We start from the raw sequence: 57,671 nt of genomic DNA on the forward strand, positions 1-57,671 counted from the left end.
ATGACAAAGCTAATTATTCACTTAGTTTCAGACTCTTCCGTGCAAACTGCAAAATATGCAGCAAATTCTGCCCTTGCACAATTTACTTCCGTAAAACCAAAATTATATCATTGGCCAATGATTAGAAATTTGGAATTGCTAAATGAAGTATTAAGTAAAATAGAATATAAACATGGGATAGTATTATACACGATTGCCGATCAAGAACTCCGAAAAACTTTAACGAAATTTTGCTATGAATTAAAAATTCCATGTATTTCTGAAATAGGTAAAATTATTAAAGAAATGTCTGTTTTTTCAGGTATTGAAATAGAAAAAGAACAGAATTATAATTATAAATTTGATAAAACTTATTTTGATACACTTAATGCCATAGATTATGCTATAAGACATGATGACGGACAAATGCTTAATGAATTATCAGAGGCTGATATAATATTAATAGGTCCTTCTAGAACTTCTAAGACACCGACTTCCGTATTTCTAGCGTATAACGGTTTAAAAGCTGCCAATATTCCTTATGTTTATAATTGCCCCTTTCCTGATTTTATAGAAAAAGATATAGATCAATTGGTAGTAGGACTCGTTATTAATCCAAATAGGTTAATTGAGATAAGAGAAGCTAGATTAAATCTATTACAAATTAACGAAAATAAAAGCTATACGGATTTTAATATAGTACAAAAAGAGTGCCTAGAAGTCAGAAAAATTTGTGATCAAAGAAATTGGCCGGTAATTGATGTGTCGACTAGATCAATAGAGGAAACAGCAGCTTTAATAATGCGAATATATTATAATAGAAAAAATAAATATAATAAATAAAAAGATTTTCATTATTTACAAGTAGAAGCCTGTACTTTATAATTTTATTTATAAATATAGATGTTGTCCATATGAATCCGAAAGCAACACTATGTCATTCCTAGCTAAAAGCGACTTTGTTGCATAGATTGAAAAACCTACTCGATGTCATCCCCGCCTACACGCGGAGATGACATAAACAAGTCATGCAATAAGGTTGTTAAAAGCGGGAATGACATAAAAGCCATATGGACAATGCTACAAAAACATAGAGGAATTTATGGCAAATAACGTAATGGATAGCTCTTTTAAAAAGGAAGTATTAGAATCGGATTTACCTGTACTGGTTGATTTTTGGGCAGAATGGTGCGGACCGTGTAAAATGTTAACACCGATAATAGATGAAATCAGTAAAGAATTACAAGGCAAAGTAAAAGTACTTAAAATGAATATTGATGAAAATCCTAACACTCCTTCAGAATACGGTATTCGTAGTATTCCAACGATAATGTTATTTAAAAATGGTGAACAAAAAGATACTAAAATAGGTTTGCAACAAAAAAATTCTCTTTTAGATTGGATTAATAAATCTATTTAATATTTATTTTTATGTCACTTAGCTATCCAAAAGTATTTATAGAGATAACTAATGGTTATGTTGAAGGTATTGATACTCATAAAAGAGCTCAAGGTTTAAAGCATTTCTTCTTGAAAAAAGGAGTCTCTCTTTCTCCAAATATACCTATATTAAACAATATTAATTTTTCTTGTTATGAGGGAGAAAAAATAGCTTTTATAGGGAGTAACGGTTCGGGAAAAAGTTCGTTTCTAAAGTTAATCGCCGGAATATATCCGTTAAAATCCGGTACAGTCAAAGTTCATGGAGATATTGCGGCAATTATAGATATGGGAGTTGGTTTTGAGTCTGAGCAAACTGGTCGTGAAAATATAAAAATGTTAATGCTATATAATAATATGCTGGATAAATATAGCAAAAAAATTGAAAAAGAAATTATAGATTTTTCAGAACTTGGTAGTAAAATTGATTTACCGATAAAAATTTATAGCTCCGGTATGTTATCACGTCTTGCTTTTTCTGTATCGATATTTCAAAATCCGCAGATTCTATTACTTGATGAAGTTTTTGCGGCAGGCGATAGCTATTTTATAGAAAAATCTCTTAGTTTAATGAAGAATAAATTTAAAAATACTCCTATTTCAATAATAGTAAGCCATCAAGAAGAAATTATAAAAGATAATTGCGATAGATGTATTTTATTAAAAGACGGCAATATTATAGGTGATGGTACACCATCGGAAATGTTTAAAATCTATAACCAACAACAAGGAAATTCATAAATGATAAAGTATTTTTTTTCTAAAAAATACTGGCGGGCAATAGCATTACTAGTTAAAGCTTCTATAATTAGGCAAAATAAAGATTCTTTTTTAGGTTCTTTATGGAGTTTAATTCAGCCTTTTATTCACATAATGGTAATTTCATATTTTTTCGGTTTTTTATTAAGACAGCCGAGAGAATTTATGGTAATGAACTTAGTCGGAGGTATTCCTTTGTGGAGTTTTATAGTAAGCAGCTTAACGATTTGTTCAAGTTCTTTAGTTACACGTGATCAAATAATAAAAAAAGTTAGAATTTCTAAGACTTTTTTTCCTGTTGCGGATAGTTTAGGGCAATTATATACTTTAATTTGCTCATTTTCGGCAATGTATTTTGCTTTTATTTTATTATTTCCAGAAAAATTTTCTTGGCAAATAATATTTATGCCGATATTAATTTTGCCCTTAATAATATGTGTGATTAGCGGTTCTATCGCAGTAGCATTTTTAACGCCGTATATTCGAGATATTCCGCAAATGTTGAGTGTTATTCTTGGAGTTATTTATTGGAGTATACCGATAGTTTATCCATATTCGCTAATTCCGGAGTCTAAAAAGATATATTTTGAATTTAATCCGTTCTTTTTAGTTATAAGACCCGTACAAGCGTTGGTGATTGACGGAACATTACCGGATATGATGCTGATAGTTAAGTCTATTATAGTTGCATTTATTACTGTTTGTATCAGTTATTTAATTTATAGACAATTTTCTAAAAGAGTTATTTATTATTTATGAAACTTGGTTTTAATCTAGATTTTAATGAATTAGATTTAACCGGACTTAAAAAATTAGATCAAATATTTTTAGATTATCTCTTTAAAGCTGATAGATCTTTGCATAAAGATTTAATGTTATTTAGATCGACTCCTCTCTCCATTATTCCAAAAGATTATTCCGAATTTTTGCTAAAAATTTCCCCTCATTTAGACGATTTTTTAGCAGAGTTATTTTGTATTTCAAAAGAAATAACGATATCAAGGTTAAAACATAAAGATTTTGATATTATTTATGAATGTAAAAGAAAATTTGTTCAACGTGTTGCCGTAAAAAAATATCCACCGGAAAAAATAAAAGATATTGATTTTGAAGATGTGTATTTAAAACTAACTGATTTAATAGGTGCGAATTTTACTTCTAGAGAATTTGCCAAACAAATAATTATATGGCAACAGGCAGAAGAAAGTTTTGCAGAAGAATTAGACATAGCAGCTAGGTATGCTGCGTATAGGGTTTATTTGTGTGAGGGTATCAAGCCACAGGATAACATCCTATTCAACCTCCCACAAAAACTAGATAAAGAAAATCTAATAGACGATAAAAAAATATTAAAATATCAAAAAAATGAGAGAGTAGATTTTGACTATACAGATTCTTTTTTAAATCTAGATGAAGCTTTAAACCATTCTCATTATTGTATTTATTGCCATAAGCAAGATAAGGATAGCTGTTCTAAGGGATTACTGCAACCTCAGAATCGTCATTGCGAGGAGCGAAGCGACGTGGCAATCTCAGGAGATTTGACGAGATTGCCACGCTCCTTGCAGTCGCTCGCAATGACGGATTTAAAACAAGGCTGCCCGTTAAAACAAAAAATTTCTGAAATGAACTATGTTAAGGCACAAGGTTTTAACCTAAGTGCTCTTGCTATTATCGTTATTGATAATCCGATGGTTGCAGCAACAGGTCATAGAATTTGTAATGATTGCTCAAAAGCTTGTATTTACCAAAAGCAAGATCCGGTAAATATCCCATTAATAGAATCAAATATTTTAGAAGAAACACTTAAATTACCTTACGGCTTAGAGATATATTTACTGCTTACTCGTTGGAATCCGCTTAATATTTATGCACCGCTTCCGAAAGAACCTACTAATTATAATATTTTAGTTACCGGTCTTGGTCCTGCAGGTTTTAGTCTTAGCTATTATTTATTACGGTCAGGTCATAATGTTGTGGCTATTGACGGTTTAAGAATTACTCTACTGCCTTTTGACGTTCATAAGCCTATAAAATTTTGGCATGAATATAAAAATTTGTTATCGGAAAGAATGCCAAGAGGATTTGGAGGGGTAGCGGAATATGGGATTACCGTTCGGTGGGATAAAAACAATCTCGATATATTGCGGCTAATATTAGAGAGAAATAATAATTTCAAATATTATGACGGAGTAGCTTTAGATTTTAATATAACGAAAGAACAAGCTTTCGATTTGGGTTTTGACTATATAGCTTTTTGCATTGGAGCAGGTCAGCCGAAAGTTTTGGATATAGAAAATTTTGAAGCTAAGGGCGTAAAAACGGCTTCTGATTTCTTAATGACTTTGCAAAACGGAGGGGCATTTTTGAAAAATTCTAGTACTAATATGGTAATTAGGATGCCGATTGCGGTAATAGGCGGCGGTCTTACTTCCTTAGACGCAGCAACGGAAAGTTTATATTACTATAAAAAACAAGTAGAGGAATTTGCCGAAGATTATATAGAAAAAGATTTAACGGAGGAAGATAAAGAAATAGCTGAAGAATTTATTGCTCATGCAAAATTGTTTAAAGAAGCTAAGAATAATGAAGAATTAAGAAAGGTTTTTAATAAGCTTGGGGGTGCTACTGTCTACTATCGTGGAAGATTGCAAGATTCGCCGGCATATAAATTAAATCACGAGGAGCTAATATATGCATTAGCACTCGGTGTTGATTTTAAGGAAAATATGCAACCTTTAAGGATTAATGTTGATAAATACGGTCATGTGGAATCTGTGGAGTTTGAGAATCGAAACCGTCATTGCGAGCAGTCAAAGACTGCGTGGCAATCTCAGGAGTTTGGCTTAACAAGATTGCCGCGTCAATGCTACGCATTTCCTCGCAATGACATCAAAACCAAAACCGTGATTATGGCAATCGGTATAGAAAATAACACTCAATTCAATGAGGATAAATATAGCTATTTCGGTGATTGTAATCCTAAATATTCGGGTAGTGTAGTGAAGGCTCTTGCTAGTACCAAAGAAGGGTACGACGCTATTAACAAAAAGCTTATAAATAATAATCCTAGCTTTAAAGGTAGTTATAAAGATTTTTGTACGCAGCTTGATTATTTGCTGACTTCTAGGGTTAATAAAATAAATATTTTAGATGATAAAACTTTTGAGTTGATAATTCATTCGCCGCTTGCTGCTAAAAATTTTAAGTTCGGACAGTTTTTTCGCTTACAAAATTATTCTGAAGATGCTGCTAAGTTAATAGAGCCTGTAGCCTTAAGCCCTATCGATATTGATGTAGAAAAAGGCTTAATTAGCTTTATAGTTTTTGAAGTCGGTAAATCTACTAGCTTATGTAAAACATTATCCGAAAATGAAAAAGTAGTTTTAATGGGACCGACAGGTTCGCCGCTAGAAATACCTCAAAATAAAAAAATAGTTATTGTTGATTTCGAAGTCGGTAATATAGGCTTATTAAAAGTTCTAAAAGAAAATAATAATGAAGTTATATTTGTTACCTATCCTGATATAAAAATCCGTAAATTAGTTTCAGTGGATATAGTAATAATTAATGCTTCTCCTGAAATAATAGAAGAATTGCAAAGTCTAAAAAATGAAATATTCAGTGAAAATACAAAAATAATAGTTAGCGTTAATTCATCGATGCAATGTATGATGAAAGGAATTTGCGGACAATGTATTCAAAAAGTTAAAGGAGAGCAGAAATATATTTTTGCATGTAGCCAGCAAAATCAAAATGCAGAAATAGTTGATTTTAAGAGCTTGAAAACTCGTTTACGCCAAAACTCTTTGCAAGAAAAAATGAGAAAATTAGTGGCTAATTCATCCATAATTTAATATAATAGCTTCAATTAACTCTTCTAGTTGTTCAGGTGATAATTCACCAATTTTTTTGAATTTTATCACTTCTTATAGCACTAATTTCATCAACCATAATATGAGATTCTAAATTAAAACCATTTAGCTCTGTAGGAGTTAATAACAGGTGAAAAGTTGTGGGGCATCTATTAAATCCGTTGTGAAGGCAAACTGTTATACTGGGATGATTTTTATATAAATTAGATTGAACAACAACAGCGGGGCGAGGTTTACCATAATCTCCAGATATTACACCAAGCAACAATATATCTTTTTTTAATTTCTATTATTTCCATTCATCTAACCAACTTTCTTCATTGTGTTTTAACCATAAGTTGGCATCAGGATTGTTTTCTTTACTAGCTAATAAGGATTGACGTTTAGCTTCTTTGGCTAGGTCTGAATTTTCTAGTTGTTTAAGATATATACGTATTGCTTCACTAATTATCCAGCTTTTTTCACGGTGTAAATCATAAGTTGCTTTTTCAAGTTTTTTACTTAAATTTATTTCTAAGCGTATACTAGTCGTAATACTTTTTGTCATTTTTATCCTCCTTATAATATTTAATTGTAACACAAAGTGTTACATATTGCTAGTTAAATAAATTTACTTCTCAAAACGACAAAATGCTCTACTACTATCTTGATTAAGAAAATCGATAATTTGTATTACTATAGAATTATTGTTATATTTCTCAGCAACTTGTTTTATACGCTCAGCAAAATTACCTTCACCTGAGAAGATTTCTTCGATAGCTTTTAAAGCACTTAAAGACTTTACTTTATCAAACCCTTTTCTATTCATACCGATTAGATTTAAGCCCTCAAGCACCGCACGTTTGCTACTTACAAGCCCAAACGGTATTACATCTGCTCCGACCGGCGATAGCCCGCCGATCATCGAATATTCACCGATTCTAGCATATTGATGTACGGCAGACAGTCCGCCGATTATTGCATAATCACCTACCCCAATATGACCTGCTAGGCTTACATAATTAGCAAATACTACATTATTGCCGATTTTACAATCATGACCTATATGGACGCCGACCATAAATAAATTATTATTTCCTACTCTTGTCATCATTCCGCCTCCTTGGCTTCCTGCTTGTACCGTAACATATTCTCTAATAGTATTATTAGAGCCAATTATCGTGCTTGATCGCTCATTAGCATATTTTAAGATTTGTGGAGGTTGACCTATTGATGTAAAAGGATAGATTACGGTATTTTCGCCGATTTCGGTAATCCCTTCAATTACTACATGGGATTTTAGCTCGACATTGTCATGAAGCACAACTTCAGGACCTATAATACAATACGGTCCGATTTTTACGTTTTTACCAAGCTTTGCACCTTCTGCAATTACAGCTGTAGTATGGATATTAGAATTTGACACTATGTCCCTATGTTTTATCTTTAATCATTGCGGTAAACTTACTTTCTGCAGCTATTTCACCTTCGACCGTAACCGTACTTGAAAATTTCCATACGTTAGCTCTTTGCTGATCAATAACAGCGTGGATATGCATAGTATCCCCCGGCTGAACAATTCTACGAAATTTTGCATTTTCGATAGTCATTAAAAACACTTCTTTATTCTTAGTAGAACCTAAAGATTTAGCAACTAATATAGCAGCTAATTGTGCCATAGCCTCAACCATTAGAACACCGGGCATAACAGGCCTTGCCGGAAAATGTCCTGTAAATTGCGGTTCGTTAACAGTAACGTTTTTAATACCTGTTATTGATTTGTTAGGATCGATTTTAAGTACTCTATCTACTAATAAAAATGGATAGCGATGAGGTATCCAATCCATGATTTCGGTAATATCTATGATCATTTATTTAGATCTCTTCTTTAATGTAAATTTTCCGTCATTGCTGAAATAATTGACGAAGCAATCTAGTAAAAAGTACTAAAATCAGCACTTTTTGCTAATTTTTTTGGATTGCCACCGTAGCCTATGGCTGCTTACAATGACGACTCAGGTATTCATGCAACAACAAAGCTCTTTTCAATAGCAAGCTACTTTTTTAATTTGCTATTAGAGGTCTTTAGTAATTGTTTCATAATAATAGATTGTCTATGCCAATCCATAATAGGAATTGCAGGGCTGCCGCCGACAATTTTACCTGCTTCTATATTTTGTGCTACACCGCCTTGTGCCGCTACCTGTGCCCCGTCGCCTATATTTAGATGTCCGGCGATTCCTACTTGCCCTCCAAGAGTACAATATTTACCGATCGTGCTACTTCCTGCTATACCTGTTTGTGCTACGATAATAGAGCCTTTACCTATTTTGACGCCATGCCCTATTTGTACTAAATTATCTATGCGGCATAAATCTTTTATAATTGTATCTTGAAGTGATCCTCTATCAATAGTAGTGTTTGCACCAATTTCAACATTATTGCCGATTTTAACTATTCCTATATGAAATATTTTGTGATGTACGCCTTTTTCGGTAGAAAATCCAAACCCGTCCTGTCCAATTTTTGCACCTGCAAGTATTACGACGTCGTCGCCTATAATTGCATAATTTATTGAAACATGTTGTTCTATTCTAGTGTTTCTGCCGATATTTACTCCTCTACCTATAAAACTTCCAGCTTCTATAATACTATTATCACCTATAATAACATCGTCTTCAATAACTACATTGTGACCTATATAACAATTTTTTCCGATAGTCGCCGAATCTGCAACAATAGCGGATTTCATTATTTTAGCAGGGTATGATTTAATAGGAGCATAAAAAAAATCTATTAATTTGCCGTAAGCAAAATATGAGTTCTGGGCGTGTAATAAAACAGTATTTGGATTTGCTTCTCCCGTAAAATTTTTCGGCACTATACAAGCAGCAGCTTTGGTAGTTTTTAAAAATTCGGAGTATTTAGGATTGCTTAAAAAGCTAATATCATTTGGTGATGCTTCCTGCAGAATTTTAATATCATGAATAGCTATATCTTCATGAATCTTAGGAGGTGCTATAATATCGTGTAAAAAATCTATAATTGCTGTTAGTTTTCGTGGCCCTAGATTTTTATAAAAATTACTACTTACCATATAACTTTAAGCAAATTAATCATTAGCGACAGTATATAAGTGATAGTTTTATTATGCAACAAAATTTACAGGTGGAATAAAAGGTATTGCTAAGTAAAGAATGATGTCGTCATTGCGAGCAGCCGTAGGCTGCATGGCAGTCTCATGAAATAATAACAAACTCCTGAGATTGCTTCGTCAATTGCTATGCAAATTCCTCGCAATGACGGAAAAACCGATCCACGCAACAACGTCTACTTGATTGTAAGATCTAGGAAAAAAATAGATAAAAAGTCACAAATATTAATTTACGTTTTATTAAGAAGAATTAAATTAATATATTGTAGCTATTTTTTGTTACTGAATTATAAAGCTTTTTTGAAATAGAAGTAGCTATTTTAGTACAAATCTTATCAATTTTTACAAAAATATTAATAATCTAATGTCTTTTAATAAAGCCTAAATTATATTAACTAAATCAAGGTATTGAAAATGTTAGAAATAAAGAACTTAGCCTTTGCAGGTGGTGGAGTAAAAGTCATCGCGTATGCAGGGGCTCTAAAGGCATTAAAAGACAAAGATTGTTTAAAAAAATATCCAGAAAGTAGTTGGAGCTTCCGGTGGTGCAATAGCTGCTTTCTCCATAGCACTAGGATATCAACAGGAAGAAATTGAGGATATACTTAAGAAAATTGATTTAATAAATTTTCAGATCATACTAGTAAATAGGACCAAGTGTATAATCTTGTATTCTACGGAGGGTTAAATTCTGAGAAATATCTAGAAGAATTTTTAAGGCAATATTAAAAGACAAGGGATTTGATCCCGATATTACTTTTAAACAGCTACATGACAGTCAAAAAACAAATATAGATTTATACGTAGTGTGTACTAATCTCAGTACTCAATTTCCGGAAATTCTATCTTATGAAAATGCTCCTGATGAGAAAGTCGTAAAATTCGTATACGCTTCAGGGTCTTTTCCTATATATTTATATTTTCAGCCCGTACAAAAAACTGTTCAAGGAGTAGTTTCAACATGTGGATGGTGGAGTTACGAATAATTACCTGGTTGAGGTGTTTGATGATAAAACTGCAGCACGAAGCCTCCCTCAAACAGATAATAAAAATTATAAAACTCTTGGGTTTAAACCAATCAATAAAGAAATATTAGAAGCTTATCAGAATGGTACAGAACCTAAACCGTTTGTGGATACTACTACTGTTGTGGATCAACTATATGCATTAGCTGAAGTTCTCACAAGCTTTGACTTGATAAGTTGTTTTCAGAATCATGATAAGTTTTTATTGATGATCATAATATATCAGCTTTAAGTTTTGATATCACAGCTGAACAAAAAGAAGCATTAATAAATTCAGGTTATTCTGCAACTTATGACTATGTGACGAGAATAGAGAATATAATGCTTGCAGGACTAGGAGTAAACGATTCTAATGATAGCCTTTTGTATTATAACAACGCGAGTGGATAACCCGCTATTCGCTTTAATCTTGTTTTACAGATAGCATAAAAGGTATTGCAAAATAAAGATTGATATCGTCATTGCAAACGACTGTAAGCTTTGTTGCATGGCTCGAAAAACCCACTCGATGTCATTCCCGCTTTCGCGGAAATGACATAAAACGAGTCATGCGAGCAATACCAATTTTTGAAATCAATAATCATATTGACTTGTTTAAAGTTTTGCTTAGAATCATCTTGGAACAGCTAAGGTTGTTCTGGAGTATAGAAACCTCCATCAACAGGCGGTAAAATCACCGTTAAATTGGTTTATTCCTCGATATTTTACGGTCGGGGAGGTAGTAGTCATGTTCAGGGCTTAGAGTATTAACTTTAAGCCTAAAAACTACTCAGCTGTTCTTGTTGACGGTGTTTCTAACTCCCTGATCACCAATCGGGCTTTAACTTAGCTTCTTGGTGATCAAACTTGAATCATTTAAGTTTAACTAATTAGAACTAAGCCGTTATGAACACTAAAACAGTAGAAATAGCTATTATTGAGCCATATCTAGATTTTTTTATTAAAGACAAAGACTTATTACGTGAAATTTATCCAAATGGTATAAATAGGGAATTAAGAATAGAATTTATTTTAGTTAAAAAACTTTACACATAATATTCTTACTACAAATTAATTAGAAATTTATTCAATTTACCATACCGAAAATTATACTTATAATCGATAAACAACTTTTAAAAGCATCGCTTGGTTTATTTCGTTCAATTATTCTTGGCACTGTATTATATCTAAACTTAGTTAAATTTTTTATCTATGATAAGAATGATTTTGTATTGAACATACGAGCTTTAAAAAGTAATGAAAATTACTTTTTGTTATATTAAAATTAATTACTTTAAAAAACTGATTAACTGGGAGTAATTAAATAAGCAGAATTTAAATGGTGGAGGCAAGTATACTCAAATGCTTTCAAGAATTGAATTTTATTTTGAGAGGTGAGGATGCGAATCTTTGATAAAATGAAAGAGCAATTTTTGAAAGCAGAAGAGTATAGACGATTTGCTCCACTAAGCGACAGTATATTAAGTAATACTTTTTTGTATAACAAAATTTATAAGCATCATAAAAATTAAAGATGAAGGCAAAATTGTCCCTTTTTATTAATTCTATGTAGCGCTACTTTTTCCAGACAACTCAACATCTATCCCCCATTTTTCATTTTCTAAATGGGAGATAATACAACATATTGCTTCATTTGGTAAGCATGATAAATGTAAAAAAGGGGGTTTAGAATCCGATTGAATTTCCGGTTGTATATACTCCTGCAATGGCAAATGGGAATAATTTCATAAAATTATTCATCGTTATTATAATAGATTCAGGATTATTATTTTGTTCTTGTAAATAAGATGCTAATAGTTCCTTATTTACTTTCACTTTTTTATAGAATTTTGTAGCATATGCAATTTTAAAAAAATTATCTAAACCATTGTTATAAAAAAGTTTTATTTAGAAATGAAGCTAATTTTTTTAATAAGTTTTGTTATTTTTCTTGCAATAATTCCCTTACCTCGGCAAATGCTTTGTCCGTATCTGCGTAGCTTGCAGCCATATTCCCATTATTATCAGCACGAATAATCATCTCAGGTGGCAGCAGCTTAATAAACTCTAGAGAAGCTGCTATTATGCCTTTTTTGGATGCAAGCATTAACAATGTCCTTCCGAATTTATCAATAGAGTTAATATTTTCCTCAAACATTCTTGGAATAAGCTCTATACAAACATTATCTAAATCACGCCACATAGCCTTTGTTAATGCAGGCTGACCACGTATATTCTCGATCGTATTAATAGCCTCGTCAGACATCTTGGGAATAAGTTTTAAACAACCTTCTTCTAAACCTGCATTAGCAGCTAAAATTAAGGCTGTATTACCATCCTCATCGGATTGATTAAATAAATTAGTATTTTTTATTTTATCAATTAATTTTTCAACTTCTTTTTTATCTTCATCTTTTGCGTGTATTACACACGTTAATTTTTCTAGTAAAGATATTAGTTGATTATATAATATTTCATCTGATTCTTCAGGTGTTGATTCTTTATGTATTCCAAAAATTTTTTTATACGTATAAACATAATTTATTCTTATTAACCTAAAGTTAATTAAAATTACAAAAATAAGTTTACAGATGCAATAGAAATTTAATTGAAGATATAAAATAACGGGATTTAAAGTAAGGAATAGTGGTGGCCACGGTTGGAATTGAACCAACGACACAAGGATTTTCAGTCCTTTGCTCTACCGACTGAGCTACGTGGCCGTATATACTCGATGAACTTGAAAATTTGGCTTCGTCGTCTTTGTAAGTCCTCGGATACTCACGTATTAGTATACGCTCCGCTCCTCGGCTTACAGACTCCTTGCTCTTTTCCAAGTTGATCTTCGTCTATACTATTCTTTCATTTATTAGGGTGTAAGGAAATATAACTTAAGCTTATAATAGATTAATCGGCTTTTGTCTATTCTTAATTAGTAATATTAGACAAAAATACTTAATTATGATATCATGAGTGTTTATTTTTATAACGGTTTTTATGATCAAAATCGGCAATATTGAGCTTTCTTCAAATATTATACTAGCTCCAATGTCAGGTGTTACGGATTTGGAATTTAGAAGATTAGTGAAAAGATTTGGTGCAGGGCTTGTAGTTTCTGAAATGGTAGCAAGTAGAGCAATGATTGTGGAATCTAGGCAGTCACTAAAAAAAAGTGCCATTATGCGTGATGATGCAACAAGTGCTTGCGTACAGCTAGCAGGCTGTGAGCCGAATGTGATAGCAGAAGCTGCTAAAATGAATGAGGGTATGGGGGCAAAAATTATCGATCTTAATTTTGGCTGTCCGGCGAAAAAAGTAGTAGGCGGTTATTCAGGCTCGGCTCTAATGAGGGATGAGCAGCTGGCAGCTAAAATTTTTGAAGCTACCGTTGAAGCGGTTAAGCTGCCGGTAACCGTTAAAATGCGTATGGGTTGGGATGATAATACGAAAAACGCTCCGACTTTAGCCAAAATTGCTGAAAGCTCAGGTGTTCAGATGATTACCGTTCACGGTAGAACTAGATGCCAGTTTTATTCCGGTAATGCCGATTGGGATTTTATACGATCAGTTAAAGAATCGGTAAAGATTCCGGTTATTGCTAATGGTGATATTACTAATTTTGCTAAGGCAAAAGAAGCCCTACAAAAATCCGGTGCAGACGGTATTATGGTCGGTAGAGGAGCATATGGCAAACCTTGGCTTATTTCACAAATTGATCATTATCTTAAAACAGGTGAAGAAAAATCTGCTCCCTCTATAGCAGAGCAGCTAGATATCGTAACCGAGCATTATGAGGCAATACTTGATTATTATGGTGAATCTGTGGGCGTACCTATTGCACGTAAGCATATTGGCTGGTATAGTAGCGGTTTACCGAATTCAGCAGAGTTTAGAGGTGCTGTTAATTTAATGAACGATCCTCTAGCTGTAAAAGAGAAAATTGTGGAATTTTATACGAGCGTTATGGAGACGAATAAATTAAAAGAATTTTAAGTTTTATTTTTGTAATATTGTTTTTTAGTTTAAGCTATGCAAGTGAAAAAGCAGTAATTATAACTGATTATAAACCGGTATTTTTGCCTGTAATTGCTGAAAATAAAAAAATAAGAATTGCTATTCGTTCTTATTTAAATAATGAAAAATCATATTTCGTTTTAGTAGATCCGAATTCTTTTAAAACTGAAATAGCCCTACAAAAGCTGGTAATTTTACCTACGAATAAAATAGAAAAAGAAAATCTTCTAAAAAAATTAAGTAAAACTCCGTATATTAAAGTTTTAAATAAATATAGCTCTACACCTTATATACAACAAAATTACGGTGCTACGAGTAGCATGTATAAAGTAAAAGGACAGTTCTTGACAATTGACATGTGTCCTTCTTCCAAAAGCTTTGAAGAAGATTTTTTTAAAAAGCTCGTAGAATTATCGATCAAACTAAATAAACCTATTCCGATTGCTATATGTGTTTCAGGATTATGGATTAATAAGCATACAGAAGAATTCTTATGGTTATTAAAACAACAAGAAAACGGTTATTTACAAATAACATGGGTTAATCATTCATTTAGTCATCCTTATTTTAAAGATAAACCTCTTGAAGATAATTTCCTTCTTTCCAATAAAGATGATTTTGAAAATGAAGTATTAGAAGCAGGGAAAATATTAGTAAGTTATAATATTGCTCCGTCACCTTTCTTTCGTTTTCCTGGATTAGTTTCCGATCAAACATTAATAGAAAAATTAAAAGATTTGGGATTTATTCCGCTTGGGAGTAATGCATGGCTTGCTAAAGGCGAAAAAGTTCAAAATGGTTCTTTTATATTGGTACACGGTAATAGTAACGAAAAAGCCGGAATAGATTTAATTATGCCGATGTTACCGGAATTAAAATTACTTCCTATTGAAAAGGCGTTTTTATTACATGACAATTGATTAGTTAGATATTAATAATACGGTAAGCTCATAGTTGTTCTTATATCACATGAAGAATATGAGAAAATTAATCAGCTTGAAGATAGGTATTGGGCAATGCAAGCAAAAAATGCGAGTAAAAGTGGTTTTTTATCAGAGGAAGAGAGTAAGGATTTTTTAAATAAGATATTAAATATCTTTCTTATAGGAAAAAGAAATGATGGAAAAGTTTATAAATTAGTTAAAAGAAAAATTAAATAGTTCATAATTATAACTTAACTTTTCTAGTAGGGCTTTTATCTCTTTGAATATCAAGTTTTGTATCGAATAGCGGAGAATCTTGTAAAAAATCAATAAGGGAAGATTCTTATGAATTTTCTTTATGATTTGTTATTATTATACTACATAAACGTTTATTATTATCTAATACTTCTAGATTTACTTCGATTAAAGGCGGAGTAAGTAAATGCTTAATAATTTCAGACCATTCTATTAAAATTAAATTGCCGTTTAATGCCTCTTCAAATCCAAGTTCATAAATTTCTTCAGGTGATTTAAGACGATACAGGTCATAGTGATATATAGTGAAGTTAGATGCTTTATAAGTTTGCAGTAAGTTAAAAGTAGGGCTTATAATGCTTGTATTTTCACCGCAAAAATATTTAATAATTTCACGACAAAAAAATGTTTTACCTGCTCCAAGGTCACCGTTAAGTAAAACTATATCATTTGGTTTTAAGCTTTGTGCTAAAAGCTTTGCAAGCTTCTTTGTCTCTTCTTCGCTATTTAGTGTATGCATTTTTTAACTTGATAAATCATTTGTAAATATTGATTCTGAAAAGTGTTGGAACCTATATTCTGCACATTCCAGTTTTCGCTATTTAATATTATTATTTTAGCGTTTAATTTGTCGTATAATCGTGAATTTTGTTCATTACTTAAAACAAGACATTTGTTATTAGACTCTTTAATTAAATCTTCTAGCTTGCTTATATATCGGAGGCTTTTTTGACTTTCGCTATATAATTTTGCAGTTTTAATATTAGTATTAAGAAAAAAATACTCGCTACTGTCACTTAATAAAATTACGTCTTTTATCGTTGCAAGCTCATTATTTTTAATCTCTTGTAGCTTATTTAATTCTTTAAGTGCTGTTGAAAGGTTATTATTAATATCTTCTTGTAGCTCAGGAAATTTTTCACTAAATATTTGTGCAAATTCCTGTAGTAAAATCACAGCATTATTAAGATCAAGCCAAATATGCCAATTATCTTTTATAGTGGTTAAAGATTTAATATCACTGATTTTTATAATGTTTTTGCTATGATTATCAATTAATTTCTCGGCAAAACCGTCAAATTGTTCATTAATATAAATTGCTATATCAGAATTTTTGACTTTTACTAAATCACTAGGTTTTAAATTATAATGATGTGGACAGTCACTACTAATAGCTAAGCTCTCGATATCCGCTTTATCCTTAACAAGCATCGAAGCAATACTGCCGATTGGCGTAATACTTACAACTATCTTAGGCTTAGCATAGCTAGTAAGGCTGAGGAATGTAAGGAATAGTAATGCTAGGTATGTCATCTCTGTGAAGGCTTGCTTGCGTTGATACCAAATCGTCATTGCTAGCGACTGAAAGGAGCGTGGAAATCTCAGGATTTTGGCACGAGATTGCTTCGTCAAAATTTTCAATTTTTCCTCGCAATGACGGTTTGACGTACTAGCTCTCATAATTGCGCCAACAACTCTAATTTACTAGGTTTAAAATCCTGCTCTATCCAAAAATTTTTTAGATATTCTAGTTTTGCTCCTATCTTTTTTTTTTCTATATTCATATTTAACAAATCATTACCGTTTACTTGGAATTTAGGACGTAATAACGCATCATATTTAAGAATAAATTCTTTTACTTGTGAATGATTTAATTTACCGATTATTCTAGCTGCTAATAAATATTCCTTATAATTCTTTTTTTCAAACCAAATTTTTTTCATGTTAAATTTAGCGTCATTCAGAAAGTTCGTTATTGATAATATTTGCATTGCTTCATGTTTTGAGAATTTCCAATCTAGAAAGACCTTTAAATTTAAATCTTTTTGACAATATAATAAGAGTGCATATCGAGTAACTAATTCTAATTTAAAATCATTTGCCTGCTCAAAAAATTTTATTTCATAATTTTGGATAGAGAATATTAGTTCTAATATTCCTATTTCAAACATAGCTTTTAAAATTTGTGCTGCTCTTTTTGAAACAATAATTTTATCCATTTCGCTTTTAATTCGCTCTCGTGATAAAGTTTTTAAGCCGTCTTTTAAAGCTTTACATGCTTTAAAGTTGCCATCATCAAGCTGATTCGCATAATAGCTAGAAAACCGAAAAAAGCGTAGAATTCGCAAATAATCTTCTTTAATTCTATCTAGAGCTTCCCCTATGAATACAACCTTTTCCTGCTGCAAATCCTTAAACCCTTCAAAATAATCATATATCTCGTTCTTAAAGGGACAATAGCTTAAAGCATTAATAGTAAAATCTCGTCTTGCGGCATCTTCGGCAAAATCGTTGGTGAATATTACTTTGGCATGTCTGCCGTTACATTCAATATCTTTCCTAAGAGTCGTGATCTCAAATTTTTCATTATTTAAAGTAGCCGTAATCGTGCCGAATTTTAAACCGGTCGGAATAGTTTTTATTTTAGCTCCAGATAAAATATTTGTTACTTCACTAGGTGTCAAATTAGTAGCTATATCTATATCGCAGCTACCTTTCTCAAGTCGATCTCTTGGATAACTTGCTTCTAAAGGTAATTTGTACGTCGATCCGGTACTCGAATCCTCACGTACGTTTATGTACATTGCGATTCTGCGTTCCGTGTCTCCTTCAAATTCCTCTTTATTAGTTTTGTTATGCAAGAGATCTAGTAACGCATCACGTACGCAGCCGCCTATAAGTCTTGCTTGTCCTTTTTCATTTAAGAGACTCAAGATTTTTCTATATCCTTTTGAGGGGATTTTTAGTATTTTGTGTGTAACTTGCATTATTCGATTTTACCTAAAGTATCGGATAGTTTTTAAAAAGACTTTGATGTCATCCTAGCTAAAAACTGGACCTTGTTATATGGCTCGTTTATGTCATTCCCACTTGGCATTGTTGTGTGGATACTGAGTCGTTATTGCAAGCGACTGTAAGGAGCGTGGCAATCCAGAAAAATAATAAAAAAATGTTAAAAACTAGCATTTTTTACTGGATTGCTTCGTCAAAACTTACAGTTTTTCCTCGCAATGACGACTCAGTATCCACACAACAATGCCAAGTGGGAATGACATAGAACAATAAAAAATCTTTATTAATCGTTATTAAGCTCCCGCGGCATTTAGATTTATAATTGAGATTAATATGAATTTCGGCTTTCTCACAATGATTATCTTTATTAATGACAATTTTTTGTCCGTAGTTGGTTAAAAAATATTATTCTCTAAAGGTAACACCATACTATCTTTTTGTCCAAACCAATTAGCCCAGTAAGTTCTATTGAAAGCAGGTATTTTATCAGCATGTATTACTAGTTTATTTTCTCTATCTTTAACGCCTACCGCCATATGATTTGCATCAAATATTAATTCCGGCTTTGGGGAGTAGGACATAAATATAAAAGATATTGCCATGATTGCAAGACCAAGCAAACGCCAAGCAGTTTTCCATATACAAAGCCAAAAAAGCCGAGTAAAAAAGAGTAATATGCTGAAATTGGTAATATAACCGAAATACTATACAGCAGTCGGTAAACTATTAAAATAGGCGGCTGATTTTATTATTATATCAATAAAGAATCCCATAAGCTTTAGGATATAGTTATCAAACCCGATCATGGTAAAAGGCAGAGATAACAAAGCAAGAGGCATAAGAAAAAATGACGTTATCGGAACGACAATGAGGTTAGCTGGTACTGAGTAAGTAGCAAATATAAAGAATTGATTAATTACTACAGGTGCCGTTATGATGCTTGCTAAGAAGCTTGAATAAATATTTGAGGCTGTATAAAATTTTACTGCTCCAAAAAGGCCTTTCTTTTCTCCAAGTAACCATGAATTCTTTAAGTAAAATTCATAACCGGCAACAAGCGATAATACGGCGATAAAAGATAATTGGAAACTTGGATGAAAAATATATTCGGGATTTAACGATAATATTATAAAAGCCGCAATTGCAAGTGAATGAAGGGGAAAGCAAGAGCGTCCGATAAATATAATACCGTAAATAAAAATTGCAGCAGTAATAAAAGCTCTAGTCGCTGCTATTTGCATACCGCTTAGTTCTAAATAACCAAAGCTTCCTATTAGCGAACAATAAGCAGAGATTAATTTTATATTGAAATTATATGCCAAATAATTTGAAAGATTTAATAAAAACCTTGTAGTAAGGAAAATAATCATCACAACTAAAGATAGATGCAATCCTGAAACACAAAGCACGTGTGATATACCGTTTTGCCTCATATCCTGCATTATTTGCCTGTTTAAACCTTTTGTCTTGCCAAGTAATATTGCAGCTGCAAAATTCCCTTTATCTTTTCTATTAAATTATTATAAATATAGGAACGCACTCTATAAATAAAACTATCAAAATTTGTTTCATTACGTTCTATAATTTGCGGCTCAGACATCGCATAGCCTTTGCTCCAATATCCGATAGATAAGCGTAAAAACCAAAATCATAACCCCCGGGTAGTATACTATTTTGCGGCTTATAGAGCTTAGCAAGCAAAGTAATTCGGTTATTTACCCTAATTTCTTGTATATATTTTTTCGGTATACTAATTTTTTAACTTTTTGTAAGTTACGATTAATTTTTTCTATCTTTATGCGACTTAATACTACTTATCCTCCTATAATAGTCGGTTTTATCGATTCTATTTTACCGCTAATTTTAGTGATGATAGGTTTATAAAGCATTTCGCTATGTAAATTTGTTACACGATATTTAGAGATGAATATGCCAAAAATAAAAGCAATAATCATTCAGTAAGTAAACTGTAAAAATATATTAGAATTTCTAGTAAAGGTTAATATTAAACAAACACAAAAAATGAAAAAAATTGTTGTAAATGAAAGCTCAAAATCAAGCGAAAAATAAACAATAATATCCGTAAATAAAACTAACAAAATACCAAATATTTAAATTATTATACTCTGTTTCCAAAGTTGTTTTAAAATATCGCAGTGTTTTCTATCAAAAGTTAAAAATACATTATATATATCTGTTATATTTTCAATAATTAGAACAAAATTCTCTTGTAATTATAAGTTAAGATAAATTAACTTATATATTGCTTTTTATTAACTTATTTATTATAATGTCCAACGTTATGTACATGAAATTTTAATTTAAATTGAGATATTTGTAATGAATAAATTAACAGAACAACATTTACTAAAAAAATCAAGATTTTTAAAATATTCTCTGCTTGCCTCTATTTCAGTAGGAGCTGCAATACCTTTTGAGGGTATGGCGATGAGTAAAGAAGCATTTCGTCTCGATCTCAGTAATAAATTGTTGAATCACGTGTCACAATTAAACGGACACAAAGATACGACAAATACCCCGCAGCAGATAGGAACAGTAATTGTATCGGAACCAGAAATAAACACATATACTCCATCTGAAATAAGAGAAATGAAAATATCTAACAAACCTAAGGCATCTAATCCATTAAAAGATGTTCCTATAGAGGATCATTATAAAGTGGTAGCACGTAGTAAGTCTGATGTCGGGAAAGCAAGAAAAGTACGACCAATTACTAGATGCAAAACATTTGCAGGCATTGAAAAAACAGAACAAAGTCAAAATACTTATACTCCTGAATCGACAGAACAAATGCCTCAAAAACCAGAGATTATAATAACAGCGTCTTCGCCTACTGTTAGCCCAGCTTCAAATAGTTTTATCACTGCACCTAATACACCAAATACTAACCTGACATCACCTGAACATTATACTACGGCACCTGGTACTCCATCATCAACACCGGCGACTCCGTATCAGCCTACTTCAGATTCTAAACCAAATGATAGTTTAGGAGCTAATACACCACCAAACATAAACACAAACTCAAAGGCAGCACGAAGATTATCGTTTAGCAGTAGCGACCCGCAACAACAGGCAGTGCAATCTAGCTCACAGGTTAAATCAGAAGTTCCTCCGAAGCCGACATTTGTACCGTTGCCTATAAAAAAAAGCAGTACTGAAATTGTAGCAGGAATGGTAAGTAATATATCACGAGTTAATGAGATGATAGGAATCAAGTTAGCTGAAGTAACACAGGCTATTAAAGATACCACAGGTAAAAAAGATAAAAAACAATTGCAGAAGTTGTATACGCAGCTAACTTCAACACAAAAAACAACAGAAGCACTCAAGTCAAGAGCTGAAGAGATAGAAACAAAAATCAAAATAGGTGAAAATAAAGATAAAATAAAGAAACTTGAAAAAGAGTTAACAAGTAAAAACAATAAAGCAGATAGATTATTTCAGAAAATAGAAAAAATAGATATTCCAACAAATAAAGTTTCGATAAAATCGCAGGAAACAGTTCCGGTTACAACGGCGTCAACCGAAGTTAGTGCGTTTCAAGCACAGCAAGCAAGAATTAATGAGGCTCGGCAAGGTGTATTTAATAAAAATAAATCAAGCGGAGATAATGCAGGAAAAAGTAGTGCTGGAACAAAAAGAGAAAAGAAAAAACAAGAAGCACAAAAGCAGTTATCAGAAATAAAGAAACAAGAAAAAGCTATAAAAACGGCATCAGATAAAGCTAAAGAAGTAGCTGCTAGTGCGAAAAAAGAAACAAGTAGAACGGCATTACGAGCCATGCAAGATAAAATGAATGGTGATTCTGAACAATTAAATAAGATAGAGAAAAATCTAAAGTTATTAACTCCTGTTGTTTATAATAGTTCTACCGGTCCTACTTATAAGCAGTCGCCAAAAGCAAAGCCAACTATACCATTAAGTCATGGGGTTAAGAGAATTTTAGGTGAACAACCAGAGGATGAAGAGGGGTACTTAGTGCCAATAAAAGTTCAGCAGCAACCTTATACAGTAATATTGCCGAATCGAGAAATAGAGGACCCTATTCCAAGTCATTCAAAAGATATTTATGAGGCTAAGGTTTCACAATACATTAATTATTTGAATAGCATACAGCCAAATCAGTCAAATCAAGCTCAAATAGATAGTGTAATAGATAGTTTAGCAACAGAAATGAGAAAGTTTAGTGCGGATCAATTTAGTCAAAAATTAGGTGAGATTGCACATCTTGCCAGTATAAAGGCATATGAAGGTTTGTTCGAGAAGTTATATGAAATTCAGCAAGCTAGAATTCCAGAAACTCAAAAAGTATATGAGCAAGCGGAAATATCTCAGTCTTATGCAGAGTATGAAGAGAATTCAAGAAAAAGCAGTACTCCAGTATTATCACGCTTGTCTTCAGCTAAAAGTGTAATATCATCAAATTTTGAAGAAAAATCAGCATTGTTACAAACCACAACTACAGATGAAAGCTTGAGATCTGACAACAATTGGAAAAATTCTGCACCATATTCTTCAAGTCCAAAGCTTGATAAAAGAGGATTAGAATATTTAGATTTAGCTGGCGACGCGTTCGTTCAGAATCTAAAACAACCTGATACGTTAACTATAGAAACTCTTGGTTTAATAATGCCAACACAAAATACAACTGTTGCTAAAAGTGACTCATCGAGGAAAAATAATGTAAGTGGAAGTATTTCGGAGATACAACAACTGCAATCAGAAAAAATGCGTACAGAAACTTTAGGTGTGCAGGATGATCTAGGGCTAGATTTACATTATGCACCTCAAGAAACTTTCACTGAAGAAAGTACCTATTTAGTTTCTAGTAAGAAAAAACAAGGTAATATAATAAAGAGAGCTGTATCAAAAGTAGGGTCAATTTTGCAAACAAATTATGCAGAGAACAGAAAAAGGAAAAGAGATGGAGAAACCTCAAAGCAAAGAACAGTAGATCAAGAGGGAGAATTTGGCCACGCTTGGGGAAATGAGAATCATAAGGAGTCTAGTTTAAGTGTAGTTAGTGGATTCATAAAAAAAGCAACTCAGCTTATAAGCCTTTTAGATGCAAAGAGAACTGCAATACTGCAAACAACCAGTTCTTCACAAAGCAAATCAGTTAGTTTAGTTTTACAGGAAATAGAAAATGATTACCGAGAAGCAATTAAAATCTCTCAAGAATTACAGCAGGTATTAATACGCAAACCGGAAGATATAAAAGCTTATAATGCAAAAGCAGAAAAAAAATTGGATGCTATTAAAAGCAGAGCAGATAAATACTTTAATAATATAGAAACAGATGTAGATGTTGGATTTAATCCAAATGGGGGAAATAGTCATTCTATGCCGACTGCTAATATGGATAGCTTACCAAAAAATTTAGCTGTAACCCCACCTATAAATGTAGGGTCACTATATAACTCTCCGCAAGCTCAACAATTTCGAGAAGATCATAAAAATATTATAATAAATGATAGATCACAAGGTAGACTAAATTTGGTTGATAGTACTATAGTAAGAGAACTTACAGATGTAGATGCTTCAATATATAATACTGCTCCTCCTGAGGTATTAAAAGAAGCTGAAGCTTTACTTGATAGATCACAAGGTAGACTAAATTTGGTTGATAGTACTATAGTAAGAGAACTTACAGATGTAGATGCTTCAATATATAATACTGCTCCTCCTGAGGTATTAAAAGAAGCTGAAGCTTTACTTGATAGATCACAAGGTAGACTAAATTTGGTTGATAGTACTATTAAAAAAGGTACACAGCCATTATCTAATTTATCTACTATATATGAGTCGGTTAGTTATGAGAATTTAGCATCAGAAACAATATATAAGACAGAGCAACCTAAGCCATCTATAAGTTACACGAATACTAGTAAACGAAAATTACCTATACCATTATTCAGAAGTGCCGAGCTTGACAAGAAATTAGAGTATTTGGATTTAGAAAATAAACTATTAGAAGTAGAGGAAGCTAGAATAGTTAAGGAAAAGCAAGTTATTGCCAAATTGAATCAATATCAAGATCCAGAAAACCTAGAATTTAAGCGGTTAGCTATGGAAGCACTAGACTTATCTTCAAAAAAATCACAATTAAAAGAAAAAAGGAAAGCCATAGAAGCAGAATTTTCTTTAAATGAAAAGTCTTCAAGCACAGATGTATCAATACGTTCCTATTCAATTGATGACATAAGCGGTGTACTTAGTGATGCAGAATCAAATCTATCCCGTTCATCTTCGGTTAGTGGCTTAGAGGATTTAAACAATTCTAATGTTATGCAATTAGGGGAATTAAAATCTAAACATGAAAAAATAGCCAATGATTATAATAAGGAATTGGAGTTAGATACTTTAAATAAAGAAAAGATTTTGTTAGAAGGGAAGATAAAGCATCTAGATACTGAATCTAAACCTAAGGTAACTGAGAGTAAGCCGGTATTTTCATGTTCATCTTCAGTTGGTAGCATAAACAGCTTCTCTAATGATGATTTGAGTAGTCGTGATGTTGTAACTCCGGTAGATACTCTAAATATAGAAATTAATAAAGATTATGTAGATACCTATATAAGAGTATTAAGCAATAAAATACAAAAAATAGAAGAATTGTCTGGCTCAAGTTCTAGAAGTGAGGAACTTAATCATATTAAAGAAGCAATGACTTATATAAGTAATCGTATACAGGATGTAGAGGAATTAGATGAAAAAATGCTTTTAGCAATAAATGCACAATTACAAGAACATGATGAAAAAATTTCTTCGTTACTTCGCGAAGAAGCTACAGATATTCTTGCTCAGTTATTGCTACAAGAAATGTTAGTGTCGGATGGTAAATCAGAATCTACCTTACCTGCAGGAGATGAAGAACAAGAAGACACAGAAGTAAGTAGACAATTATCTTCATTACCTGCACTTGCATCAAGTAATGAGAGTGCATTAGCATTAAGTGACGATAGAGAAAAGGAATGTTTAGCATTAGGCGATGGTAGCGAAGATGAAGAAAGTTATGATTCAGGGTTTGAAGAGGAAGAAGAAACAATAGAGCAATTATCCGATTCCGATGGGGGTAATCTTAAAATAACGGAAGTTGATACGGTTATTCCTCTTGAACAGGAAGCAAAAAAAGAAATGCAAACGCAAATTTCAGAAAACGCTCCTACTTTAAATCAAGCGAAAGTTGTTAATACTATTGTAAATAATATGATTCGTAACAGATTAGATGCATCTATGAATATGTCTAATAATATGGTAGCAGTGGGAGCCGGTGATGAAGAAGAGTCTCATATAAAAAGAGGTTTGTGGATGCGTGGTATGTACGGCACTAATAATCATGGACGCGTTGAGAATATGACCGGTTATAGAGGTACTAACAAAGGTGCTACTATCGGGTTCGATGCTGAAATCGACAATAATATCGTAGGTATAGCTTATAGTAATGTTCATTCAGTATTTAAATTTAAAAATAGTAAAAATAATGATAAAGAACTTATTAATAGTCATGTGGTTTCTATTTACGGACAAAAAGAATTACCGAAGAATTTTGCACTACAAGCTTTAGTATCTGCTTCTAAAAACTTTATTAAAGATAAAACAACTTATTCATATGGTGATACTAAAATTAAAAGTAATGTAAAACATCGTAATCATAGTTATAATGCGGAAGCATTACTGCATTATAATTATCTTTTGCAGAGCAAGCTCGTTATTACCCCGAATATCGGTTTAAGATACGGGAAGTCACGAGACGGGGTATATAATGAAACCGGTGTTAACGTACAAGAAATAGCTCTTACAATGAAAGAGAATAATATATTGTCCGGAATTGTCGGTACTAAAGTCACAGTACCTTTAAAAGATGCTCTAAAATTTAATAATTTAGGTCTAACATTCCAAGGAGCGGTAGAACATAATTTTAAAGAGAAAACCCAAAGAATAAATAGAGTTGTTAAAATATTTGATAATACATTCAAACATAATTATCTAATACCGAAGCAACCGAAAACATCCTATAATTTAGGAACGGGTATTATAGGCAGTATCAAAAATACTACTATTTCGTTGGATTATAATTATTATCTAAATAAACATTATAGAAGTCATCAAGGTAGTGTTAAGCTTAAGGTAAACCTATAATTTTTATACTTGCAATATTTGCAAAGGTGTTATATAAAACTTCTAACTTAATGTCATGCCGTGGTCATAGCCACGGTATGACTAACTCATATTGCTTACTTTAAAATTAAGGCCCCTTCGTCTAGCGGTTAGGACACCACCCTTTCACGGTGGGAACACGGGTTCGAGTCCCGTAGGGGTCACCATTCTATATTTTCCTATAATATAAGATCTTAAATAATCAAAACTATAAAGCACCACCCTACCGACTTTGTCCATGGGTTATTTAGTTTACATGCTTATATACTGGAGCCTGAAATAGGTAGATATTACGCAGTAGCATATGTAAATGAAAAAGTAAAACAAATTGTACTTACCTATCGAGGTACTACATTTGAAAAATTAGATTTGCTCAAAACTAATTCACCGTTTAAAGCTCATTTTAAAAGTATTTTAGGTGGACAGATAGTGGCACAGCAAGCGGCCGCATATGAAGCTACAAAGGAGATTACCAAATATGCTGAAGAGAATAATTATAATTTATCTTTCACAGGTCATTCTTTAGGTGTATGGCTCGCAGAGCTTAGTTTATATTTTGCTCATAGAGATTTTCATTATCCAAAAGCAAAGGCAATCACATTCGATAGCCCGGGTTTAGCTACAGAAAATCTTTAGCCGCAGATGTATAGCCATGAAACTACCTTTGACGTAAAAATTTTAAATATAACAACTTATTTATCAGCTCCAAATTTTGTAAATGTCTGTAATCCGCATATTAATAAAGCACTTGATATTTATTACCTTTAGCAAGCAATCTAATATATAAAAATGCTACTGCAACGACATTTGGAAGCTTCTTAGAGGTAATCGATCAGCCTATAAGCGGTAATATTGCAACCGGACAATTTTTAGAGGTTTATAAGCATTTAGAAAATAATGCCGCACAAGGTTGCCCATCAAAAGAGATCATAACCCCTGAGGGAACATTTGAACTTTCTTACAAAGGTCATTATCGTATAAAAGAAGTAAATTTGTCTGTAGATATAGCAAATACAAATAATAAGGGCAGTAGTGATTGGTATCTAGCACAGTTGAGCAAATTGAGTATAGATAAAAAAGAAATACCAAATTTAATAAAACAATAGTTAAAAGTAATAAAAAAACTATATGAACCTCAATATGGCAAATATTATATCTTTACAAACTTATCTAAAGTTAAAGTAGATGACTTAAGAGAGCAAATTTTAAGGTTAATTGAAGTAAGTTTATCAACTTATAATTTGATTGTCCATAATGAAATATTACAACAAATAGAAGAAACTTTAAACGAAAAACGATTTGTAACAATTAGTGCTTTCGCTGGAGCCGGTAAAACCACTCTAGCTATAAAATATGGAGATAGACAAACACAAGCGAAAAAGAAAATAGTACGTTTTATTAACGTAGATTCTGCAGACAAAGTCCTTGAAGCATGTAGACAACTTACTAAAGAATTTACTATTTACGTAATAGATGAAAAGGAAGAAAACATAATAAGATTAGTCCATGAGAGGATTGCTAATTTAAATTCAGCTATATTATTTATTTTTGATAATGTTGAAGATCATAAAGATATAGAGCCTTATCTTAACAGTATAATTAATATACTTAATGATAAGGCACAAGTGATAATTACTACTAAAAATAATAATTTAAGTGATGATATAGAAAATATTATATTAGTAGAGTCTTTTAGTAAAAAAGAAGCGATATTATATTTAAAGAAATCTCTAAAAAATAGATTAAACAAGAAAGATATTGATAAATTAGTAGAAGACTTTGGTAGTAACGATGCTGCATCACCTTATAGGCTATCTAAAGCAGTAGCATATTTAAAAGCAAATAAATTACTTAAAGTAAATGATTACATTAATTACTTTAAAAATAGCAAAGATGATCATATAGAAACCGTTTTATTACTACAATTATTAGAAAAATCACCTTTAGCTTGGCAGATATTTTACAATATTCTGCAGATTTAGACCCTGAGTTTATCAGTATAGAGATTTTCGAAGAATTATTTTTAATAGATGAAGAAAAGCTACAAGAACCTATAAAAAGGTTATAGAAGCATTATCGGTAATGAATCTAACATACCAAAATAGACAAGCTGGCTTACCATTACATAGATTAATGCAATTTATAACAAAGCAATATATAAATAAAATAAAGAACATGCGATAGATGAAAAAGAGATTTATACAAGACTAGCAGAAATCTTAGATGATTTATTTCCAATATTAACAGATGTTCCAAGTGAAGACTGGGAAAGTTCTAAAATATTTTATCCCCATGTAGTAAAAATATTAAATGATGATATTGAAATGGATAAATGTAGAAAGGCAAATTTATATCAAAAAATGGGTTATTATAATGAATATATATTATGTAAATTTGAAGAATCGTTAAAATATTATAAGAAAGCTTTAAAAATCGATCAAGAATTAGTTCATCCTTCTTTTATTGCTAGCTCTCTTAATAATATCGGAGTGATTTATGAAAATTAGATAATACATACGAAGCTATAGAGTTCTATAAACAATCTTATTTAATGTACGTCAAACTTTAGGTTTAGGTCACTACAAGGCTAAAAACTTATCTCAAAAAAATTGCACCAGAATTTATACAAAATAATGAAACTAGGGAGTTTATATTATAAAGAGGCGATTTTGAGGAAGTTACATTAGAAATTAAACAAAAAATACAAAAGAATGTTTTAAATAAAATATATATTAATGTTGCTAAAGATAAGTGGAATAGTAAGTTCTCAATCTTAGGAAATTGGGGGTGCAAGGCTATTTAGGTGATAGATATTTATAGCAAAACAACTAGGAGTTTTATCTGACCTTAAAAATATAGAAATAGCTAAAATGTTATGTTTTGAAGCGATTTGCTTAGGAGCGATTAACAGCTCTAGCAAAAACTTCACTTGTGTAAAAGAATTTGTTAGAGCCTATCCTGAATTAACAAATAAGATAACAAACGAACATCCTGAATATTTTATTGATGGCTCAATATTACGGGTATGTGTTAATGATGAAGCAATTTTAAATAAATTGCTAGCTAGTGGTTAGTGTGGCTATGTAGCTTTACCCTCATCCTGAGGAAAATCAGATTTATCCATTAAATTTTTAGCAATGTTGCTTTCTGAAAGCTTAACTGATTGAAAATATTCGGATACAAGTTTTATCACTTCATCACAAAATTCATCTTGTAGCTCTTTACTTGCGGTTGATTTTTGGTTTTGCATTAACTGTATAGCATCAGATTTTTTATGCTCTAAAAATTCTTCAATTTCTTTAGTTTTTTCTTGAATGATTTTTTTGGTAACTTCATTACTGTCTTCTATCATTTGAGAGCGTAAAGTTTCTAATTTCTTTATTTGTGCGTTGGTGTGTTTAAAGAGCAAAGCAGCATCTTCTTTTAACTTTTCAGCTTGTAGAACTTTTTCTTGGATTTCTAAAATCTTAGCATCTAAAGAATTTAAAATGGCTTTTTTTGCCGGTCTATAAACTAAATATAAAAAAATTACAAAACTAACGGCAAGCCAGAAGCTCTCATCTAGGAAATTCATTATTTTACTTTTATATTTTGTAGTAAATTCATATCTGCTTTAGTGCCAGCTATTTTTTCAATAATATTAACGGCAAGCTTTATGATTGCTGCGCTTTTATTAGTTCTAAATTGCTTAGCAGCTAAATTTATATCTTCAATGTTTTGATTTATAGCGTTTTTTAAATCTTGCTCTAGATTCTTTTTTTTAATTAAAAATTCTGATTCTAAAGAGTCTATTTTTTCTTTTTTTAGTCTATCTATTTCAGCATTTGTTTTGTCTATTTCCTCGTTATAATATTTATTTAGCTTTTCTACTTCTATGGTCAATGTATCGGCTTGCGTAATATTATCTTGAATATTTGTCTGTCTATTATTAAAAATTTCTTCAGCTTTTGGAGTTATAAATTTATAAACAAAGATATACAATAAGCCGAAAGTAACGATAAGCCAAAAAATTTGTGAATAATAGGTAGCAATATCAAATTGAGGCATCTTATTTAAAAATGAATTTTAAGAAAAAATAAGTAACATAGCAATTACAAAGGAAAAAAGTCCCATTGCTTCAGCAAGACCTGCACCGATCAGAGCCATTCTTTGTAAGTTTTCTGTAGCCGAAGGGTTTCGTGCTATTGAACTAAGTAGAGAGCTAAATATATTACTAACGCCTAAAGCTGCACCGTACATGCCGATAGCCATAAGTCCTGTACCAATAAATTTTAAAGAAACCATGTCCATAAAAAAACTCACTTTTAATTAATCAAAAAATTTTATCTAATTATCTGTATAATAGGCTTTTTGCACAACGAAGCTAATAAAGAGGAATTTGCAGGAAACACGAAGCACAGAACTGCAGAGTACAAAAAAGTACGTGAGGATTCAAGCATCGGATTGACGTACAAATTACCTTTAGAAGCAAGTTGTGCAAAAAGCCTAGTGTAAATTAATAGCATCATTAAGATACATACAAGATAAAATAGTAAAAATATAAGCTTGAAGTATTGCAACAAAAATTTCAAACCCAATTAGTATCACCATAATAGGGATTGGCAGAAATTTCAAGTAAATCATTAATGACACGGTAAAACCGGCTATTACTTTTAATAAAACATGTCCTGCCATCATATTAGCGGCAAGTCGCAATGATAAACTAACCGGTCTTGCTAAATATGTAAATAGTTCAATTACTATCATCAACGGTGCTAACCATAAAGGAGTACCATGCGGTAAAAAAAGGGTTAAAAAACGTAAGCCGTGTTTTACAAAACCGACTATAGTTACCATTAAAAATACTAGAATTGCCAAGGTAAAAGTAACGATAATATGACTAGTAGTAGTAAAGCTATAAGGTGTCATACCAAGTAAATTACAGAATAAAATGAAAATAAATAAACTAAAAACTAACGGAATAAATTTACGTCCTTTTACTCCTATATTCTGATTTAACATATCAGCTACAAGGTTATAAACTATTTCAGCACTCACTTGTAATCTAGAAGGTACTAATTTCCGGTTATAAAAAGCTAAGTAAAAATAAGTTAGAGCTGAGATGCTAGCAAGTAACATATAGATACTCGAATTAGTAAAGCTGACGTCAAAACCGAACATTTTGATGTCTATTAATTTTTTGATATCAAATTGTGCTAAAGGGCTATGAGTCATTTCCTTACTTTTTATTATTTACTTTTTTCCTTATAATGTTAAAGCCGGCAATCATTCCTATTATTGTAAATATAATAAGAAATAAAGGTTTAGAATTAAAAATTTTATCCGTAAATATTCCAATTACGACACCTACCATTGTACCTGAAACTAAATCTACAGCGATAGTGAAGGGGCTAATTTCTTGCCGAATTTTAGGATTAGAAAACTTAGGAGTTGTTAAGTCTTTAATTCTTGCTTTGATATCTTTTAGTTTTTCCGTATTCATTAGTTTATCTCCGTCATTGCGAGAAGACGCCATAGCCGTCGACGAAGCAATCTCAGGATATTTAACGAGATTGCCGCACAGTCTACGACTGCTCGCAATGACGATCTAAATTACAAGCTCATTTCATTTTTTGCTTTTTCTTTCTGCTCCTCTAAAGCTTTATCAACTGCTGTGGAAATAGTATCTATGTTATAACTTCCTGTTTGTACTCCGTTAACGAAGAAAGAAGGAGTACCTATAAATTGGGGTGCTTTTGCTACAAAATTGGTATTAGCAATTAGTATTGCAGTAATTTTATCATTATTTAAACATTGTTTATATTCTTCCGGAGAAATACCGCCAAGTTGTCCTATATCAGTTAATAATTCTCTGTATTTATTGCTATATGCCCACTTATCTTGTTGTATTAATATGATATTATGAAGTTGTGTAAAACTATTTGTATCCCCCTTGCAGCGGGCTAAAATTGCAGCATCTAAATCTTGTTTAGTAGCAATAAATTCACGAACCACATATGCAATTTTGTTAGTATCAATATATTTTTTCTTAAGTTCCGGAAAAATTGTTTGATGATAATAAGCACAATGCGGACAGGTAGGAGAAAAATACTCGACTACTATAACATTTGATTTTTTGTTACCAAGAACCATATCATTATCATCAACTTTAAAAGTGACTTTAACAGGTTTTATTGCAGGATTTTTTTGTTTTTGTGAAGCCGGCGTTGATACTTCATCAGTCTGATTATTATCATTAGCAGGAACTATTGATTCAGCCGTATTTTCAGAATTTACGGCTTCCTGATTCGTTTCTTTAGAAGTTTCGTTATTTTGAGTTTCGTGCTCTATTATTTGTTTTTCCTCATGGTTCTTATCTTGTGCTTTTTCTTCTGAACAGCTACTCAAAAATAATAAAAATATTAGTATAATAAAAATACTTCGCATATTTATTCCTTTAACTTATTAATATTATCTACAATAAGATCGTATCAATTTTATTTCAATAAAAATCTCTACTTTATAATAAAAGCAAAATGTGCTATGCTATAGAAAATAATAGTCTAACATTAAGTTCTTAGGCACTAAAACCACTACGGAGGAATTAATAATGGCAAATACAACACAATCCGAACAAAAATCTGAGTTTAAAATAGGGCAGAGAATTGTCTATCCTGCACATGGAGTTGGTGAAATAACAAATATAGAATATCATACTATTGCAGGTACTGAAATTAAATTATATGTAATTTCCTTTTCGCAGGATAAAATGACATTAAAAGTGCCTGTTAGTAGAGCTGCAGTTGTTGGTCTTAGAGCGGTTGCAAGCAGAAAAGATTTAGATGTCATATATTCAACTCTTCAAGGTAAACCAAAACAAGGAAATAGAATGTGGAGTAGAAGAGCCCAAGAATATGAAGGCAAAATTAACTCAGGTAATATTGTAGCTATAGCCGAAGTATTACGGGACTTACATAAAAATGTTGATAATGATCGTTCTTACAGTGAAAGAACACTCTACGAATCAGCTTTAAATAGACTTGCAGGCGAGCTTGCTATTCTTGAAAACATCCACCCAACCGAAGCAATTAATAAGTTAGTTGAAGTATTGCGTGAAAAATTAGTAGCATAGTTATACTCGTTCAACTTGAAAATTTGACTGTGTCGTCTTTGTAAGTCCTCGGATGCTCACGTATTAAAAGTATACGCTCTGCTCCTCGGCTTACAGGCTCCTTGCTCTTTTCCAAGTTGAGCTTCGTATAGCTACCCTTCATTTACTCGGATTATATTTTTATGGATTGGCTGTAGTCTACGACTACTCGCAATAACGAAAAAGCTGATCCATGCAACAAAGCAGACTTGATCACGAACATTTTAATTACTCTACTAACAGATAATTCATCCGGAATTTCTCAAGGGATGTATTAACTACATAGTCAACAAATTCTTTTAATAATTTTGGATCTGTTACTTCCTGTCCTTTATCGTCACGAGCAGTTAAAAGTTTTGAATTAATTTTTTCAAGAACGCCTTTCTTAATATCATCAATATTATGCGTACCGTCTAACATTTCTAAAATATATTTTTCATGTATCGGTATACCTACCATATCGTTAAGTCTATTAGTGACGCTAAACACGCTAGTTACATTATTAAAATATGCTTGTTTTGCTTGGTATCTTGCAAATTCGCTAGTTTTAGGTTTTTCGGTGATAGTTGCTATAGCATGAGGTTTTGTCTCAAATATTTTGAGATAACCTTGAAAAATGAATATGATAAAATGCTGTTCTAATGCTGCTAAGAAATCTTGTAATTGATATTTACCAAGCTTTTTAAAAGCTTCTTTTGCTACTTGTTCTAAGCTTATCGGATTGCTAATATTTTCGGCATATACATATAAAATAGCTTTCATGATCGGCGAAGTGGTTGAAATAAAAGGCTCAGGTAAATTTTCGTAATAGAAGCTAACATTTTCCTGTTCGTTAGTTAAATCAACAGCTTTTTCTAGAATTACCGGTCTAATATTAAGGCTAGTAAAAAACTCTTTTAAATTATTAAATTCAATTTTTCTGTTTATAGGTATGTTTTGATGACATAATAATGTCGAGCGGAACTTTCTATTAGTGATAAAATCCATATATTGCTCAGTACGAACAATATCATTAACGGCTTGTAGCTTTTCTGCTGCCTGAGTAGGTAAATTACCGATAAACATTGCAGTAAGCGACGTATCACCTAAGTAATTTAGATGATTTTTTTGAGCTTTTTCTATGAATTGGTGAAAATATATACCTGTATTAATTTCGCCTAAATATTCATGTAATACATATGAGTCCGTATATGCAGATAATAATTTTGTTTCATCTCGTAAGAAATTAGAATAAGGCGTTGTGGAGCTTTCTAATGAGTCATTGATGAACTTTAAAAGTAATTTAGCTTGCTGTAATTTATCATGGCTAGTATTAAATAGCTCTGAATGGAACATAATCATTTCACGTATTGTTCTCTGCATATTCCAGCCCGGGAGCGTATTATAGCTTACAAAAGCTATGCCGTTCGGATTTAGCAGTTTATTACAGACTTTGAGTATTTTATCTTGTACTTCTTCAGGTACCCATGAATATACGCCGTGACAAACTATGTAATCAAACTTACCGTATGACTCATCAAGGTCCAATATAGATAATGCCTTTAGTTCGGCATTTTTTATTTTCAAATCACTGATAATTTTTTTACCTAATTCTATTTGTGTTTTGGATAAGTCAACACCTAGAGATTGTGATTTAGGATATGTTTCAGCAAAGTTAAGCAGATTAACACCGATTCCACAACCGAGTTCAAGTATTTTAGCAGTTTCAAGAGGTGGAGGGTTTAGCCCGAATAGCTTGCCGATAGTTCTTAAATAAGGTGGGGAGGTATAACTGAAAGTAAATGGAGAATAAGGTACTTCATCATAGGATATTTTATTAGCTTGTTTTGTCATAGTATTTACATAAATTAAAAATCAATTTTAAGCAGTTTCAAAAGATTAAGCAATATATTTATATACAAAAAACTTTAAATTTAACTAATGCTCATATAATATGTAAGTGAAGTGTAATTTTATTTTATGAAAAATAATAATAGTTATTTTGGTTTTTTAAGAGGTGCGATAAAAATCAAGAAGGATGAAATTTTTCTTGTGAATCTGATTGGGATAGTGCTTTATTGTATGGATCAGAAAATACTCTTGATGTCATTCCCGCTTTTAGCGGGCGTTGTTACATGGTGTGAGAAAAGTGTTCAATGTCATTCCTGCGAAAGCAGGAATCCAGCATAAAGCGAGATAAATCGAGCTTTTAATTTCAAAAATTTGCTGTATTTAATACTTTTTTTCTGGATTCCTGCTTTCGCAGGAATGACATTATTAAACAAACTATAACTTAATCAATTGTGCTTTAGTTGCAAAATTTTCTATTCCCTCTAGATTGGTAGTGGTAACCCATAGTTGCATGTTTAAGCCGGTCAAAAATTCGATTAAATATTGACGTCTTTTGTCGTCTAAATGCACAAAGACCTCATCTAAAAGTAAAATCGGTGCTATTTTAGTTAGCTTTATAGCATAATTCATTTCAGCAAGGATTATTGCAATTAATATAGCTTTTTGTTCACCGGTAGAACAGAATTTGGCTAAGATATTTTTCTTTTGATGCTTTACTAAAAAGTCACTTTTATGAATTCCAAAACTAGTGCGACCAAGTAGTTTATCTTTGCTTCTTGTTTGATAAAGTTCTGCAGTAATAAAACTAACAATATTTTCTTTGCCGTTTAATATTTTTTGTTCAACAATGCCGTCAATCGATAAATCGGCTTTTGGAAATTCATTTTCAAGGTCATCTATTGCTTGCTGCATAAATTCTAAGGTTTTTAAGCGATTATTAGCAATATGGTTAGAAATATCAGCCATCTTTTCTTCAATAATTTTAAGCCAATTATCATCTCTTATATCTTCTACTAGAATTTTATTTCTCTCATGCATGTAATATTCGTATTTACTAACTAGCTCTGCATGCTTTGGATCAAAATTATAAACTATTCTATCAAGAAATTTTCTTCTATCACTGCTACCGCTTGTAAAGATTCCTTCCATGTGTGGAGTCAGCCATACCATGCTAGTGAATTTACTTAACTCATTATTGGCTATTTTACTTTCGTTATACTCAGTTATCCTTCTATTAGAACTACGTTTAAATTGGGTGGTAAATTCTGCAAGTCCTAGCTTACTTTGCAATAGAGCTTTAACTAGACAATGATCTTCTGAAGTTTTGCATACATTGGCAAGTTTTGCTGATCTCAGCCCTCTTCCTGGATAAAATAGCGATATAGCTTCTAAAATATTAGTTTTACCGCTACCGTTTTCACCTATTAAAATTATTGGTGTATTATCTGTTTTTAGTTCAAGATTTTTAAAATTACGATAATTCTCAAGACTTAAGGAATGTAGGAAGATATTTGTCATTTTATGAAAGAATAATAGTTAAATTATTGATACGTTGCATTTATACCGTCTAGAAATTGCCATAGTAGTTTTGCTCCTTGATATGCTAATGTTTGTTCTTTTGAGCTTAAATTATTAATCAAATTTGCACATTCTTGTGTATGCCATTGATCAACTTTACTATGAACAATGAAGAACTGTAAAGTTCTGTAATCTGAATTTCCATAAAATTTTTGTAATCCTTGAATTTTAGAGTCAGATACTTTAGGAGTCTGACGCTCATAAGCATAAAGTATTCCAAGACCTATAGAAAAAGATTCCTCTGTTAATTTAATAACCTTGAACAAGTTTTTGAGTTGAGTCTAATTTAGGTTCTGAAGTGCGTTGGTTTCTTAAACATCCAAGTCCTTTAGCAAAACGTTTCCATAGTTCCGGGTGATTTTCTTCACCTTGTTCTTCTTCTATAAGATTACCAAGTAATATTTGTCTAGCTTGTATATCACTACATTTGGAATGTATTGCACTTAATATAACGTGGGAAAGCTGTAACGTGATGATAATATTCTTTTGTGTAAATTTGTAAAGTAGAATGAGTAAGTTTTCCCATATGCCATAATTGAAAAATGGATGATTTAAGAGGTTATATTGCTCAAGATTTTTATATTAAGCTGTTCTAAAAATTTCATCTTACCTCCTCTTAGTAAATTTATAAATCTGATAATTGTTTGTTTTATCTATTATTACAGATTTTTATTTATTTTTGTAAGTAAAAATTCATCAATAAGATTTTGTTCTAGGAAAAGAGTTGCTATTTCTGTCCCTCCAACCATAAAAATTTTTTTATCAGTAAAAGGTTTTATTACCTGCCAAAAATCATCTAAGGATTTAATAAAAAATATATTATTATAAGATTGTAATGGTGTATTTCTTGAAAAAACAATACAAATACAATTTTTTAAAATCTTTGTAGGTATAGAGTCAAAGGTTTTTCGTCCCATGACTATAATATTATTTTTTACCGTCTGATAAAAATATTCAAACTCCTTAGTATAAGACCAAGGTATCTGACCTTTATTACCTATCACCCCTTGTGGGTCACATGCCATTATACCGATGATTTTTCTATTTTTCATAAGATATAGTTAATCATATGGTCTGCTACAAAAAATTTTTGATGCTCTATAACATTATGCACTCGTAAATAATCAACTACGTTTTCCATTAAATATTTTGATATTGCTATTATTTCTAAGTCTCTTTCCGATGCTTTGGAATTATAAAAAGCGGAAATATAAGATTTTCGTGAGTGTCCTAACAATATCTCACATCCTAGATTTTTAAATTCTTTAATATATTGTAATATATAAATTTTGATAAACGGATTTTCCAAAACCAATTCCAGGATCAAGAATGATATTTTTTCTATCAAATCCACATTTTTCTAATTTTGTTATTTCTTGCTCTGTCCATATATTTAAGCTAGCAAGCGGAGATTTATCGAAATCAAGACATTTTTGTTTTTGCGGTGGAACGGTTAATGAATGCATAGTAATAATTTTACAATTATAATCGGCAATTAATCGTAATGTATAATCATCTAGATTATTTTTAACCAAGTTGATACAGGAAATAGGGTATTTGTTTAAAACACGTTTAATTACTTCAGGAGTAAAACTATCAATACTGACTATAACTTCCTTAAGCTCTTCAAGAACATTATTAAGCCTTGCATATTCTTCATCTTCATTAATAATTAAAGCAGAAGGACGTGTTGATTGTGATCCAAGCTCAATTATTGTAGCCCCTTCATTTATCAAGCGTACAAAATTTCTAACGGCATCTTCTTTATGAAAACTCAATCCTCCATCAGAAAAAGAATCAGGAGTAATGTTTAAAATACCGACAAATTGAGGATTTAAAACAAGAGAGCGTATAACTCCTTGATTTTCAATTAAATGTGCTATTTCTGCAAAGGTTTTATTGTTGTAAAAATTATTGATCGGACATGAATAACGACATTCCAAGCTTAAACCTGCAATTAGATGAATAAGAAACGGTCTGTTTAATAATTCAGGATGCGGTATCTTTAAATCAGGTAAATCTATATGGCAATTATTCCAAAGTAGGATATCTCAGTCAATAACTCTTGGAGACCATTTATCGTAAGAGCTTGCTCGACCTAGTTGTTTTTCAATCTTTGTTAAGCTCAATTAGAAGTTTACTAGGCGTTAAAGTACTTTTGCCCTGCACCACCATATTTAAATATGATTTATCCCAAGCTTTATCTGCATTAGGTTGTAGAATAGCTTGTGTTTCAAAAATAATAGCTTGCTTAAGCGATATAAAATTACAACTTTTTAGTGAATTTAGAGCTTTTTTAATATTTAAAAGTTTATTACCTAAATTACTGCCTATAGAAATATAAATCATAGTGTCTCCTTTCCTGAATAAGAAAAAGAAACTCCGCCGTGCACTCCTGAAACCGGTGATTTTAATTTAGTAACGGTTACGTTTAGAAAAATCTTTTCTAATTTAGATTCGATAAAATTTTGATAAATAATATCACATATATTTGTGCGGCTAAATACTCGATAAGATTAAAGTGATTTTCTTGAGAAAGTTTTTGTACTAGCCGTACGATTTTTGCATAACAAACAGTATAGTTTATATTATCCGTTATAGTAGCAAGGGGAGGAGTTGAGAGAAAGAGTTTTATGTTAATTTTTACAGGTTGAGCGTGGTGTTTTTCTTGAGTACTGCAGCCAAGATGTACCCAAGTTATTAGTTCCGCAATATTAAGTTTACATGAATAATTTAAGTTGAAAGCTTGATACCTATCATAATATTAATGTTAGTTTAGTATAAGCTCTTTATAAAAAGATACAATAGTTAAATTGATATACCGCCACTTTTTTTAAAGCCGACATGAGCTTTTTCAAGTTTTTTAATAAGTCTAGGTGAATATGATTTAATTTCTTGTTCCTTGCCGCCTTCATATTTTTTAGCGAGTTTCATGCCCCCTTTGATCATATTGTAGGCGAAGTTCATTAGCTTCGTTTCGCCTGCTATTCTTTTTGGGTTCATAAACATATAAATTTGGTAAACGGCAAAGCTTTTTAATAAACGTTTTAAGTCTATTCTAGCTTGTTTGGTTAAACCTTGTAATTTGTCTTTTGGGTTTGTAAGGTTTTTATTAGCATCTCTAACTATTTTAGAATGCTGATGCATTAAATAATTACTGACTTCGGCAACATTCTTGTTAATGAGCTTCTCGTCCATTTTAAGCATTTTAAGCTTTAAGTTTTTAGTTTTACCTAAATACTTACGGATTAATAAGATAATCCGACTTTGCAGTTGAGTTAAATCCATAGTTTGTTCATTTAAGATAGAAAGCATTCGTTCCGTCTCATACTCAAATTCTTCATTTTGGCTTAATTCTTCAAAAATTTCCTCTACCTCTTTACTTTCAAGTACAAGATCGTCACTAATACCCATTAATGCATCTTTTATTTGATCAGCAATTTTTTTGGTATCTTCAGAAAATTGATTATTTGTCATAATCTAATTCATCGTTAAATATAGCTATTTTTATACTAGCACCACATTTCTGCTTGTCTATAAAAATTGTATTAAGAGATATTAAATTTTTCTCATTGAGGCTAACTCTGAGGAATTATAACAAGCACCTAACATATTGCTAGAATCTTCATTATTATCATAATATGGTCTAAATGAAGAATTAAGGTGTAAATCATCGAACTTAAGTAAAGGTTCTTTAAAGTATGAATCATGTGACCGGCTTGTCGTAATATTCGTATAATTAGTTTCTAGTTTTTCTTCTTTAAATTTTTCTGCTAAATTTTTATATTTTTCAGTTTTTTGTATAAATTTAAGTTGACTACACGGTGAAGAAATTATTGATGTTAACTCTTTAGACAAATCATATAATATTCCATAAGGTTTAGGTCTTCCTTGTTCTTCTATGAGAGCTTTCGTATTAAGACAAAATACTTTTAGTGAATCTTGCAGACTTTTTTCTGATATATCTAGATTATATTGGTTATAAAAATCACCTTGGCTTGAATATAATTCAATTATTTCTGATGCTAATTTAGTTTCTTTTGCTGTATTTTCTTTTTTAGTTCTGATTCTTTTAGATGTAATAATTCATTAAAAGCTTCTTTTGCATAAGATATATGAGTAGTATTTTTAAAATATTCTAAAGTTTTTACATAATTTCCACTCTTAAATTCAATCTTCCCAAGTTTTATATTTGCCTCTTCAGAACCAAGGTTAGCAGCGTTTTCATACAATCCTATTGAGTCTTTAGATAGTTTTGTTGAGCCATTAGGTGTACAGATTTGTGCTTGTTGACAATAAATTTTTGCTAATTGATGTTTATATAAGTTTTCGTTTTTATAACAATCATTAATAGATTTGTGAGTTTCTTTTAGTAATTTTTCTAATAAATTATAAATAGGTAGCGCTTGATCAGGTAACACAGGCTGATGTAAAAGCTTATCATATATTACTTTATCGAGATTTTGAGATATTTCTGTAATAGATTTAGAGGCGGTAATATACTTCCAAAGAGATTTAGCTTCTTGCTTGCTGACTGATCCTATTAGTTTTTCTAAATTACTAATGCTATTATTTATAGTTATACCTAATATATTATTAAAATTCTTAAAGCTCTTTGTTAAAAATAATTTAATATTATCTAAATTTTCAACATCAGTGCTAGAATTGTTAATATGCTGTAAAAAGTTTTTATATATATTATTGATTGCTTTTAAGTCTAAAACATCGTTATTTTTGATATCTTCATAAAATTTTTCAATAGTCTCATTTAATTTGTTATAAAATGAATCTTTATCTTTGCATATTGTATGCTTAAATGATTCTAATAACTTTTCTTTTATATTATATGCCCCGAGGTAAATAAATCGTTAAACCATTTTGCAGAATTAAGTGTAACCAAATTTTCTTTTTCGGAAAATTTGATGTTAGATAAATATTTAAGGTAATTTAGAAGATTCTCTAATTTATTTTCTGATTTCGGTGTTTCTAAAAGCTGATTTAATTTTTTAACGGTTTCTAAGAAATTTCCTATAGTTTTGGCATTGTCTTCTAACTGTTTATAATAATTTACTATATCTATTAATTGTTTCAATTTGTCTGTTTTAGGCAAAACATCTTCAAAACTTAAATTATTTTCTATATATGTTTTAAGCTCATTGATACTAATTGGTACTTCTTTATTAATTATATTTATAGAATTTAAAATATATGTTAAATTTTCGCCGTCGATTGTTATTTTATTATATTCATCTAGAATGATATAATTATCATCTCTAATATTTAATAGCTTTGTATAGTCTTTTGCTTGCTCGCTAGCTTGAAGTAAAAATAGAATCTTTTATTTTATTAATGATACTCTTTTGTTCATCGCTAAAATTACCGAGTTTTATAGTTTCATCAATAATTTTAGATATACGAGTATGATTATTGCTTGTTTGGGCTATCAGTCACTACTATAGATAAATTACCTTCATTTATATCAATATAATTTAGTAAATTGTTCAAATATACCGACAAGTTTTTCTAGATTGGCTTTGACAAGGGAAAAGTTAGAGTTTTTGGTTTCAATATTTTTTATTGCTAATATAAATTTAGTAGGAGTCGTACTTAGATTTTTTGTAGGAAAAATTTGTCAATAGTAGATTCAGAGGATGAATTAGCAGCATCCAAATAAGAACTGTTATATGTTAAATATTTTGCGTTTTTTATATAAAAACTATCTAAAATATTTGAACTTGTGGTTAGACTTTTTTTGAGCAGTCCCAATCTCCATACTCATTACTTTCTAATATTAATTCACCGTCTTTAAGAAAATTAGCTATGAGCTTTAAATCTTCTTTCTCTTGCCCTAATATAATTATAGCTTTATTACTCCTATCAATAATAGATTCATATTTCTCACTATCTTTATTAATTAAGTCGATAAAATTTTTATCCTTTACATATTGGATATAAAATGTTCCATTTCTGCTTCCTTTATTTCTTCTTTTTTCAACATCATTATATCCCTCATATTTTCTGCTTTATTGTGTTCAATATTATTTGTTATTTCAAACGAATTTTGATTTAGGAGTGTGTTTGTATCGGTTGAGTTGCATTGTTGTTGTCATTTAGTATTTGAAATAGTACTATCTACTATTTCCGTATGTTCTTGTTTTTTAAATTTATCATTTAAACGTTTTACATAAACGGTATAATTGTACATAATTAATCCGTTTCTTAGTTGTTTTTTATTTAATAATCTTAACTCAAAAAATTTCAATTTAGTTAATAAATTAATTAATTTTAACTAAAAATATCACAATTTAGATATTACGATATTTAATATACTGAAAGATGATTTTTATTGCATGTATGATAAGAATAAGTGTTATTATAAATAAATATTAATAATTACTTAGGTTATGAGAAATAATAAAAACCAAATGTATATTATAAAAATTTTTATAGCCCTAGCTATGATTACGGGCATAATATTTTTATGTTTATTGTATTCTTCATTAACTCCGTCTAAGCTTAAGATTGGTGCGAAAACTAGTAATATGGACGATTCGCCTAAAATTAAGTTTACTCTTATAGATCAAGAAGGAAAGAAATTTGATAGTACCCATTTGCAAGGTCATTTAAGTTTGATTTATTTTGGTACTACCTATTCCTTATATGACAATCAAACACTAAAAAGAGTAGAAGATATTATTAAGATTTTGAAGAAAGAGAATATTTTAGTACAAGTAGTTTTTATTACTCTAGATTCTGAGCATGATACAAGTGAAGTATTAAAAAAATATTTAGAAAAAATAGATAATAATTTTATAGGTTTAACAGGGAGAGTCCAAGATATTGAACAATTAGCAGATCAATTTAAGGTCTTCTATACATCCAAAATATTTGATGTAAAAACAAACAAATATGAATTACAACATTCTAATTTTGTGTATTTAATTAGCAGTCAGGGAAAATTTTTAAAGCATTATTGCTTAGGCTTACCGAAAAATGGTTAACAGATAATCTCTAAGCATTTCCTATTTGTGATGAGAAATGTATTTCATCAATGCCTAAGTGTTTTAATGCATTATGCCATTTACTTTCAGGATTATCGGCAAAAATAAATTCTTTATTACAATCCATAACCAGCCATAGATTTGTCTCTAATTCTTCTTCAAGCTGCCCTGGTTTCCATGCTGTATAACCGACAATGAATAAGCTATTTTTAGGTCCTTTACCGAAAGCTATATCTTCTGAAATTTCTAAATTAGAGCTTACTGCTAAATCATTATGGAAATCCAATAACAAATTTTTATTATAATCGCTAGAATGAAGAAAAAACCCTTTTTCATGTTCTACGGGTCCGCCAAGATATATAGGAACCATAACCGGGGTTGTTATTTCGTCATTTTTTATTTTAAAAAACGATTTTAAATCTATATGATTTACTAAGCGGTTAAATATTAATCCTATTGCTCCTTCTTCCGTGTGTGATAACATATAAATTAAGGATTTATGGTAAATGCCTTTTGTAATTACATGCGGTGTAGCAACTAGTGTTTTACCGGATAAGTTATGAAAAATTTTATCGCCCATAAATTAAACTTTAATTATATAATATATAAGATTTAAATCCAATTATTCAATAGAAGTTAACAATAATGATCACATTTTTTGATATTACTATTTTTGCTATTATTACTCTTTTCTCATTTTTCGGCTTATATCAAGGCATAATTGGGTTTGCAACTAGAATACTCGGTTTTATTACTTCTATAATGTTAGGATATTTTTTATATCCATATATTTCTGACCTAATCGGGAAATATATGGATAATGAGGTTATAAGAATAATTATTGCCGGTGTTATATCTTATGTTATTGCTTTAATTTTATGTGTTTTTATAGTTTATAAATTTCTTGCTATAATTTCATTTATGAGAAACGGTTTTATTGACAGATTCTTAGGGCTATTAGCAGGATTTGCCGTAGGTACTACTATCTCGTTAGTACTATTTTTTATAACAATGATCTTTACTTCTGAAAACTATTTTAAAAGTAAATCTTTAAAAGATTTTGTAGTAAGTGGCAAACAGAGCAAATATGGAGGAGTACTGAAAGTTGCCGTTACCACTGATTATTTAGATGAATTAAGTAAAAATATTATAGTTATAATTCCAAACGAGACTTTAAAATCTATTGAAATATTTGAAAATAAAGACCTAAATAATTTCAAAAACTCTCTTAAGAAATCGAATGATTCTAACGATGATGAGGATGTATTTTCTCGAGAATTACAAGATGAGCTTTCTAATATAGATGATGAATAGGATGTTATTTTGACGTCATTGCGAGGAAATTACGACATTATTGTGCGGATTGAAAAACGCACTCGGTGTCATCCCGTGGTCAAACCACGGGATGACAACGGAAAACTGATCCACACGGGCAATGCCTGCTCGCAATGATGATTACCTACCAAACAAACACCATAACCCCTACCTTTCATTAAACCAGCCTATTTCCCTTAAATTTCATAAATCACGCCATCGTAAATAATTAATAAATATTAACTAATAGTAAATTTATTCATTAATTATTGTGTGTCGTAAATAAATAGTGTATAATGACCGATAAGTTAAGTGGTAAAATCATTAAAAGCAATAAGTTATAGGGGAAATTATAACTAATAAGAACAAAATTTTTTTAATAAACTTTTACTAGCAACCAGTAGTATTGGGCTGCTTGCAAGCATGGGAGGCTTTGCGGCGGATATTATTCCGGCGGGAAATCCATCTTCTAATATAGGTACGATGAATGATTGAAGATATAATCACAACCATTATCTTCCACAAGATAATGACAATATTATTATCGCAGAAAATAACCATATGGTTAATTTTGCCCAAAATATTAATATTAATGATATTAATCTTTATGGTTTTAATGGGGTATTTACTATTATTGAAGGCAATCCAACTACAAGAGTTAGTATTAACAATATAACTAACGTTGACAATCTGCAAACTCAAAGGGCAGTTCAAAATGCTTTAGGAGCACCTCTTGCATATGGCGCCAATAATAATGCAAAAGCAAAGCTAAAGCTTATAAGCGGTAATGGAACAGGTTCTGAGCTAACCATTACCGGTAATGATATTAGTGCCGTTGAATCTATTGAGCTTGTATTTAAAGAAAAAGTTGATATGAAACATCGCAACGGCAGTGTAATAGATACAGAGAATTTAGAGTTTATAAGTTTTGGGAAGGTAAGGGTTAATAAAGGTTTTACCGGTAATATTACTACTACTAAAACTATGAGAGGAGAGGTAACTTTCGTAAAGATTCCTGATATTTATGAAATCGGCTCACAAACCAAACAAGTTTCTAAAGTGATGTTTGAAGGTAATCATGAACACAAATTGCATAATGATATTCATTCTAGACAAACTAATTTTGATTCGGGAACTTATAATATTTGCACGCAGGACATTACAATTAACGGTAATGCTAACGTTAATGGCTCGACATTCGATCTTAGACGTAACGTAATTCTTACCGGTGATGTAGTACTTGAAGGTAATATTACTATAAATGTTTTAGGAGAAAGCGGTATAGTTTTTCAAAATCTCCCTACGGCATTCGGTACAAATATTGTGATTAATATTAATAGGGTTCACACGGCGAATGATGTAGCCGCCCTATCAATTTTGAGGATGAGTAATGGAGGCAGATAATTACTTTGAGAACACTACAAGTAGCAGCACACCGAAAGTCGGCTATAATGTAGGTGCAAGTTTACTTACCGCTCATAAGAATATTGAGCTATTTGCAACGTATAACTGTAATTTACGCAGCAAATATACTAGCCACCAAAGGTTCATAAAGTTAAAGATATTGTTCTAAAAATATCATTCCTGTGCGGGATACCAAATCGTCATTGCGAGCAGCCGTAGGCTGCGTGGCAATCTCATGAAATAATAACAAACTCCTGAGATTGCTTCGTCAAATTACTTTGTAATTTTCCTTGCAATGACGAAAAAACAATATCCACGCAGCAATGCCTCATCGCCTTGTGAATTCCTTGCTCTTTTTGAAGTTAATCTTCGTCTACCATTCTTCATTTCACATCAGTATACTCATAATTCCCTAACCGGTTTTAGTACTAACTTTTTGTTACTAAAGATATTGATTTTAGAAAAGAAATTACTTTTTGGCTTTTTAAAATCACGTTGATAATTTTCACCGGTGATAGCATTATAGCTAGTAATTAAAGAAGGTATAACCTCGTTATAATATATTTTATAAAGGTCATGCATAGTTTCTTTGGTAGTTAAATATCCCCATTTTACGGTTTGTTGCGGTACTCTTGCTAAGGCTTCAATGCAGGCTATCGCTTCTTCAATTTCAGGGTTTTTATTTTTATACACGTCAGCTGCCGGTGATAAATTAGCTTGCATATCTTTAAACATAGCATCAATCATTAATGCCATATATTCATCGGTTTTAAATTTTCTTACAAATATTAGATTATTCCTACTGCTATAATTTAAAAGCCGAAATTTATATATAAAAATCATGAATTTTATAGCATAAACTTTTAAGCCGCTAACTTTATTTGCATTATAAAATTTAAGTTTCGTTTCATAATCTAATTGCTTTTTCATACCTGCTTTAAGGAGCTTACTCAGCAAATTATGACAATGTATTATGTCATTTTTTCTAGCAATTCGTACTTTATCGGTAGCTTTAGTACCGGAAAAATTAGCCGAATGGCGAGTTATTTGCCTGCCTTTATCATCTCTCTTTATATCGGCAAAATGCCCAAGCTCTTGGGCTGCGATAATCTGAAGTCTTGCTGCCGCAGCAAAGCCGTTGCCGTAAGTCGGATGATCTTTATTGTTTTCAGCAAAAGGATTACCGCCGCATGAAACAAAAATAGCTACGTCCTTGCCGTTAGTGCTTTGCATACCGCTATTACCGCCTACTCGTTGCCAGCTAACCATATCCATCATATCGCCGATATTATGTGAGTAGGTAAGAAATACTTCCGTCTTATTAAGAAGAAGCCACCTTATTACGATCGGATGAGCCGACTGAACAAAAATACGTGCTAGCATTTCGGTTACTTCTTTCTTAACCGGCTGTAGCTTTTGTATTTGCTTTTTTAAATTATCGAAAATTGATTTTATTTTTTGATCTGAAGCGGAATTTCTGTATAAATTTTGAAAAAGCTTGGTAGTTTCAGGGATTAAATGCGGGCTTGTTAGCTCTTCTTGACTAACCATTAAGCTTATATTAAGAGCAGGTTCGGTAAACCTTGCAAAATTGCAGCAATCATCGGTATCTATCCGTAATTTACCGGACTTAATTAATTGCATAGCCAAATGCTCATACTCTATTTCCATGTCCTGCTTATAAATAGCAGGAACACGGTCAAGAATGTGATATATGCTAGTCATTTTAAAAATTTAGTGGTTATTTTCTACATTACTTGTTGGTAGTACATCATCATTTTCGTCTATATTTAAAGGTATGAGCTCTAAGTTAAATACAAGCTCAGGTTCATTAGGTACGTGCTTCGGTTTAGGTTCTTCTTCAAATATGAGGTTTACAACAACATCTACCTTAGGGAATACTGTATCAAAGCAATCTTGAAAAAATTTATCTGACGATTTTAACTTTATTGCATCTAATGCTTTTTGTCTACCATCTTTATTTTTAATACATATGTTAATTGCCTCTCTCCTAAAAAATAAATGAGGATAATCATCGAAAATTTTTGTAATTAGCTCCGGCTGTTGCTCGCTAAAATATTTGAGACATACCTTATTACCATATCTAAATATTTTATATGCTAAGAATAAGACAAAACAACCTTGTTCTTCTTCAGTAAATTTATCAGCAAAATATTTTTGATTAAGAAAATCTTCAACTCCTCTTCTGATACCGGTTGAAGAAATCGCTATTTTTTTAAAGTGGTTTTGAGCAATCAACCGAAAAGCAAGATATCTTTATACTTCGCAGCTGTCCGCTTTTTGCTTTCTCAGTTATTATTTCAGATTCAGGTACTTGCTTTTCCATTTGCCATAAATCGTATCTACATTGCCGGAAGTAGTTTTCTTTATATCATCCCATGATGTGCTTAATCCTTCTTTTGTAGTAGTTAAAATTTGATTTAACAACGATTTAGAACTCTTTAATATATCCTCTGCATGATGATACATATAACTAATCAAAGAAATAGCATCTTGAAACGCTAATTTTTCCATAGGATTACTATTCATTTCTTTGATATTATTTGGTATCATAACGAAAAAATTTATTGTGCATTGGCAATTTAGTCGTAAAGAAATTACTGAAATCTGTTTCATTATTTTTTTTTGATTTCTACACTCCTTAAATTAGCAAAAAGTAAAGCTAATCTCTGTAGATCTTGTCCTACAGGTACGGTTATATCAGATTGTTTATTAATCATTTTACAAAATTTAGTAAGTACATCTACTAGCTTTTTTTCTTCCTTAGAGTTAAACATATTATCACCGGCATTATGCAGAACTGCTATTAGAGCAGTGGCAATAGAATTTAAAAAACCGGACGCTGCTATGTCGCCAAGATAACAAACCCATTTTATAAGAGAAGAGGCACTCACACGTTAAATACCCTGCATCAGGAACTACTAGGCCGCTACTTACAGCACTAGCAGCAATACATACATTGTTGTAAAGCCATATTAAAACATTTATAATATTCTTCTAATTTAGGGTTAATGACTTTCAATTCTTTAATTTGTAACATTTTTTTATGTCTGCAATTGCTTGCGCATGTCGAGCTATATCGTGGTCATGTTTAGCTATTATGCTTATTAATGCATTTAATGTTTGACTCACTTCTATTATATCATGCGAATCTTTATTATTAAACGAAGTTAATTGACTACTATCTCTCGATAACATCGGTGAATTATTAGTTTTATTAAGTTCTGGAGTTATTTGACTGAGAATTTCCTGAAATTCTTCCTCATTCTCTGGACAAGATATATATATTTGTTAAGTACAGTACCAGCTTCGCTTAATTTGCCTGCTTTATAAAAAGCTTTTCCTAATAAAATATCAGTATCTTTAGGTTTAGATGTATATAGAGCTGTTTGTCGTAATGAAGCTACTGCCTTAAGGTAAAGGTCTGTTTGTTCAACATTATTATAATACTCTCCCCAACACAAGTAAGTGATGCCTTCATAATAGTAGATATGTAGAAAACCTTTATATTGTTTAATTTAAGGTAAATATATTAAGTGCTTCTTTATATACTTAAAAGTTCTCTTCCTTTAGAGATTAATTGGTTTACGATCTCTTTCATATTCTAATCTATTATTAGTTAATTGTTTAAATCATATTATGGCCGCCGTTGATAGAAATAGTCTCACCTGTGATAAATCCGGCATTTTCATCAACTAAAAATGCCACGGCTCTAGCTATTTCTTCCGGCTGTCCTAGTCTTTTTTTGGGGATACTATTAACGATTTTAACAAGCACGTCTTCGGGTACTGCTCCTACCATTTCGGTTGCAATATACCCTGGAGCTATACAGTTAATGGTGATATTTTTAGAAGCAGTTTCACGAGCAAGGGCCTTAGTAAAGCTGATAATTCCAGCTTTAGCAGCAGAGTAATTAGTCTGCCCAAACCTGCCTTGCTTGAGCATTAATTGAACTGATATTTATTATACGACCGTAATCTTGGTTTCGTATCTGCTCCATTACGCTACTAGACATATTAAAGCAAGAATTGAGATTAATGTTAATCACATCATTCCAATCTTGATGACTCGTTCTATGTAGCATTTTATCTTTGGTAATACCGGCATTATTTACAAGAATACTTACCGGTTTTTTTAACTCCTCTTCAATTTCCTTTACTGCTTTTCTACATTCTTCAAAATCCGCAATATTCCAGCGTTTGGTTTTTATACCGTATTTTTCTTCTATTTCTTTAGCAGTGTCGTAATTGCTGAAAAAATTAGCAACTACCGTAAGACCCTTATTTTTTAATTCTAAAGCGGTAGCTTTACCTATTCCTCTAGTACCGCCTGTTACAATTGTAAGTTCTGACATTATTTCTCCATACCTATATTTTGACTTTTATTAAATTTAACCGGTGGGGTTATACTTAGTTTAAGCTGTGATAACGTTTAGTTAACGGTTTAACAACTTTCCTATCACTGTGTATTGCGATAGATTCTCTAGGGTGATTTTTTTCATATTCTGCATCTATCTTTTATCCATCTTTTTTTTGTCTGCAATTTTATTAGTTTTAGCAGTTAATGCCATTATAGCAGCAAGTGTTTCTTTTCTACTTTTTGGAATGACTCTTTTATTTTCTTTTTTAGTGCCGTAACAACCTATTGTTGCACCGCCTGCATAAATACTACCTGCTTGCTGAGTAATATGATAGTTTTTAAGTAATTGTTTATCGATGTCTGTTTCTTTTTATACCGGTATATTTTGATACTGCTTGAGATATTTTATTATGTTCATTAAGCCCTTCTCTATCTTTACCGCTGGCACACATTGTGCATATTTCTTCCTGAGGTAAATTTATTAAACTAGTGGTTTTAGTTTCTTGTTTATTTTGTCTTATTTTCGCTGTTAAATTACTTAAGACATCTGATATATTTAGATTAATATTTTCTTTATCAAAAGATATAAAAGGAAGTTTTGTCTCGAAGGATACTCTAAAAGGAATATCTGCTTGTTCAATATTTTTTCTTAATGTTACAGCTTTTTTTAATATTTCTTTTTCCTGATCCGTTAAATTTGCATTGTTAATTGTTTCTGCTGCATTTCCTTTAGGTTTATTTATCCTAAAAAAATGTTCAAATTTGCTTCTCGGTTTAATATGTGCTTTTAATTCATCAATTCCTTTTTCAGTCGGTAAATTTTTTGCTATTTTGTTTAAAGTATCACTCACTCCTGCAAAGTTATTTGTTACTCCTATAAGCCTAAATAAATTAAGAGGAGTATTAGTATTTGTCCCACCGACATTTTCCATAGATTTTTTTGTCTGATCAACAATTGTGGGATCATTGCCAGCTCCTATAGGACCTGAGTTTAATGTATTAGTATGAAGAATAACGCCGTCTTCAAGCCATTCTTGAGCTTGGTGTGCATTTAAGTCGGTAATTTTTTGTCTAGAATCTATATCATTTGAAATCGAAGCTAATGTACCTGCATGTTTAGATATAAGCAATGTTTCAAAATTTTTACCGTCTTTGTCGGTTATTGCCCCAATTTTCTCAAAGGCGTTTTTCATGCCAACAATTTGTCGTAACTGGGTTGGGATAACATGCCTACCGTTTTAAATTGTATCAGTATACTGATCAACAAGCTTCCTCTCGCATTCAGGCATTACATTATACCAGTTTTTACCGTCTCTATTTTGATATTCTTGCTGTTGTTCTTCTGTCAAGCCTTTAAAAGCTACTTCCGCTTCGACTACAATATGCTCTTTTCCCTCATCATTGATGACTTTTGACAAAGTGACTATATTACAATGCTCATCATTGAAATTTTGAAAATCTTTAGCAACATTTAATTTGTTATGAGCATTTTTAATATCATTTTTTCCTAGCAATTCAGCAACACTGTCAATTTCAGCTTGCCTATTTTTGAGATGTTTTCTTGTGATTTTTCCATATTCAAAGCATTAAAACTATTAATAAATTTTACTGTTTCTTTATTTAATTTCAGCACAAGCTCAGGTTTATTTTTGCCCTTTGCTATGTTTATCGCTCCTCTGATAGCATTTAAATATTGCATTTCAAAAGCTTTAGTGCCTAAAACAATTTTTTCATTGGGATTGTTACGACCGTCACGTATTAATATTGGAGTTTCACCGTTTTTTCCTTCAATTTTCGCTCTATTTGTTTCTAAAGTAACGCCTACTCCGGGTGTGGTTAAAAATTCTTTTGTATGATTTAATAAAAACTCCTTATCGTTATCAAATTGTTTTTTTAATGATGAAAGCATTATAAAATTCTATATGTAGTTGTGCATCTCTTGTTATTTTAATTAAAAATTATTATATAAAAATAGTCTAGTTAAAAATATTTAACTTTATTAATTAAAATATATTATTTATATGAATATTGATAAATTTACTGCACATGCTAAATCAGTGATAGCTAGTAGCCAATCACTTGCTGCTAAAAATGATCATCAGCAAATATTACCTTTGCATTTATTATCTAGTCTTTTAAGTGAAGAAACAGGTATAATTCAAACCCTTATTAATAATACCTGCGGTAATATAAACTTATTAAAAGATCAAGTTCAGCTAGAACTAAATAAAATCCCAAAAGTTCAGGTTGAGGGAGGGGGACAAGTTTATTCTTCTGCTGAAGCTCTTAAAGTTTTAGAAAAAGCTAGTAGCATTGCTAAAGACAGTGGGGATAGCTTTGTAACCATAGAGCGTATATTTGAAGCATTAACGTATGATAATACTATAGCCGGTAAAATTTTAACGAATAATGGAATTAATAATAAAAAAATAGCAACAGCTATTTTACAGTTTCGTAAAGGCAAAAAAGCAGATACCGAATCGGCAGAAAATAGTTACGATGCTTTAAAGAAATACGGCAGAGACGTAACAGAGCTTGCCGAAAGCGGTAAGCTTGATCCGATAATCGGACGTGATGAAGAAATAAGAAGAACGGTGCAGGTACTATCACGACGTATGAAAAATAATCCTGTATTGATTGGAGAACCTGGAGTCGGTAAAACTGCTATAATAGAGGGGCTTGCACAACGAATATTTAGTAAGGACGTACCTGAATCGCTTATTAATTGCCGTATTATTGAGCTTGATATGGGAGCTTTAATAGCGGGAGCTAAATATCGAGGCGAATTTGAAGAGCGTCTTAAAGCAGTGCTTAGCGAAATCAAAGAATCAAGCGGTGAAATTATTTTATTTATCGATGAATTGCATCTATTAGTCGGTACGGGAAAAACCGACGGTGCTATGGATGCCTCGAATTTACTAAAGCCGATGCTTGCTCGTGGTGAGCTGCATTGTATCGGTGCTACTACTCTAGATGAATATCGTAAATATATCGAGAAAGATGCGGCACTTGCTCGTCGTTTTCAGCCTGTTTACGTGAGTGAGCCGACGGTTGAGGATACTATATCAATACTTAGAGGAATTAAAGAAAAGTATGAGCTGCATCATGCAGTGCGAATTTCCGATAGTGCAATAGTTGCAGCAGCGACGTTATCAAACCGTTATATTACCGATCGTTATTTACCTGATAAAGCTATTGATTTGATTGATGAAGCTTGTAGCCGTATGAAAATAGAGCTATCAAGTAAACCAGAAGAGCTTGATGAGCTGGACCGTCGTATTATTCAGATAAAAATAGAGGTTGCAGCACTTAAAAAAGAAAATGACGAGCATTCTAAAAAGAAAATAGAGCATTTAACTACAGCATTAGAAAAATTAGAGTCGCAATCCTATGATATGGGAGCTAAATGGCAAGCTGAAAAGTCTAAACTACAGCAAACACAAAAGCTCAAAGAAGAACTAGACCGTAGCCGAAACGAGCTTGAACGTGCCGAACGTGATGCTAATCTCGCTAAAGCTAGTGAGCTAAAATACGGAATTATACCTGAGATTATGAAAAAGATTCAGGAAGCCGAAAGTATGGATAATAAAGGGCTGTTAAAAGAAATTGTATCGGAAAGCGATATAGCAAGTATTATCTCTCGTATTACTGGTATTCCAATTGATACGATGCTATCAAGTGAACGTGAGCGTCTGCTTGTGATGGAGCAGAAATTACGAGAATCGGTAATAGGGCAGGATAAGGCAATTAAAGGTGTTAGTGATGCGGTAAGAAGATCACGTGCAGGGATTCAAGATATTAATCGCCCGCTTGGTTCGTTCTTATTCTTAGGACCGACCGGAGTCGGTAAAACCGAGCTTACCAAAGCCTTAGCTGGTTTTCTTTTTGATGACCGTAATGCAATACTGCGTATAGATATGTCGGAATATATATGGAGAAGCACGCTATTTCTCGCCTGATAGGAGCTCCTCCCGGCTATATCGGATATGATCAAGGCGGAGTGTTGACGGAGGCAGTAAGACGCCGTCCTTATCAGGTAATATTATTTGATGAGGTTGAAAAAGCCCATCCCGACATATTTAATATTATGCTGCAAATACTTGATGAGGGAAGATTAACAGATAGTCAAGGTATAACGGTTGATTTTAAGAATACTATAATAGTTTTAACGTCTAATTTAGGTGCTGAGATACTCGTTAATCAGAAAGAGGACGAAGATACATATAAAGTAAAGGATGAGGTTATGGAATATGTAAAAGCAGTATTTAAACCTGAGTTTTTAAACAGACTAGACGAGATTATATTATTCCATCGCCTAAATCGTAATAATATTCATGATATAGTTAAGATACAGCTTGAAAGTTTAAAGAAAATTTTACTAGCACAAAATATTATTCTTGAATTTGATGAATCTGCATTAAATTATTTAGCCGAAAAAGGTTATGATCCAAGCTTTGGAGCAAGACCCTTAAAACGTCTTATCCAGCGGGAAATACAAAATAATTTAGCCAAAATGATTTTAGCAGGCGAAATAAGTAGCGGTAAAACGGTTAAAATAAATGCAAAGGATAAAGAATTGAAGGTAACAATGAGTTGATTAATTTTTTCCGAATAACGAATTATCGCATAATCCACTATTCTTGTTAAAGGCACTGTTTAATAATGATTGATTTTGTCATTGCGAGCTATTAAAAGATTTGTTGCATAGCTCAAAAAACGCGTTTGATGTCATTCCTGCGGGAGCGGGAATGACACAAAACGAGCAATGCAACAAGACCACAACTAAAAGGAGTATGGTCATCTAGAAAAAGTAATAAACAAATTCTATAAATTAGTATTAATAATATTCAATTTCAGCTAATGTTATACTTTCAGTACCTGATAATTTATAATAATCACTACTAGTAGAGTTAGGAATTTGTAAGTCAAATAATAGTGCGTTTTCTTCTTTATACGGATCAACTAAGTAAGAATTTGTAATATCTGTAACTATTGGCGATAAATAGGTTGTTGTTTCAATAAGCTTATCAATAGCATTCTGTCCGTCTTTTAATATTTTATCGACTAGTTTTTTATCTTTATAAAAAGTATTTACGGCCCCTATTAAGGTTGTTGATATCTCATATATAATAACACCGTTTTTAATTATATTGGTTATATTAGAGTCTAATGTTGCTGTTTTAGAAAAAATTAAAGAAATAACAGTAGGATATTTATTAAATACATTAGGTAGTTCTAAAAAAGTATTTACGGCTGAATAGGCAGAATTGGTTGCTTCTGAAAAACAATAAAATGCTTTGTATATGTTTTCATAATTGCTATTGCTCATAAACTTACCTCTTTTTTATATACGTAATTGCCATGTTTCATGGTAATTACATATCATACTACTAAATTAAGAAGTGTCAATATTAAAAAATTATATTTCTTCTTAGAGGATATCAGTAAATAAATTTTAATTACTAATATCCTCTAAACTCCACCTAGCTTTTGGACAGAAATTCAAAGGAGTAAATAACTTATTATTGTAACGCTCAAGTCCTGCATATGCAATCATTGCAGCATTATCGGTGCATAAGTGGATAGGTGGATAAATAAGCCGATAACCATATGTTTTAGCACAGCTACTTAATATTTTTTGTAAATATTTATTAGCAGCGACACCGCCGGCAATAACTATATTCTTCTTATCAAAATTATTTGTTATTTGTTCATATGCTCTAATAGCATCTTGTACCTTACTACTTAGAATTTCTCCTATAGTAAATTGAAAACTTGCCGCTATATCATTGATTACAGTGTCATTAATTTCCTTTAAATTCATTATTAAAGTACGCACGGCAGTTTTAAGTCCTGAAAAGGACATATTGCAATTACCGCTGTTAATTATAGGTTTTGGAAATTTATATTTATGAGGATCGCCAAGTTTTGCTCTTTTCTCAATTTCAGGTCCTCCGGGAAAAGCTAAGTTTAGCATTTTGGCTACCTTGTCAAAGGCTTCGCCTACGGCATCATCTATAGTAGATCCTAGTATTTTATATTTTCCGAGACCTAAAACTGCTACAAATTGGCAATGTCCGCCCGAAGCTAACAAGAGTAAATAAGGATAAGGAATATTATCGGTTAGTCTTGCGGTTAAAGCATGACCTTCTAAATGATTAATTGCAATAAAGGGTTTTTTTAAAGCACTGCTTAGTGATCTTGCAAACATTGAGCCAACTATAACACCGCCGATTAAACCTGGACCGGAAGTTGCAGCAATTGTACTAATGTCCGTTAATTTAGTGTTGCTTTCTTTTAAAACATTTTTTAATGCTTTATCTAGATGCGATAAGTGAGAACGTGCAGCAATTTCAGGTACTACCCCTCCAAAAACTGCATGTTCTGTATTTTGTGAAATGATTATATTAGATAAGATTTCTCGATTTTCGGTGATTATAGAAACAGCTGTATCATCACAGCTTGATTCTATACCTAAAATTTTTATCATTCAAATTGAAACTAATTAGAGGCGTTGTTAAGTAAAAAATGATAGTTTGCGTCATTGTGAGAAGGTGTTATCCACGTGGATACCGATGTCATTCCCGCGTAGGCGGGCATGACATAACAGGACCCATATGACAACACCAACACCCGCTTGCAATCACGATATCTATCTTTATTTAATAATGCCTAA

The 57,671-nt window shown here is 31.5% G+C and carries 57 protein-coding genes, 2 tRNA genes and 8 pseudogenes (1 of these 67 running past the window's edge); 23 read left to right on the plus strand and 44 right to left on the minus strand.

The genetic code is table 11. The features are described from left to right. The 5 genes from RSL_RS00005 (at nt 1) to RSL_RS00025 (ending at nt 6,035) form a co-directional block, all read left to right on the plus strand. Entirely contained in the window at nt 1-822 is an 822-nt protein-coding gene (locus RSL_RS00005; protein WP_014273085.1) for a pyruvate, water dikinase regulatory protein, read from the plus strand. Between the two features lie 259 nt (nt 823-1,081). Further along, nucleotides 1,082-1,399 carry a thioredoxin gene (gene trxA / locus RSL_RS00010; protein ID WP_004997015.1) on the plus strand — a complete coding sequence of 106 codons (318 nt, stop codon included), beginning with the start codon at nt 1,082-1,084 and terminating at the stop codon, nt 1,397-1,399. An 11-nt stretch (nt 1,400-1,410) separates the two neighbouring features. Next, the gene (locus RSL_RS00015) at nt 1,411-2,160 is read left to right on the plus strand and encodes an ABC transporter ATP-binding protein (RefSeq protein ID WP_004997012.1); all 750 of its coding nucleotides are present in this window, start codon (nt 1,411-1,413) and stop codon (nt 2,158-2,160) included. After that, nucleotides 2,161-2,937, plus strand: coding sequence for an ABC transporter permease (locus RSL_RS00020; RefSeq protein WP_004997009.1), 777 nt, complete (start codon nt 2,161-2,163; stop codon nt 2,935-2,937). Further along, a complete protein-coding gene (locus RSL_RS00025) occupies nt 2,934-6,035 on the plus strand; it encodes an FAD-dependent oxidoreductase (RefSeq protein ID WP_014273087.1) in 3,102 nt (1,033 codons plus the stop codon). The genes RSL_RS00020 and RSL_RS00025 overlap by 4 nt, the downstream gene beginning before the upstream one ends. Before the next feature lie 43 nt (nt 6,036-6,078). Here the strand turns inward: RSL_RS00025 and RSL_RS00030 are convergent, their stop codons facing one another. The 5 genes from RSL_RS00030 to lpxD form a co-directional block, all read right to left on the minus strand. Continuing rightward, the gene (locus RSL_RS00030) at nt 6,079-6,318 is read right to left on the minus strand and encodes a type II toxin-antitoxin system PemK/MazF family toxin (protein WP_014410250.1); all 240 of its coding nucleotides are present in this window, start codon (nt 6,316-6,318) and stop codon (nt 6,079-6,081) included. 24 nt (nt 6,319-6,342) lie between these two features. Further along, nucleotides 6,343-6,600, minus strand: a complete 258-nt coding sequence (locus RSL_RS00035; RefSeq protein WP_014273088.1) for a CopG family ribbon-helix-helix protein — start codon at nt 6,598-6,600, stop codon at nt 6,343-6,345. Nucleotides 6,601-6,663: 63 nt separating this feature from the next. Beyond that, on the minus strand, nt 6,664-7,458 hold the full coding sequence (gene lpxA, locus RSL_RS00040) for an acyl-ACP--UDP-N-acetylglucosamine O-acyltransferase (RefSeq protein WP_014273089.1): 795 nt from the start codon (nt 7,456-7,458) through the stop codon (nt 6,664-6,666). A 7-nt stretch (nt 7,459-7,465) separates the two neighbouring features. Then, on the minus strand, nt 7,466-7,903 hold the full coding sequence (fabZ, locus tag RSL_RS00045; protein ID WP_004997000.1) for a 3-hydroxyacyl-ACP dehydratase FabZ: 438 nt from the start codon (nt 7,901-7,903) through the stop codon (nt 7,466-7,468). Between the two features lie 185 nt (nt 7,904-8,088). Then, nucleotides 8,089-9,129 (minus strand): UDP-3-O-(3-hydroxymyristoyl)glucosamine N-acyltransferase, encoded by a 1,041-nt coding sequence (lpxD, locus tag RSL_RS00050; RefSeq protein WP_014273090.1) that lies wholly within the window; start codon nt 9,127-9,129, stop codon nt 8,089-8,091. A 1,020-nt stretch (nt 9,130-10,149) separates the two neighbouring features. Here lpxD and RSL_RS09650 point away from each other — a divergent pair. Both RSL_RS09650 and RSL_RS09180 read left to right on the plus strand, forming a co-directional pair. Next, nucleotides 10,150-10,443, plus strand: a complete 294-nt coding sequence (locus tag RSL_RS09650; protein ID WP_231287713.1) for a hypothetical protein — start codon at nt 10,150-10,152, stop codon at nt 10,441-10,443. 653 nt (nt 10,444-11,096) lie between these two features. After that, nucleotides 11,097-11,246: a hypothetical protein gene (locus RSL_RS09180; protein WP_014273092.1), complete on the plus strand. Its 150-nt coding sequence runs from the start codon at nt 11,097-11,099 to the stop codon at nt 11,244-11,246. Between the two features lie 886 nt (nt 11,247-12,132). Here the strand turns inward: RSL_RS09180 and RSL_RS09655 are convergent. After that, on the minus strand, nt 12,133-12,870 hold the full coding sequence (locus RSL_RS09655) for an ankyrin repeat domain-containing protein (protein ID WP_231287715.1): 738 nt from the start codon (nt 12,868-12,870) through the stop codon (nt 12,133-12,135). After that, nucleotides 12,838-12,913, minus strand: a tRNA-Phe gene (locus tag RSL_RS00075). The genes RSL_RS09655 and RSL_RS00075 overlap by 33 nt, the downstream gene beginning before the upstream one ends. A 274-nt stretch (nt 12,914-13,187) precedes the next feature. On the opposite strand from RSL_RS00075, the gene dusB reads away from it, so the two are divergent. The 3 genes from dusB (at nt 13,188) to RSL_RS09185 (ending at nt 15,364) form a co-directional block, all read left to right on the plus strand. Further along, nucleotides 13,188-14,183 carry a tRNA dihydrouridine synthase DusB gene (gene dusB / locus RSL_RS00080; RefSeq protein WP_014273094.1) on the plus strand — a complete coding sequence of 332 codons (996 nt, stop codon included), beginning with the start codon at nt 13,188-13,190 and terminating at the stop codon, nt 14,181-14,183. After that, nucleotides 14,168-15,124, plus strand: coding sequence for a polysaccharide deacetylase family protein (locus RSL_RS00085; protein ID WP_148258512.1), 957 nt, complete (start codon nt 14,168-14,170; stop codon nt 15,122-15,124). The genes dusB and RSL_RS00085 overlap by 16 nt, the downstream gene beginning before the upstream one ends. Nucleotides 15,125-15,220: 96 nt before the next feature. Continuing rightward, nucleotides 15,221-15,364 (plus strand): hypothetical protein, encoded by a 144-nt coding sequence (locus RSL_RS09185; RefSeq protein WP_014273096.1) that lies wholly within the window; start codon nt 15,221-15,223, stop codon nt 15,362-15,364. 7 nt (nt 15,365-15,371) lie between these two features. Here the strand turns inward: RSL_RS09185 and tsaE are convergent. From tsaE to RSL_RS09190, 6 genes and pseudogenes are all read right to left on the minus strand, one after another. Beyond that, nucleotides 15,372-15,902: pseudogene (gene tsaE, locus RSL_RS00090) on the minus strand (tRNA (adenosine(37)-N6)-threonylcarbamoyltransferase complex ATPase subunit type 1 TsaE). Beyond that, nucleotides 15,890-16,843 carry a metal ABC transporter solute-binding protein, Zn/Mn family gene (locus tag RSL_RS00095; protein ID WP_014273098.1) on the minus strand — a complete coding sequence of 318 codons (954 nt, stop codon included), beginning with the start codon at nt 16,841-16,843 and terminating at the stop codon, nt 15,890-15,892. Before RSL_RS00095 ends, tsaE begins: the two are co-directional and overlap by 13 nt. Next, a complete protein-coding gene (locus tag RSL_RS00100) occupies nt 16,840-18,150 on the minus strand; it encodes a palindromic element RPE1 domain-containing protein (RefSeq protein WP_014273099.1) in 1,311 nt (436 codons plus the stop codon). The genes RSL_RS00095 and RSL_RS00100 overlap by 4 nt, the downstream gene beginning before the upstream one ends. A 420-nt stretch (nt 18,151-18,570) precedes the next feature. Next, nucleotides 18,571-18,777, minus strand: coding sequence for a hypothetical protein (locus RSL_RS00105; protein WP_014362268.1), 207 nt, complete (start codon nt 18,775-18,777; stop codon nt 18,571-18,573). Between the two features lie 102 nt (nt 18,778-18,879). Further along, nucleotides 18,880-19,608, minus strand: coding sequence for a ComEC/Rec2 family competence protein (locus RSL_RS00110; protein WP_014419673.1), 729 nt, complete (start codon nt 19,606-19,608; stop codon nt 18,880-18,882). Nucleotides 19,609-19,989: 381 nt separating this feature from the next. Next, a complete protein-coding gene (locus RSL_RS09190; protein ID WP_014410261.1) occupies nt 19,990-20,130 on the minus strand; it encodes a hypothetical protein in 141 nt (46 codons plus the stop codon). Nucleotides 20,131-20,515: 385 nt separating this feature from the next. On the opposite strand from RSL_RS09190, the gene RSL_RS00120 reads away from it, so the two are divergent. The 6 genes from RSL_RS00120 to RSL_RS00145 all read left to right on the plus strand — a co-directional run bounded on the left by RSL_RS00120 (nt 20,516) and on the right by RSL_RS00145 (nt 29,433). Further along, nucleotides 20,516-26,341, plus strand: a complete 5,826-nt coding sequence (locus RSL_RS00120) for a surface cell antigen Sca1 (protein ID WP_014273100.1) — start codon at nt 20,516-20,518, stop codon at nt 26,339-26,341. 110 nt (nt 26,342-26,451) lie between these two features. Beyond that, nucleotides 26,452-26,526, plus strand: a tRNA-Glu gene (locus RSL_RS00125). 202 nt (nt 26,527-26,728) lie between these two features. Next, nucleotides 26,729-26,995 carry a lipase family protein gene (locus tag RSL_RS00130; protein WP_041472064.1) on the plus strand — a complete coding sequence of 89 codons (267 nt, stop codon included), beginning with the start codon at nt 26,729-26,731 and terminating at the stop codon, nt 26,993-26,995. Between the two features lie 605 nt (nt 26,996-27,600). Next, nucleotides 27,601-28,341 carry an NB-ARC domain-containing protein gene (locus RSL_RS00135; RefSeq protein ID WP_014273101.1) on the plus strand — a complete coding sequence of 247 codons (741 nt, stop codon included), beginning with the start codon at nt 27,601-27,603 and terminating at the stop codon, nt 28,339-28,341. A 342-nt stretch (nt 28,342-28,683) separates the two neighbouring features. Then, on the plus strand, nt 28,684-28,866 hold the full coding sequence (locus tag RSL_RS00140; RefSeq protein WP_010976710.1) for a tetratricopeptide repeat protein: 183 nt from the start codon (nt 28,684-28,686) through the stop codon (nt 28,864-28,866). 363 nt (nt 28,867-29,229) lie between these two features. Next, a complete protein-coding gene (locus tag RSL_RS00145) occupies nt 29,230-29,433 on the plus strand; it encodes a hypothetical protein (protein ID WP_014419674.1) in 204 nt (67 codons plus the stop codon). A gap of 5 nt (nt 29,434-29,438) precedes the next feature. On the opposite strand, the gene RSL_RS00150 is transcribed toward RSL_RS00145, so the two are convergent. From RSL_RS00150 to RSL_RS00160, 3 genes are read right to left on the minus strand one after another with little or no spacing between them, the layout of a single operon-like run. Next, nucleotides 29,439-29,933 carry a F0F1 ATP synthase subunit B gene (locus RSL_RS00150; protein WP_014273102.1) on the minus strand — a complete coding sequence of 165 codons (495 nt, stop codon included), beginning with the start codon at nt 29,931-29,933 and terminating at the stop codon, nt 29,439-29,441. After that, entirely contained in the window at nt 29,933-30,406 is a 474-nt protein-coding gene (locus RSL_RS00155; protein ID WP_010976713.1) for a F0F1 ATP synthase subunit B family protein, read from the minus strand. The genes RSL_RS00150 and RSL_RS00155 overlap by 1 nt, the downstream gene beginning before the upstream one ends. An 18-nt stretch (nt 30,407-30,424) precedes the next feature. Next, the gene (locus tag RSL_RS00160) at nt 30,425-30,649 is read right to left on the minus strand and encodes a F0F1 ATP synthase subunit C (protein WP_010976714.1); all 225 of its coding nucleotides are present in this window, start codon (nt 30,647-30,649) and stop codon (nt 30,425-30,427) included. A 21-nt stretch (nt 30,650-30,670) separates the two neighbouring features. Here RSL_RS00160 and RSL_RS07165 point away from each other — a divergent pair. Beyond that, nucleotides 30,671-30,850, plus strand: a pseudogene (locus RSL_RS07165) (palindromic element RPE1 domain-containing protein); the annotation flags it as partial. Here the strand turns inward: RSL_RS07165 and RSL_RS00165 are convergent. The 3 genes from RSL_RS00165 to RSL_RS00175 form a co-directional block, all read right to left on the minus strand. Further along, nucleotides 30,845-31,573, minus strand: a complete 729-nt coding sequence (locus tag RSL_RS00165) for a F0F1 ATP synthase subunit A (RefSeq protein WP_014273105.1) — start codon at nt 31,571-31,573, stop codon at nt 30,845-30,847. The pseudogene RSL_RS07165 and the gene RSL_RS00165 overlap by 6 nt on opposite strands. 4 nt (nt 31,574-31,577) lie before the next feature. Beyond that, complete coding sequence (locus RSL_RS00170; RefSeq protein WP_012719316.1) at nt 31,578-31,841, minus strand: AtpZ/AtpI family protein; 264 nt, start codon at nt 31,839-31,841, stop codon at nt 31,578-31,580. 110 nt (nt 31,842-31,951) lie between these two features. After that, nucleotides 31,952-32,785 (minus strand): DsbA family protein, encoded by an 834-nt coding sequence (locus RSL_RS00175; protein WP_014273106.1) that lies wholly within the window; start codon nt 32,783-32,785, stop codon nt 31,952-31,954. 163 nt (nt 32,786-32,948) lie between these two features. On the opposite strand from RSL_RS00175, the gene RSL_RS00180 reads away from it, so the two are divergent. Continuing rightward, nucleotides 32,949-33,470 carry a CarD family transcriptional regulator gene (locus RSL_RS00180; protein ID WP_014273107.1) on the plus strand — a complete coding sequence of 174 codons (522 nt, stop codon included), beginning with the start codon at nt 32,949-32,951 and terminating at the stop codon, nt 33,468-33,470. Between the two features lie 246 nt (nt 33,471-33,716). Here the strand turns inward: RSL_RS00180 and RSL_RS00185 are convergent, their stop codons facing one another. The 11 genes and pseudogenes from RSL_RS00185 to RSL_RS00240 form a co-directional block, all read right to left on the minus strand. Next, nucleotides 33,717-35,321 (minus strand): methyltransferase regulatory domain-containing protein, encoded by a 1,605-nt coding sequence (locus RSL_RS00185; protein WP_014273109.1) that lies wholly within the window; start codon nt 35,319-35,321, stop codon nt 33,717-33,719. A 432-nt stretch (nt 35,322-35,753) separates the two neighbouring features. Continuing rightward, nucleotides 35,754-36,836: a DNA replication/repair protein RecF gene (gene recF / locus RSL_RS00195; RefSeq protein ID WP_014273110.1), complete on the minus strand. Its 1,083-nt coding sequence runs from the start codon at nt 36,834-36,836 to the stop codon at nt 35,754-35,756. A 23-nt stretch (nt 36,837-36,859) separates the two neighbouring features. Next, nucleotides 36,860-37,424: pseudogene (locus RSL_RS10765) on the minus strand (CADD family putative folate metabolism protein). Between the two features lie 78 nt (nt 37,425-37,502). Next, nucleotides 37,503-37,948, minus strand: a pseudogene (locus tag RSL_RS00205) (dihydrofolate reductase). After that, nucleotides 37,945-38,839 (minus strand): annotated as a pseudogene (folP, locus tag RSL_RS09445) (dihydropteroate synthase). Before folP ends, RSL_RS00205 begins: the two co-directional pseudogenes overlap by 4 nt. A gap of 166 nt (nt 38,840-39,005) precedes the next feature. After that, nucleotides 39,006-39,245, minus strand: a complete 240-nt coding sequence (locus tag RSL_RS09450; RefSeq protein WP_010976725.1) for a 2-amino-4-hydroxy-6-hydroxymethyldihydropteridine diphosphokinase — start codon at nt 39,243-39,245, stop codon at nt 39,006-39,008. A 97-nt stretch (nt 39,246-39,342) separates the two neighbouring features. After that, nucleotides 39,343-39,609 carry a dihydroneopterin aldolase gene (locus RSL_RS07185; RefSeq protein WP_324602889.1) on the minus strand — a complete coding sequence of 89 codons (267 nt, stop codon included), beginning with the start codon at nt 39,607-39,609 and terminating at the stop codon, nt 39,343-39,345. Nucleotides 39,610-39,704: 95 nt separating this feature from the next. Then, nucleotides 39,705-40,373 (minus strand): DUF5394 family protein, encoded by a 669-nt coding sequence (locus RSL_RS00225; protein WP_014273112.1) that lies wholly within the window; start codon nt 40,371-40,373, stop codon nt 39,705-39,707. Nucleotides 40,374-40,454: 81 nt separating this feature from the next. After that, on the minus strand, nt 40,455-40,754 hold the full coding sequence (locus tag RSL_RS00230; protein WP_014273113.1) for a hypothetical protein: 300 nt from the start codon (nt 40,752-40,754) through the stop codon (nt 40,455-40,457). A 167-nt stretch (nt 40,755-40,921) separates the two neighbouring features. Continuing rightward, entirely contained in the window at nt 40,922-41,317 is a 396-nt protein-coding gene (locus RSL_RS00235; protein WP_014419677.1) for a hypothetical protein, read from the minus strand. Nucleotides 41,318-41,733: 416 nt separating this feature from the next. Beyond that, complete coding sequence (locus RSL_RS00240; protein WP_014419678.1) at nt 41,734-42,006, minus strand: hypothetical protein; 273 nt, start codon at nt 42,004-42,006, stop codon at nt 41,734-41,736. Between the two features lie 1,294 nt (nt 42,007-43,300). On the opposite strand from RSL_RS00240, the gene RSL_RS00245 reads away from it, so the two are divergent. Continuing rightward, nucleotides 43,301-43,897 (plus strand): SCO family protein, encoded by a 597-nt coding sequence (locus RSL_RS00245; protein ID WP_014419679.1) that lies wholly within the window; start codon nt 43,301-43,303, stop codon nt 43,895-43,897. A gap of 10 nt (nt 43,898-43,907) precedes the next feature. On the opposite strand, the gene RSL_RS00250 is transcribed toward RSL_RS00245, so the two are convergent. After that, the gene (locus RSL_RS00250) at nt 43,908-44,477 is read right to left on the minus strand and encodes a YqgE/AlgH family protein (protein WP_010976730.1); all 570 of its coding nucleotides are present in this window, start codon (nt 44,475-44,477) and stop codon (nt 43,908-43,910) included. Nucleotides 44,478-44,542: 65 nt separating this feature from the next. Here RSL_RS00250 and RSL_RS00255 point away from each other — a divergent pair, with 65 nt between their 5' ends. From RSL_RS00255 to RSL_RS07200, 3 genes and pseudogenes are all read left to right on the plus strand, one after another. Next, a complete protein-coding gene (locus RSL_RS00255; protein ID WP_014273116.1) occupies nt 44,543-45,211 on the plus strand; it encodes a CvpA family protein in 669 nt (222 codons plus the stop codon). A gap of 561 nt (nt 45,212-45,772) precedes the next feature. Further along, a complete protein-coding gene (locus RSL_RS00260) occupies nt 45,773-46,615 on the plus strand; it encodes a hypothetical protein (protein ID WP_014419680.1) in 843 nt (280 codons plus the stop codon). After that, nucleotides 46,608-46,784 (plus strand): annotated as a pseudogene (locus RSL_RS07200) (autotransporter outer membrane beta-barrel domain-containing protein); the annotation flags it as partial. The gene RSL_RS00260 and the pseudogene RSL_RS07200, both read left to right, overlap by 8 nt. Before the next feature lie 233 nt (nt 46,785-47,017). Here RSL_RS07200 and RSL_RS00265 read toward each other — a convergent pair. From RSL_RS00265 to RSL_RS00310, 10 genes and pseudogenes are all read right to left on the minus strand, one after another. Beyond that, the gene (locus tag RSL_RS00265) at nt 47,018-48,340 is read right to left on the minus strand and encodes a DUF2748 family protein (protein ID WP_012736933.1); all 1,323 of its coding nucleotides are present in this window, start codon (nt 48,338-48,340) and stop codon (nt 47,018-47,020) included. Between the two features lie 9 nt (nt 48,341-48,349). Then, nucleotides 48,350-48,874 (minus strand): hypothetical protein, encoded by a 525-nt coding sequence (locus RSL_RS00270; RefSeq protein WP_014273118.1) that lies wholly within the window; start codon nt 48,872-48,874, stop codon nt 48,350-48,352. 57 nt (nt 48,875-48,931) lie between these two features. Continuing rightward, complete coding sequence (locus RSL_RS09660) at nt 48,932-49,189, minus strand: hypothetical protein (RefSeq protein WP_233417487.1); 258 nt, start codon at nt 49,187-49,189, stop codon at nt 48,932-48,934. A gap of 62 nt (nt 49,190-49,251) precedes the next feature. Beyond that, nucleotides 49,252-49,530: a hypothetical protein gene (locus tag RSL_RS00280; protein ID WP_231287720.1), complete on the minus strand. Its 279-nt coding sequence runs from the start codon at nt 49,528-49,530 to the stop codon at nt 49,252-49,254. Nucleotides 49,531-49,654: 124 nt separating this feature from the next. After that, the gene (locus RSL_RS00285; RefSeq protein ID WP_014419681.1) at nt 49,655-49,834 is read right to left on the minus strand and encodes a hypothetical protein; all 180 of its coding nucleotides are present in this window, start codon (nt 49,832-49,834) and stop codon (nt 49,655-49,657) included. A gap of 32 nt (nt 49,835-49,866) precedes the next feature. Beyond that, entirely contained in the window at nt 49,867-50,100 is a 234-nt protein-coding gene (locus RSL_RS10570) for a hypothetical protein (RefSeq protein ID WP_014419682.1), read from the minus strand. A gap of 163 nt (nt 50,101-50,263) precedes the next feature. Further along, nucleotides 50,264-50,990: pseudogene (locus RSL_RS00295) on the minus strand (SDR family oxidoreductase). A gap of 355 nt (nt 50,991-51,345) precedes the next feature. After that, nucleotides 51,346-52,188 carry a hypothetical protein gene (locus RSL_RS09455; RefSeq protein WP_231287722.1) on the minus strand — a complete coding sequence of 281 codons (843 nt, stop codon included), beginning with the start codon at nt 52,186-52,188 and terminating at the stop codon, nt 51,346-51,348. A gap of 45 nt (nt 52,189-52,233) precedes the next feature. After that, nucleotides 52,234-52,509: a hypothetical protein gene (locus RSL_RS00305; RefSeq protein ID WP_041472065.1), complete on the minus strand. Its 276-nt coding sequence runs from the start codon at nt 52,507-52,509 to the stop codon at nt 52,234-52,236. Next, nucleotides 52,503-52,904, minus strand: coding sequence for a hypothetical protein (locus tag RSL_RS00310; protein WP_041472066.1), 402 nt, complete (start codon nt 52,902-52,904; stop codon nt 52,503-52,505). Before RSL_RS00310 ends, RSL_RS00305 begins: the two co-directional genes overlap by 7 nt. 112 nt (nt 52,905-53,016) lie before the next feature. On the opposite strand from RSL_RS00310, the pseudogene clpB reads away from it, so the two are divergent. Further along, nucleotides 53,017-55,592: pseudogene (clpB, locus tag RSL_RS00315) on the plus strand (ATP-dependent chaperone ClpB). Nucleotides 55,593-55,832: 240 nt separating this feature from the next. Here the strand turns inward: clpB and RSL_RS00320 are convergent. The 3 genes from RSL_RS00320 to RSL_RS00330 all read right to left on the minus strand — a co-directional run. Continuing rightward, a complete protein-coding gene (locus RSL_RS00320) occupies nt 55,833-56,324 on the minus strand; it encodes a DUF5424 family protein (RefSeq protein WP_014273119.1) in 492 nt (163 codons plus the stop codon). A 126-nt stretch (nt 56,325-56,450) separates the two neighbouring features. After that, nucleotides 56,451-57,485 (minus strand): tRNA (adenosine(37)-N6)-threonylcarbamoyltransferase complex transferase subunit TsaD, encoded by a 1,035-nt coding sequence (gene tsaD, locus RSL_RS00325; RefSeq protein WP_014273120.1) that lies wholly within the window; start codon nt 57,483-57,485, stop codon nt 56,451-56,453. A gap of 182 nt (nt 57,486-57,667) precedes the next feature. Beyond that, nucleotides 57,668-57,671, minus strand: the 3' end of a protein-coding gene (locus RSL_RS00330) for an acyl-CoA desaturase (RefSeq protein WP_014273121.1). 1,190 nt of this gene lie beyond the right edge of the window; 4 of the gene's 1,194 nt are visible here — the last part of the coding sequence; its start codon lies off the right edge, out of view — the gene reads right to left on this strand; the stop codon is at nt 57,668-57,670.

Origin of the sequence: Rickettsia slovaca 13-B, assembly GCF_000237845.1 — a bacterium.
Lineage (GTDB): Bacteria > Pseudomonadota > Alphaproteobacteria > Rickettsiales > Rickettsiaceae > Rickettsia > Rickettsia rickettsii.

What these genes read in the sequence shown, in the direction of transcription:
- lpxD (WP_014273090.1), bottom strand. Translation starts at nt 9,129, where the DNA reads ATGGTAAGTAGTAATTTTTATAAAAATCTAGGGCCACGAAAACTAACA.
- dusB (WP_014273094.1), top strand. Translation starts at nt 13,188, where the DNA reads ATGATCAAAATCGGCAATATTGAGCTTTCTTCAAATATTATACTAGCT.
- RSL_RS00255 (WP_014273116.1), top strand. Translation starts at nt 44,543, where the DNA reads ATGATCACATTTTTTGATATTACTATTTTTGCTATTATTACTCTTTTC.
- RSL_RS09190 (WP_014410261.1), bottom strand. Translation starts at nt 20,130, where the DNA reads ATGATTATTGCTTTTATTTTTGGCATATTCATCTCTAAATATCGTGTA.
- RSL_RS09185 (WP_014273096.1), top strand. Translation starts at nt 15,221, where the DNA reads ATGCAAGCAAAAAATGCGAGTAAAAGTGGTTTTTTATCAGAGGAAGAG.
- RSL_RS00165 (WP_014273105.1), bottom strand. Translation starts at nt 31,573, where the DNA reads ATGACTCATAGCCCTTTAGCACAATTTGATATCAAAAAATTAATAGAC.
- RSL_RS00180 (WP_014273107.1), top strand. Translation starts at nt 32,949, where the DNA reads ATGGCAAATACAACACAATCCGAACAAAAATCTGAGTTTAAAATAGGG.
- fabZ (WP_004997000.1), bottom strand. Translation starts at nt 7,903, where the DNA reads ATGATCATAGATATTACCGAAATCATGGATTGGATACCTCATCGCTAT.
- RSL_RS00310 (WP_041472066.1), bottom strand. Translation starts at nt 52,904, where the DNA reads ATGCTTTCATCATTAAAAAAACAATTTGATAACGATAAGGAGTTTTTA.
- RSL_RS00225 (WP_014273112.1), bottom strand. Translation starts at nt 40,373, where the DNA reads ATGACAAATAATCAATTTTCTGAAGATACCAAAAAAATTGCTGATCAA.
- RSL_RS00120 (WP_014273100.1), top strand. Translation starts at nt 20,516, where the DNA reads ATGAATAAATTAACAGAACAACATTTACTAAAAAAATCAAGATTTTTA.
- RSL_RS00160 (WP_010976714.1), bottom strand. Translation starts at nt 30,649, where the DNA reads ATGGACATGGTTTCTTTAAAATTTATTGGTACAGGACTTATGGCTATC.
- RSL_RS00020 (WP_004997009.1), top strand. Translation starts at nt 2,161, where the DNA reads ATGATAAAGTATTTTTTTTCTAAAAAATACTGGCGGGCAATAGCATTA.
- RSL_RS00025 (WP_014273087.1), top strand. Translation starts at nt 2,934, where the DNA reads ATGAAACTTGGTTTTAATCTAGATTTTAATGAATTAGATTTAACCGGA.
- RSL_RS00170 (WP_012719316.1), bottom strand. Translation starts at nt 31,841, where the DNA reads ATGAATACGGAAAAACTAAAAGATATCAAAGCAAGAATTAAAGACTTA.
- RSL_RS00140 (WP_010976710.1), top strand. Translation starts at nt 28,684, where the DNA reads ATGGATAAATGTAGAAAGGCAAATTTATATCAAAAAATGGGTTATTAT.
- RSL_RS00245 (WP_014419679.1), top strand. Translation starts at nt 43,301, where the DNA reads ATGAGAAATAATAAAAACCAAATGTATATTATAAAAATTTTTATAGCC.
- RSL_RS00285 (WP_014419681.1), bottom strand. Translation starts at nt 49,834, where the DNA reads ATGTTATCGAGAGATAGTAGTCAATTAACTTCGTTTAATAATAAAGAT.
- RSL_RS00035 (WP_014273088.1), bottom strand. Translation starts at nt 6,600, where the DNA reads ATGACAAAAAGTATTACGACTAGTATACGCTTAGAAATAAATTTAAGT.
- RSL_RS00145 (WP_014419674.1), top strand. Translation starts at nt 29,230, where the DNA reads ATGTTATGTTTTGAAGCGATTTGCTTAGGAGCGATTAACAGCTCTAGC.
- RSL_RS00150 (WP_014273102.1), bottom strand. Translation starts at nt 29,933, where the DNA reads ATGAATTTCCTAGATGAGAGCTTCTGGCTTGCCGTTAGTTTTGTAATT.
- RSL_RS00265 (WP_012736933.1), bottom strand. Translation starts at nt 48,340, where the DNA reads ATGACTAGCATATATCACATTCTTGACCGTGTTCCTGCTATTTATAAG.
- RSL_RS00100 (WP_014273099.1), bottom strand. Translation starts at nt 18,150, where the DNA reads ATGCAAGTTACACACAAAATACTAAAAATCCCCTCAAAAGGATATAGA.
- RSL_RS09180 (WP_014273092.1), top strand. Translation starts at nt 11,097, where the DNA reads ATGAACACTAAAACAGTAGAAATAGCTATTATTGAGCCATATCTAGAT.
- RSL_RS00155 (WP_010976713.1), bottom strand. Translation starts at nt 30,406, where the DNA reads ATGCCTCAATTTGATATTGCTACCTATTATTCACAAATTTTTTGGCTT.
- tsaD (WP_014273120.1), bottom strand. Translation starts at nt 57,485, where the DNA reads ATGATAAAAATTTTAGGTATAGAATCAAGCTGTGATGATACAGCTGTT.
- RSL_RS00250 (WP_010976730.1), bottom strand. Translation starts at nt 44,477, where the DNA reads ATGGGCGATAAAATTTTTCATAACTTATCCGGTAAAACACTAGTTGCT.
- recF (WP_014273110.1), bottom strand. Translation starts at nt 36,836, where the DNA reads ATGACAAATATCTTCCTACATTCCTTAAGTCTTGAGAATTATCGTAAT.
- RSL_RS00005 (WP_014273085.1), top strand. Translation starts at nt 1, where the DNA reads ATGACAAAGCTAATTATTCACTTAGTTTCAGACTCTTCCGTGCAAACT.
- RSL_RS00320 (WP_014273119.1), bottom strand. Translation starts at nt 56,324, where the DNA reads ATGAGCAATAGCAATTATGAAAACATATACAAAGCATTTTATTGTTTT.
- RSL_RS09660 (WP_233417487.1), bottom strand. Translation starts at nt 49,189, where the DNA reads ATGATACCAAATAATATCAAAGAAATGAATAGTAATCCTATGGAAAAA.
- RSL_RS00105 (WP_014362268.1), bottom strand. Translation starts at nt 18,777, where the DNA reads ATGGCAATATCTTTTATATTTATGTCCTACTCCCCAAAGCCGGAATTA.
- RSL_RS09450 (WP_010976725.1), bottom strand. Translation starts at nt 39,245, where the DNA reads ATGATTTATATTTCTATAGGCAGTAATTTAGGTAATAAACTTTTAAAT.
- RSL_RS00095 (WP_014273098.1), bottom strand. Translation starts at nt 16,843, where the DNA reads ATGAGAGCTAGTACGTCAAACCGTCATTGCGAGGAAAAATTGAAAATT.
- trxA (WP_004997015.1), top strand. Translation starts at nt 1,082, where the DNA reads ATGGCAAATAACGTAATGGATAGCTCTTTTAAAAAGGAAGTATTAGAA.
- RSL_RS09455 (WP_231287722.1), bottom strand. Translation starts at nt 52,188, where the DNA reads ATGAAAAACGCCTTTGAGAAAATTGGGGCAATAACCGACAAAGACGGT.
- RSL_RS00185 (WP_014273109.1), bottom strand. Translation starts at nt 35,321, where the DNA reads ATGACAAAACAAGCTAATAAAATATCCTATGATGAAGTACCTTATTCT.
- RSL_RS00110 (WP_014419673.1), bottom strand. Translation starts at nt 19,608, where the DNA reads ATGAGGCAAAACGGTATATCACACGTGCTTTGTGTTTCAGGATTGCAT.
- RSL_RS00015 (WP_004997012.1), top strand. Translation starts at nt 1,411, where the DNA reads ATGTCACTTAGCTATCCAAAAGTATTTATAGAGATAACTAATGGTTAT.
- RSL_RS00175 (WP_014273106.1), bottom strand. Translation starts at nt 32,785, where the DNA reads ATGCGAAGTATTTTTATTATACTAATATTTTTATTATTTTTGAGTAGC.
- RSL_RS00260 (WP_014419680.1), top strand. Translation starts at nt 45,773, where the DNA reads ATGGTTAATTTTGCCCAAAATATTAATATTAATGATATTAATCTTTAT.